This window comes from Streptomyces sp. NPDC048248 (genome assembly GCF_043201875.1).
In the GTDB taxonomy this organism is placed as follows: domain Bacteria; phylum Actinomycetota; class Actinomycetes; order Streptomycetales; family Streptomycetaceae; genus Streptomyces.
Genome location: NZ_JBICZL010000013.1, coordinates 1 through 54,614, shown reverse-complemented (window position 1 = coordinate 54,614; position 54,614 = coordinate 1). Strand labels below are relative to the sequence as shown.

At 71.1% G+C, this 54,614-nt stretch carries 58 protein-coding genes (1 of these 58 running past the window's edge); 34 read left to right on the top strand and 24 right to left on the bottom strand.

Annotated elements, in window-relative coordinates:
* Window positions 1-424 carry the final stretch of an alpha/beta hydrolase gene (locus ACGFZW_RS27400; protein ID WP_393895894.1) on the top strand. The gene continues 704 nt to the left of window position 1, outside the view, so the window shows 424 of its 1,128 coding nt (coding positions 705-1,128); its start codon lies off the left edge, out of view; its stop codon occupies window positions 422-424.
* Between the two features lie 194 nt (window positions 425-618).
* Window positions 619-2,100 carry a hypothetical protein gene (locus ACGFZW_RS27395; RefSeq protein WP_393895893.1) on the top strand — a complete coding sequence of 494 codons (1,482 nt, stop codon included), beginning with the start codon at window positions 619-621 and terminating at the stop codon, window positions 2,098-2,100.
* 34 nt (window positions 2,101-2,134) lie between these two features.
* On the opposite strand, the gene ACGFZW_RS27390 is transcribed toward ACGFZW_RS27395, so the two are convergent.
* Entirely contained in the window at window positions 2,135-2,548 is a 414-nt protein-coding gene (locus ACGFZW_RS27390) for a VOC family protein (protein ID WP_393895892.1), read from the bottom strand.
* Window positions 2,549-2,887: 339 nt separating this feature from the next.
* On the opposite strand from ACGFZW_RS27390, the gene ACGFZW_RS27385 reads away from it, so the two are divergent.
* From ACGFZW_RS27385 to ACGFZW_RS27375, 3 genes are all read left to right on the top strand, one after another.
* Window positions 2,888-4,486: an ABC-F family ATP-binding cassette domain-containing protein gene (locus tag ACGFZW_RS27385; protein WP_393895891.1), complete on the top strand. Its 1,599-nt coding sequence runs from the start codon at window positions 2,888-2,890 to the stop codon at window positions 4,484-4,486.
* A 322-nt stretch (window positions 4,487-4,808) separates the two neighbouring features.
* Window positions 4,809-5,030 (top strand): helix-turn-helix domain-containing protein, encoded by a 222-nt coding sequence (locus ACGFZW_RS27380; RefSeq protein ID WP_006606369.1) that lies wholly within the window; start codon window positions 4,809-4,811, stop codon window positions 5,028-5,030.
* Between the two features lie 114 nt (window positions 5,031-5,144).
* Entirely contained in the window at window positions 5,145-5,924 is a 780-nt protein-coding gene (locus ACGFZW_RS27375) for an enoyl-CoA hydratase/isomerase family protein (RefSeq protein ID WP_393895890.1), read from the top strand.
* A 44-nt stretch (window positions 5,925-5,968) separates the two neighbouring features.
* On the opposite strand, the gene ACGFZW_RS27370 is transcribed toward ACGFZW_RS27375, so the two are convergent.
* Window positions 5,969-6,718, bottom strand: a complete 750-nt coding sequence (locus ACGFZW_RS27370) for a hypothetical protein (RefSeq protein ID WP_393895889.1) — start codon at window positions 6,716-6,718, stop codon at window positions 5,969-5,971.
* Between the two features lie 224 nt (window positions 6,719-6,942).
* On the opposite strand from ACGFZW_RS27370, the gene ACGFZW_RS27365 reads away from it, so the two are divergent.
* The 5 genes from ACGFZW_RS27365 to amaP are packed head-to-tail and all read left to right on the top strand — an operon-like array spanning window position 6,943 to window position 9,342.
* Window positions 6,943-7,407, top strand: coding sequence for an Asp23/Gls24 family envelope stress response protein (locus ACGFZW_RS27365; RefSeq protein ID WP_393895888.1), 465 nt, complete (start codon window positions 6,943-6,945; stop codon window positions 7,405-7,407).
* A gap of 36 nt (window positions 7,408-7,443) precedes the next feature.
* Window positions 7,444-7,659 (top strand): hypothetical protein, encoded by a 216-nt coding sequence (locus ACGFZW_RS27360; protein ID WP_393895887.1) that lies wholly within the window; start codon window positions 7,444-7,446, stop codon window positions 7,657-7,659.
* A gap of 6 nt (window positions 7,660-7,665) precedes the next feature.
* Window positions 7,666-8,058, top strand: a complete 393-nt coding sequence (locus tag ACGFZW_RS27355; RefSeq protein ID WP_393895886.1) for a hypothetical protein — start codon at window positions 7,666-7,668, stop codon at window positions 8,056-8,058.
* Complete coding sequence (locus tag ACGFZW_RS27350; RefSeq protein ID WP_393895885.1) at window positions 8,055-8,729, top strand: DUF6286 domain-containing protein; 675 nt, start codon at window positions 8,055-8,057, stop codon at window positions 8,727-8,729. The genes ACGFZW_RS27355 and ACGFZW_RS27350 overlap by 4 nt, the downstream gene beginning before the upstream one ends.
* A gap of 7 nt (window positions 8,730-8,736) precedes the next feature.
* A complete protein-coding gene (amaP, locus tag ACGFZW_RS27345; protein ID WP_393895884.1) occupies window positions 8,737-9,342 on the top strand; it encodes an alkaline shock response membrane anchor protein AmaP in 606 nt (201 codons plus the stop codon).
* An 89-nt stretch (window positions 9,343-9,431) separates the two neighbouring features.
* Here the strand turns inward: amaP and ACGFZW_RS27340 are convergent, their stop codons facing one another.
* From ACGFZW_RS27340 to ACGFZW_RS27315, 6 genes are all read right to left on the bottom strand, one after another.
* Entirely contained in the window at window positions 9,432-10,187 is a 756-nt protein-coding gene (locus ACGFZW_RS27340) for an SDR family oxidoreductase (protein WP_393895883.1), read from the bottom strand.
* Between the two features lie 4 nt (window positions 10,188-10,191).
* Window positions 10,192-11,979, bottom strand: a complete 1,788-nt coding sequence (locus ACGFZW_RS27335; RefSeq protein WP_393895882.1) for a glycoside hydrolase family 15 protein — start codon at window positions 11,977-11,979, stop codon at window positions 10,192-10,194.
* 29 nt (window positions 11,980-12,008) lie between these two features.
* Entirely contained in the window at window positions 12,009-12,920 is a 912-nt protein-coding gene (locus ACGFZW_RS27330; protein ID WP_393895881.1) for an SURF1 family protein, read from the bottom strand.
* 85 nt (window positions 12,921-13,005) lie between these two features.
* Window positions 13,006-13,239, bottom strand: coding sequence for a hypothetical protein (locus ACGFZW_RS27325; protein ID WP_393895880.1), 234 nt, complete (start codon window positions 13,237-13,239; stop codon window positions 13,006-13,008).
* Between the two features lie 63 nt (window positions 13,240-13,302).
* Complete coding sequence (locus ACGFZW_RS27320) at window positions 13,303-14,337, bottom strand: DEDDh family exonuclease (RefSeq protein ID WP_393895879.1); 1,035 nt, start codon at window positions 14,335-14,337, stop codon at window positions 13,303-13,305.
* Window positions 14,338-14,615: 278 nt separating this feature from the next.
* Window positions 14,616-15,326 (bottom strand): Type 1 glutamine amidotransferase-like domain-containing protein, encoded by a 711-nt coding sequence (locus ACGFZW_RS27315; protein ID WP_393895878.1) that lies wholly within the window; start codon window positions 15,324-15,326, stop codon window positions 14,616-14,618.
* A 187-nt stretch (window positions 15,327-15,513) separates the two neighbouring features.
* Between ACGFZW_RS27315 and ACGFZW_RS27310 the strand changes: the two genes are divergently transcribed.
* Both ACGFZW_RS27310 and ACGFZW_RS27305 read left to right on the top strand, forming a co-directional pair.
* Window positions 15,514-16,479 (top strand): sterol desaturase family protein, encoded by a 966-nt coding sequence (locus ACGFZW_RS27310; RefSeq protein WP_393895877.1) that lies wholly within the window; start codon window positions 15,514-15,516, stop codon window positions 16,477-16,479.
* On the top strand, window positions 16,476-17,219 hold the full coding sequence (locus tag ACGFZW_RS27305) for a lysoplasmalogenase (RefSeq protein WP_393895876.1): 744 nt from the start codon (window positions 16,476-16,478) through the stop codon (window positions 17,217-17,219). The genes ACGFZW_RS27310 and ACGFZW_RS27305 overlap by 4 nt, the downstream gene beginning before the upstream one ends.
* 54 nt (window positions 17,220-17,273) lie before the next feature.
* On the opposite strand, the gene ACGFZW_RS27300 is transcribed toward ACGFZW_RS27305, so the two are convergent.
* Window positions 17,274-18,107, bottom strand: a complete 834-nt coding sequence (locus ACGFZW_RS27300; protein WP_393895875.1) for a helix-turn-helix transcriptional regulator — start codon at window positions 18,105-18,107, stop codon at window positions 17,274-17,276.
* A gap of 65 nt (window positions 18,108-18,172) precedes the next feature.
* Here ACGFZW_RS27300 and ACGFZW_RS27295 point away from each other — a divergent pair, with 65 nt between their 5' ends.
* Together ACGFZW_RS27295 and ACGFZW_RS27290 are read left to right on the top strand one after the other, a co-directional pair.
* Window positions 18,173-18,367, top strand: coding sequence for an Atu4866 domain-containing protein (locus ACGFZW_RS27295; protein WP_393896038.1), 195 nt, complete (start codon window positions 18,173-18,175; stop codon window positions 18,365-18,367).
* On the top strand, window positions 18,364-19,098 hold the full coding sequence (locus ACGFZW_RS27290) for an SDR family oxidoreductase (RefSeq protein ID WP_393895874.1): 735 nt from the start codon (window positions 18,364-18,366) through the stop codon (window positions 19,096-19,098). The genes ACGFZW_RS27295 and ACGFZW_RS27290 overlap by 4 nt, the downstream gene beginning before the upstream one ends.
* Before the next feature lie 57 nt (window positions 19,099-19,155).
* Here the strand turns inward: ACGFZW_RS27290 and ACGFZW_RS27285 are convergent, their stop codons facing one another.
* Window positions 19,156-20,667, bottom strand: coding sequence for a S8 family serine peptidase (locus ACGFZW_RS27285; RefSeq protein WP_393895873.1), 1,512 nt, complete (start codon window positions 20,665-20,667; stop codon window positions 19,156-19,158).
* Window positions 20,668-21,204: 537 nt separating this feature from the next.
* Between ACGFZW_RS27285 and ACGFZW_RS27280 the strand changes: the two genes are divergently transcribed.
* From ACGFZW_RS27280 to moaA, 3 genes are all read left to right on the top strand, one after another.
* A complete protein-coding gene (locus ACGFZW_RS27280) occupies window positions 21,205-21,549 on the top strand; it encodes a DUF485 domain-containing protein (protein ID WP_393895872.1) in 345 nt (114 codons plus the stop codon).
* On the top strand, window positions 21,546-23,183 hold the full coding sequence (locus ACGFZW_RS27275; RefSeq protein WP_393895871.1) for a cation acetate symporter: 1,638 nt from the start codon (window positions 21,546-21,548) through the stop codon (window positions 23,181-23,183). The genes ACGFZW_RS27280 and ACGFZW_RS27275 overlap by 4 nt, the downstream gene beginning before the upstream one ends.
* 145 nt (window positions 23,184-23,328) lie before the next feature.
* Window positions 23,329-24,318, top strand: coding sequence for a GTP 3',8-cyclase MoaA (moaA, locus tag ACGFZW_RS27270; protein WP_393895870.1), 990 nt, complete (start codon window positions 23,329-23,331; stop codon window positions 24,316-24,318).
* A 31-nt stretch (window positions 24,319-24,349) separates the two neighbouring features.
* Here the strand turns inward: moaA and ACGFZW_RS27265 are convergent, their stop codons facing one another.
* Together ACGFZW_RS27265 and ACGFZW_RS27260 are read right to left on the bottom strand one after the other, a co-directional pair.
* Entirely contained in the window at window positions 24,350-24,586 is a 237-nt protein-coding gene (locus ACGFZW_RS27265) for a hypothetical protein (RefSeq protein WP_393895869.1), read from the bottom strand.
* A gap of 201 nt (window positions 24,587-24,787) precedes the next feature.
* Window positions 24,788-25,171 (bottom strand): DUF3099 domain-containing protein, encoded by a 384-nt coding sequence (locus tag ACGFZW_RS27260; protein WP_393895868.1) that lies wholly within the window; start codon window positions 25,169-25,171, stop codon window positions 24,788-24,790.
* A 220-nt stretch (window positions 25,172-25,391) separates the two neighbouring features.
* Here ACGFZW_RS27260 and ACGFZW_RS27255 point away from each other — a divergent pair, with 220 nt between their 5' ends.
* A complete protein-coding gene (locus ACGFZW_RS27255) occupies window positions 25,392-25,670 on the top strand; it encodes a GlsB/YeaQ/YmgE family stress response membrane protein (protein WP_393895867.1) in 279 nt (92 codons plus the stop codon).
* A 103-nt stretch (window positions 25,671-25,773) separates the two neighbouring features.
* On the opposite strand, the gene tyrS is transcribed toward ACGFZW_RS27255, so the two are convergent.
* The 3 genes from tyrS to ACGFZW_RS27240 all read right to left on the bottom strand — a co-directional run bounded on the left by tyrS (window position 25,774) and on the right by ACGFZW_RS27240 (window position 30,267).
* Window positions 25,774-27,177 (bottom strand): tyrosine--tRNA ligase, encoded by a 1,404-nt coding sequence (gene tyrS, locus ACGFZW_RS27250; RefSeq protein ID WP_393895866.1) that lies wholly within the window; start codon window positions 27,175-27,177, stop codon window positions 25,774-25,776.
* 112 nt (window positions 27,178-27,289) lie between these two features.
* Window positions 27,290-28,738 (bottom strand): metallopeptidase TldD-related protein, encoded by a 1,449-nt coding sequence (locus ACGFZW_RS27245; protein ID WP_393895865.1) that lies wholly within the window; start codon window positions 28,736-28,738, stop codon window positions 27,290-27,292.
* Window positions 28,735-30,267 carry a TldD/PmbA family protein gene (locus ACGFZW_RS27240; protein ID WP_393895864.1) on the bottom strand — a complete coding sequence of 511 codons (1,533 nt, stop codon included), beginning with the start codon at window positions 30,265-30,267 and terminating at the stop codon, window positions 28,735-28,737. The genes ACGFZW_RS27245 and ACGFZW_RS27240 overlap by 4 nt, the downstream gene beginning before the upstream one ends.
* Window positions 30,268-30,517: 250 nt before the next feature.
* Here ACGFZW_RS27240 and fabG point away from each other — a divergent pair, with 250 nt between their 5' ends.
* From fabG to ACGFZW_RS27225, 3 genes are all read left to right on the top strand, one after another.
* Window positions 30,518-31,222 (top strand): 3-oxoacyl-[acyl-carrier-protein] reductase, encoded by a 705-nt coding sequence (fabG, locus tag ACGFZW_RS27235; RefSeq protein WP_393895863.1) that lies wholly within the window; start codon window positions 30,518-30,520, stop codon window positions 31,220-31,222.
* 5 nt (window positions 31,223-31,227) lie between these two features.
* Window positions 31,228-31,998 carry an enoyl-ACP reductase FabI gene (fabI, locus tag ACGFZW_RS27230; protein WP_393895862.1) on the top strand — a complete coding sequence of 257 codons (771 nt, stop codon included), beginning with the start codon at window positions 31,228-31,230 and terminating at the stop codon, window positions 31,996-31,998.
* Window positions 31,999-32,141: 143 nt separating this feature from the next.
* The gene (locus ACGFZW_RS27225; protein WP_393895861.1) at window positions 32,142-32,492 is read left to right on the top strand and encodes a hypothetical protein; all 351 of its coding nucleotides are present in this window, start codon (window positions 32,142-32,144) and stop codon (window positions 32,490-32,492) included.
* Here the strand turns inward: ACGFZW_RS27225 and ACGFZW_RS27220 are convergent.
* Complete coding sequence (locus ACGFZW_RS27220) at window positions 32,470-33,153, bottom strand: FadR/GntR family transcriptional regulator (protein WP_393895860.1); 684 nt, start codon at window positions 33,151-33,153, stop codon at window positions 32,470-32,472. The genes ACGFZW_RS27225 and ACGFZW_RS27220 overlap by 23 nt on opposite strands.
* A gap of 145 nt (window positions 33,154-33,298) precedes the next feature.
* On the opposite strand from ACGFZW_RS27220, the gene ACGFZW_RS27215 reads away from it, so the two are divergent.
* The 4 genes from ACGFZW_RS27215 to ACGFZW_RS27200 all read left to right on the top strand — a co-directional run bounded on the left by ACGFZW_RS27215 (window position 33,299) and on the right by ACGFZW_RS27200 (window position 35,848).
* A complete protein-coding gene (locus tag ACGFZW_RS27215; protein WP_393895859.1) occupies window positions 33,299-34,633 on the top strand; it encodes a CynX/NimT family MFS transporter in 1,335 nt (444 codons plus the stop codon).
* 16 nt (window positions 34,634-34,649) lie between these two features.
* Window positions 34,650-34,766 carry an SGM_5486 family transporter-associated protein gene (locus ACGFZW_RS27210; RefSeq protein ID WP_283113144.1) on the top strand — a complete coding sequence of 39 codons (117 nt, stop codon included), beginning with the start codon at window positions 34,650-34,652 and terminating at the stop codon, window positions 34,764-34,766.
* A gap of 265 nt (window positions 34,767-35,031) precedes the next feature.
* Entirely contained in the window at window positions 35,032-35,244 is a 213-nt protein-coding gene (locus ACGFZW_RS27205; protein WP_393895858.1) for a hypothetical protein, read from the top strand.
* Window positions 35,245-35,329: 85 nt separating this feature from the next.
* On the top strand, window positions 35,330-35,848 hold the full coding sequence (locus ACGFZW_RS27200; RefSeq protein ID WP_393895857.1) for a SixA phosphatase family protein: 519 nt from the start codon (window positions 35,330-35,332) through the stop codon (window positions 35,846-35,848).
* A gap of 182 nt (window positions 35,849-36,030) precedes the next feature.
* On the opposite strand, the gene serB is transcribed toward ACGFZW_RS27200, so the two are convergent.
* A complete protein-coding gene (serB, locus tag ACGFZW_RS27195; RefSeq protein WP_393895856.1) occupies window positions 36,031-37,278 on the bottom strand; it encodes a phosphoserine phosphatase SerB in 1,248 nt (415 codons plus the stop codon).
* A 791-nt stretch (window positions 37,279-38,069) separates the two neighbouring features.
* Here serB and ACGFZW_RS27190 point away from each other — a divergent pair.
* Window positions 38,070-40,622, top strand: a complete 2,553-nt coding sequence (locus ACGFZW_RS27190) for an FHA domain-containing protein (RefSeq protein ID WP_393895855.1) — start codon at window positions 38,070-38,072, stop codon at window positions 40,620-40,622.
* Window positions 40,623-40,703: 81 nt separating this feature from the next.
* On the opposite strand, the gene ACGFZW_RS27185 is transcribed toward ACGFZW_RS27190, so the two are convergent.
* From ACGFZW_RS27185 to ACGFZW_RS27175, 3 genes are all read right to left on the bottom strand, one after another.
* A complete protein-coding gene (locus ACGFZW_RS27185; protein ID WP_393895854.1) occupies window positions 40,704-41,450 on the bottom strand; it encodes a transglycosylase SLT domain-containing protein in 747 nt (248 codons plus the stop codon).
* A 650-nt stretch (window positions 41,451-42,100) separates the two neighbouring features.
* Window positions 42,101-43,228, bottom strand: a complete 1,128-nt coding sequence (locus ACGFZW_RS27180) for an S-adenosylmethionine:tRNA ribosyltransferase-isomerase (protein WP_393895853.1) — start codon at window positions 43,226-43,228, stop codon at window positions 42,101-42,103.
* Entirely contained in the window at window positions 43,225-44,064 is an 840-nt protein-coding gene (locus ACGFZW_RS27175) for an SDR family NAD(P)-dependent oxidoreductase (RefSeq protein ID WP_393895852.1), read from the bottom strand. Before ACGFZW_RS27175 ends, ACGFZW_RS27180 begins: the two co-directional genes overlap by 4 nt.
* Window positions 44,065-44,249: 185 nt before the next feature.
* On the opposite strand from ACGFZW_RS27175, the gene ACGFZW_RS27170 reads away from it, so the two are divergent.
* The 3 genes from ACGFZW_RS27170 (at window position 44,250) to ACGFZW_RS27160 (ending at window position 46,593) form a co-directional block, all read left to right on the top strand.
* Window positions 44,250-45,407: a GAF domain-containing protein gene (locus tag ACGFZW_RS27170; RefSeq protein WP_393895851.1), complete on the top strand. Its 1,158-nt coding sequence runs from the start codon at window positions 44,250-44,252 to the stop codon at window positions 45,405-45,407.
* A 19-nt stretch (window positions 45,408-45,426) separates the two neighbouring features.
* Entirely contained in the window at window positions 45,427-46,119 is a 693-nt protein-coding gene (locus ACGFZW_RS27165; protein WP_393896037.1) for a response regulator, read from the top strand.
* A gap of 228 nt (window positions 46,120-46,347) precedes the next feature.
* Window positions 46,348-46,593 carry a chaplin gene (locus ACGFZW_RS27160; protein ID WP_393895850.1) on the top strand — a complete coding sequence of 82 codons (246 nt, stop codon included), beginning with the start codon at window positions 46,348-46,350 and terminating at the stop codon, window positions 46,591-46,593.
* A gap of 431 nt (window positions 46,594-47,024) precedes the next feature.
* On the opposite strand, the gene ACGFZW_RS27155 is transcribed toward ACGFZW_RS27160, so the two are convergent.
* Window positions 47,025-47,834 (bottom strand): hypothetical protein, encoded by an 810-nt coding sequence (locus ACGFZW_RS27155; protein WP_393895849.1) that lies wholly within the window; start codon window positions 47,832-47,834, stop codon window positions 47,025-47,027.
* Window positions 47,835-47,924: 90 nt separating this feature from the next.
* On the opposite strand from ACGFZW_RS27155, the gene ACGFZW_RS27150 reads away from it, so the two are divergent.
* The 4 genes from ACGFZW_RS27150 (at window position 47,925) to ACGFZW_RS27135 (ending at window position 51,073) form a co-directional block, all read left to right on the top strand.
* Complete coding sequence (locus ACGFZW_RS27150) at window positions 47,925-48,734, top strand: ABC transporter ATP-binding protein (protein WP_393895848.1); 810 nt, start codon at window positions 47,925-47,927, stop codon at window positions 48,732-48,734.
* A gap of 59 nt (window positions 48,735-48,793) precedes the next feature.
* Entirely contained in the window at window positions 48,794-49,204 is a 411-nt protein-coding gene (locus ACGFZW_RS27145) for an NfeD family protein (RefSeq protein ID WP_393896036.1), read from the top strand.
* 103 nt (window positions 49,205-49,307) lie between these two features.
* The gene (locus ACGFZW_RS27140) at window positions 49,308-50,243 is read left to right on the top strand and encodes an SPFH domain-containing protein (protein WP_393895847.1); all 936 of its coding nucleotides are present in this window, start codon (window positions 49,308-49,310) and stop codon (window positions 50,241-50,243) included.
* A 62-nt stretch (window positions 50,244-50,305) separates the two neighbouring features.
* The gene (locus ACGFZW_RS27135; protein ID WP_393895846.1) at window positions 50,306-51,073 is read left to right on the top strand and encodes a sulfite exporter TauE/SafE family protein; all 768 of its coding nucleotides are present in this window, start codon (window positions 50,306-50,308) and stop codon (window positions 51,071-51,073) included.
* A gap of 41 nt (window positions 51,074-51,114) precedes the next feature.
* On the opposite strand, the gene ACGFZW_RS27130 is transcribed toward ACGFZW_RS27135, so the two are convergent.
* From ACGFZW_RS27130 to ACGFZW_RS27120, 3 genes are all read right to left on the bottom strand, one after another.
* Entirely contained in the window at window positions 51,115-51,618 is a 504-nt protein-coding gene (locus ACGFZW_RS27130; RefSeq protein WP_393895845.1) for an HNH endonuclease, read from the bottom strand.
* 422 nt (window positions 51,619-52,040) lie between these two features.
* Window positions 52,041-52,580, bottom strand: a complete 540-nt coding sequence (locus tag ACGFZW_RS27125) for a YbhB/YbcL family Raf kinase inhibitor-like protein (protein WP_393895844.1) — start codon at window positions 52,578-52,580, stop codon at window positions 52,041-52,043.
* A 42-nt stretch (window positions 52,581-52,622) separates the two neighbouring features.
* Window positions 52,623-53,405 (bottom strand): sporulation protein, encoded by a 783-nt coding sequence (locus tag ACGFZW_RS27120; protein ID WP_393895843.1) that lies wholly within the window; start codon window positions 53,403-53,405, stop codon window positions 52,623-52,625.
* A 172-nt stretch (window positions 53,406-53,577) separates the two neighbouring features.
* Between ACGFZW_RS27120 and ACGFZW_RS27115 the strand changes: the two genes are divergently transcribed.
* Window positions 53,578-54,231, top strand: coding sequence for a DNA-3-methyladenine glycosylase (locus ACGFZW_RS27115; RefSeq protein WP_393895842.1), 654 nt, complete (start codon window positions 53,578-53,580; stop codon window positions 54,229-54,231).
* The last annotated feature ends 383 nt before the right edge of the window (window positions 54,232-54,614 follow it).

Below are 54,614 nucleotides of genomic sequence, written 5' to 3'. Positions count from 1 at the left end.
CACCGGCGCCACCATGGCGCTGCGTGCCGCGGTCAACTCCGCGCTGCGCGACCGGATCAGCGGCCTGGTGCTGGACTCCCCGGTCCTCGACAGGCAGGCCGCGGTGCGCGCGCTGGCGGCCGGCCGACGGGTCCCGCGGGCCCTGCTGCCCCTGGTGGTACGCGCCGCGGAAGGCGCCACGGGGCTGCCTCTGGACCGCCCCGCCGACGCCGTGGATCCCGCCGCGCTGACCGTCCCGGCCCTCCTCTTCCACGGCCCGGACGACACCGTCGCGCCCTGGGCTGCCTCCCGTTCCTTCGCCGCCCGCCGCGAGGACCTGATCACCCTTCAACCCGTACCGCACGCCCCGCACGCCGCGATGTGGAACGCCGACCCGGACAGTTACGACGAGGCCCTGCGCCGCTTCCTGACCCCGCTGATGTAGTGGCATGAGGGGCCCGCCGCGGCCGGCCCTTCCGGTCCGGTCCGCCCCGGTGCCACCCGATATCGGGTGACGCCCGGTCGTACGGGGGGACAACTCCCCACATCCGGGATGGGTCGGCGAGGTGGCGCCGCGTGCGCGGAGCGCCTCCCGGGTTCCGATTGGGCTTTCGGGCCGTCAGCGGCAAGACTGCTCCTGTGACGTCCCGTACCCCGCGCGACTCCCGGCTCCGACTCGTCCCCCGCCAACCGATTGCGGCCGCCCGCAGGGCGGTGAGCACCCGGGCAGCCCGCCCGGCGCCGCGCCCTCCCGAGGGCACCCCGCCGCCGGCGGAGCTGGCCCGGCAGGCCCGCGCCGTACTGGCCGGTGCGGCCCGCCTCGCCCGCTGGGCCGACGGCGCCGGCGGCACCGGAGCGGGACTGCGGGCCGGGCCGGACGGAGCGCTGCCCGCGCCCGACGTCGAGCGCGCCGCCGAGGCCCTACGGCTCACCGCGCGGCAGGTCCGCGCCGACTGGGACCGCGCCCGGCTCGCCGGGCTCATCGAGCTGCACGGCGGCGTGGCCCGCCCCGGCTGGCGGCTGCGTGCCTGGGACCGCGACGACACGGCCGCCCTGCGCGGCTGGGTCGCGCTCTTCGACGCCTGGTCGCTGGCCCGTCCCGCACCGGCCGGCGCCGGCCCCGCGATCGTCGCCGAAGTCGTCGAAGCCGTACCGCAGTTGCTTTCGCTGCTGCACCTGTCGGCCGGCCCGGTGCGGCTGCCGGTCCTGCTGGACATGCTCGACCAGCGCGTCGCCGAGCTGCGCACGGAGCGCTGCGAGGTCCCCTACGGCCAGGACAAGGCTCCGGGCCGTGCGGTGCAGACCCCCGTGCCGGGCCCGCGTACGGGCGCGGCCGCGGAAGCCGGGGGAGCGGTGGTCGAGGCCGCCGGTGCCTCGCTCGCCGAGCTGCTGGACTGGGCGCTGGACTCCCTGACCACCGTCGGGGCGCTGTTCCCGCAGGACGACGCCACCGGCGCGCACGGCGACCGTGACGAGGCGCAGCTGACGCCGCTCGGCAACTGGTCGGTGTGGGTCAAGCTGGAGCAGATCTGCGTCGCCGCGCAGAGCCCGGCCGGCCACATCGAGCAGTCAGCGGAGGCGATGCTGCGCGGCTGCGCCCGGCTGACCCCCGGCCCCGCCAGGACCGAGTACCGGGCGTGGCTCGCCGCCCGCTCCGTCGGCGCCGCGGTCGAGGAGCTGCTGACCGTCGCCCGCGGTGAGGACGCGCTGCTGCGCGGGCTGGCCTTCGAGGCGTTGCGGGCCGTCGGCGCGCCCGCGGAGCCCGCCGTGCGCGCCGCGGCCGATGAGCCCGCGCTGCGGCCGTACGCCCTGCTGTGGCTGGTCGAGCACGAGGGCGGGGATCCGGAGACCGCGCCCGACGTGCTCACCCGGGAGGAGTCGACCTGGCTGTGGGTGGACACCGCCGCGGCCGTCGCCGACCACGGCGAGACCCAGCTGCTGGTCCGTCATCTCGACTCGGCGGTGCAGGGCTCGGTGCCACGCCTGCTGGACGAGGTGCGTGCGGTCGGGCATCCGCGCACCGTGCAGGTGCTGGTCGCGCTCGCCGCGGCGCACCCGGACCCGGCGCTCGCCAAGGCCGTACGCCGCGCGGCGTTCCAGGTCCACACGGGCGGTGTCTGAGCCCGCCCGGCGGCTCGCCTCGGCCTGTGCTCTCTCAGGCCGAGGCGCCGGGGACGTACGTCCCGAAGCTCCAGATGTTGCCCTCGCCGTCCCGGGCCATGTAGTCACGCGAGCCGTAGTCCTGGTCCTTGGGCGCCATGAGGATCTCCGCCCCGGCCGCCTCGGCCCGTGCGAAATGCGCGTCGGTGTCCTCGACGACGACGTAGACGCCGGTGGGGCCGGAATCGCCCATCGCCGTGTCGAAGACGCCACCGTGGCCCTTGGACCCCAGCATCACCTTGCCGTTGCCGTAGGACAGCTCGGCGTGCAGCACCGCACCGCCCTCGCCTTCGTACACGGCGTCCTGGGTGAAGCCGAAGGCGTCGGTCAGCAGCCGGATCGCCGCCCGGGCGTCGCGGTAGAGCACGGTCGGGTAGATCGTCGGGGGCCCGGAGGGGGCTGTGGTCATGGTCGTTCACCATCCCTGCGGTCGGGCCGCGGAACTTTTTCCGAGACCTGCGTCACAGTCTTCCAGCCGGGTCCGGCACCGCACCCCAGGACCGTGCCCGCCCTGCCGCGACCACCGCTGCGTGACCTGCGCCGGACGGCCCGCCGCCCGGCTCTGTCCGTACGGCCCCGGCCCGACCTCGCCCCGCGGGCCGTCTCCGGCCGCCCGCAGCCGGGAAAACGGCTTGCGCAGCACCGTTAGACTGCCCGTATGGCAGTTCTCCTTTGGGTTCATTAGACGGCGTAGACCGCTCTCGGACCGTCCGTCCAATCCGCCGTCTTCCTGCCCTGGAGTTTTTCCGTGATCACCGCTTCCGGCCTTGAGCTGCGCGCCGGCGCCCGAATCCTCATCGAGTCCGCCTCCTTCCGTATCGCCAAGGGCGACCGCATCGGCCTGGTGGGCCGCAACGGCGCCGGCAAGACCACCCTCACCAAGGTGCTCGCGGGCGAGGGCATCCCCGCCGCCGGCACGGTCACCCGCTCCGGCGACGTCGGCTACCTGCCGCAGGACCCGCGCACCGGCGATCTGGACGTGCTGGCCCGCGACCGCATCCTGTCCGCCCGTGACCTGGACTCCGTGCTCCGCAAGATGCGGGAGAACGAGGACCGGATGGCCAACGGCAAGGGCGCCACCCGCGAGAAGGCGATGCGGAAGTACGAGCGCCTGGAGACCGAGTTCCTGACCAAGGGCGGCTACGCGGCAGAGGCGGAGGCCGCGACGATCGCCGCCAGCCTCGGACTGCCCGACCGCATCCTGGGGCAGCCGCTGCACACCCTCTCCGGTGGTCAGCGCCGCCGTGTCGAGCTGGCCCGGATCCTGTTCTCGGACTCCGACACCCTGCTGCTCGACGAGCCGACCAACCACCTCGACGCCGACTCCATCGTCTGGCTGCGTGACTACCTCAAGACGTACCGCGGCGGCTTCATCGTCATCTCGCACGACGTCGACCTGGTCGAGACCGTCGTCAACAAGGTCTTCTACCTCGACGCCAACCGCTCGCAGATCGACGTCTACAACATGGGCTGGAAGCTCTACCAGCAGCAGCGCGAGGCGGACGAGAAGCGCCGCAAGCGTGAGCGGCAGAACGCCGAGAAGAAGGCGGCGGCCCTCAACAGCCAGGCCGACAAGATGCGGGCCAAGGCGACGAAGACGGTCGCCGCGCAGAACATGGCCAAGCGCGCCGACCGGCTGCTCGCGGGCCTTGAGGCGGTGCGGGCCTCCGACAAGGTCGCCAAGCTGCGCTTCCCGGACCCCGCGCCGTGCGGCAAGACGCCGCTCACCGCCGAGGGCCTGTCGAAGTCCTACGGCTCGCTGGAGATCTTCACCGATGTCGATCTGGCCATCGACAAGGGCTCGCGAGTGGTCATCCTCGGCCTCAACGGTGCCGGCAAGACCACCCTGCTGAGGCTGCTCGCCGGCGTCGAGACGCCCGACACCGGCGACGTCCGCCACGGACACGGCCTCAAGCTCGGCTACTACGCCCAGGAGCACGAGACGCTGGACCCGGACCGCACGGTCCTGGAGAACATGCGCTCGTCCGCCCCGGACATGGACCTGGTCGCCATCCGCAAGACGCTGGGCTCGTTCCTCTTCTCGGGCGACGATGTCGACAAGCCGGCCGGAGTGCTCTCCGGCGGCGAGAAGACCCGTCTGGCCCTGGCCACGCTGGTCGTCTCCTCCGCCAACGTCCTGCTGCTCGACGAGCCGACGAACAACCTCGACCCGGCCAGCCGCGAGGAGATCCTCGGCGCGCTGCGCACCTTCACGGGTGCCGTGGTCCTGGTGTCGCACGACGAGGGCGCGGTGGACGCGCTGGAGCCGGAGCGGATCATTCTGCTGCCGGACGGCGTCGAGGACCTGTGGGGCCAGGACTACGCGGATCTGGTCGCGCTGGCCTGATCAAGGCCGTCTGGATCATTCGGCCGACGGGTGATCCATCATCTGAGTGAGAACGGCTCGTACATCGGCGAGCCTGCGGCGGAAGGCCGGGCCCCTCGGGCTCGGCCTTCTCCCTTTCGCGCACATACCTCCTGACCTGCCGCTTCTCCCGGAAGGCGGTCTCCGGCCGGCCCGCGTGAGGGGCGGAATGAGGAATTCCGTCGGCGGTGTCCCGGCGCCGGACGCCAAAGGATGTCGTAGAGACCTTGCGGAATGGGTGGCCAGGAAGCCGGGGAGGGGTGATCATGAGAGTCCAGAGCGCACTTCCCACGAGGAGGCACGGGTGGCCGAGACTCTGAAGAAGGGCAGCCGGGTAACCGGCGCCGCGCGCGAGAAGCTCGCGGCAGACCTGAAGAAGAAGTACGACTCCGGTGCGAGCATCCGGGCGCTGGCCGAGGAAACCGGTCGCTCCTACGGATTCGTGCACCGGATGCTCAGTGAATCCGGTGTGGTCCTGCGCGGTCGTGGCGGAGCCACGAGGGGCAAGAAGGCCGCCTCGGCCTGACGACCGCGACTCCGGGTGCAGCGGTGTCCCCCCGGTCGGTCGAGCAGTCGACCGGGAGGTTACCGTTCAGTCACTTACGCACGCAGGTGCGGCTGGCTGACTCGGAGGCGCCTTATGACTCTGCTCGACAAGGACGGTGTGCGGCTCACCGTGGACGACGCGATCGCCACGGTGACCCTCGCCAACGCGGCCAAGCGCAACGCGCAGTCGCCGGCCATGTGGCGGGCGTTGGCCGAGGCGGGCTCGCTGCTGCCGGGAAGCGTACGGATCGTGGTGCTGCGCGCGGAGGGCCAGTCCTTCTCCGCAGGGCTCGACCGGCAGGCGTTCACGCCCGAGGGGTTCGACGGTGAGCCGTCGTTCCTCGACATGGCGCGCGGTCCGGACAGCGAGCTGGACGCCACCATCGCCGAGTACCAGGAGGCGTTCACCTGGTGGCGGCGCAATGACGTGGTCTCCATCGCCGCCGTGCAGGGACACGCGATCGGTGCGGGCTTCCAGCTCGCTCTGGCCTGCGACCTGCGAGTCTGCGCCCAGGACGTCCAGTTCGCCATGCGCGAGACCAGCCTGGGGCTGGTACCGGACTTGACCGGCACCCACCCCCTCCTCGGACTCGTGGGCTATGCCCGCGCGCTGGAGATCTGCGCCACCGGACGCTTCGTCCATGCCGAGGAGGCGGAACGGGTGGGCCTGGCCAACCTCGTGGTGCCCGCCGATGAACTGGACGCCGCGGTGGCCGATCTGGCGGCGGCCCTCACCGCCGCCCCGCGCGACGCCGTCATCGAGACCAAGGCACTGCTCGCCGGCGCAGCGAACCGCACCTACGAGGAGCAGCGCACCGCGGAGCGGGCCGCCCAGGCGCGCCGGCTGCGCGACCTCGCGGGCATCGGGGAGTAGCACCCGCGACAGCGCGTACGGGAGTGCCCGGTCGGCCGAGGGTCTCAGCCCACCGGCCGGGCCCTTCCGGAGAAGTTCCCCTCCACGCCCGTGACCAGCACGGCGACCGTCCGGGCCGAGGGCGCCGCGGCCGTCACCGCCGCACGCACGGCGCGGGCCACCTCCAGCGCCCGGTGGCCGGCCACGGTCGTCAGCTGCACGAACGCGTGGCCCTCGGCGAGCCGCACCGGCCTGGCGCCGAGCGCCGGGGCGAGCCGGGCAACGCCGGGGATGCCACGGACGACGGCGCCGATCCCCTCCGGGCCGTCCTGCGTCGCGCCCGAGCGGGCTTTCTGCGGTGTCACCGGCCCGCCGGCCGTGCTCGCGGGCGCGGCCCGGTCGGTCCGCTCCGCTGCGTCCGCCTCCAGGAGGTCGTCGGCCCGCAGATCCACTGCGTTCACCACCAGGCCCAACTCCTGCTCCGCCGCGTCCACAAGAGCCGCGCGCAGCAGCTCGGCGACGGCGGGCAGCGGCCGGTCGGCGTACGCGGCGAAGTCCGCCTCGATCCGCAGCGGGCCCGGCGGCAAGGCGCTCGGCGGCGCCGGCACCTCGGGGCGCGGTGCGCTCTCGGGATCCGCGAGGGACAGCCGCGGCGTGCCCCATCGCACCCCGGCCGGTGAGCCGACGGCGGCCCGCAGTGCGTCCGCAGCCGCTCGCTCGGTGATCCAGGCACCGTCCGAGGGCCCGCCCAGCGGAAGCACCCGGCCCATGCGGAGCTGCTCGCTCACCGCTTGCGCCAACTGGTACGCGGGCACCGCGTCACCTCTTCTCCGTCTGCCCCCGGTTGCCCCGGATTCCCCGGTTTTCCGAACTGTGCCCCCAGCCTGCCGCAGAGCTGCCCGTACGGCAGGGCGGTACGCCGAATGGAGCCATATGGAGCACGTCGCCCGGTATCCCCGAAGCGAGGTGCGCAAACCGCACTTACTGTGTAAATCGGAGCGGGTAGACCGCTCCTCCCCTCCGAAAGGGACGAACGGCGATGAGCGAGAGCCAGCAGTATTCGGACAGTGGAAAGACGCTGGGCGGCAGGCGGGGCGGCGGCGACCCCGCGTCCCGTGGACGTACCACCATCGCCGACGGCGTCGTGGAGAAGATCGCCGGCCTCGCGGCTCGCGAGGTGGTCGGCGTCCACGCCATGGGCAGCGGCTTCGCCCGCACCTTCGGCGCGGTCCGGGACCGGGTACCCGGCGGCGGCAAGTCGGCCACCGCGTCCCGCGGTGTGAAGGCGGAGGTCGGCGAGCTGCAGACCGCGCTGGACCTGGAGATCGTGGTGGACTACGGCGTGGCGATCGCCGATGTCGCGCGGGCCGTCCGGGAGAACGTCATCTCCGCCGTCGAGCGGATGACGGGTCTGGAGGTCGTCGAGGTCAACATCGCGGTCAGCGACGTCAAGCTGCCCGACGAGGAAGACGAAGAAGAGGAATCCGAGTCCCGGCTTCAGTAGTCGAGTCCGCCCGGAGTGGTAGCGAAGGAGCGCATGATGAGTATGGCCGTGGTCGGCCTTTTGGCCGGTATGGCGCTGGGCTTCGCCGGATACTTCGGCGGCTTCGGAGCCTTCGTCCTGGTAGCGGCATTGGGCGTGATCGGATTCGTGGCAGGCAGGTTCCTCGACGGCGACCTGGAGCCCGGCTACTTCTTCCGTTCGCGCAACGGTGAGCGCTACGACCGTTACGACCGCTTTGAACGGCGGAGGTGACGCCGGGTGACGACCGTCTCCCCGACCTCCGCCGTCACCGCTGTTCCGGCGGGGGAGCGGGGCGCGACAAAGATCGCTGACCGGGTGGTGGCCAAGCTCGCCGCGCAGGCGGCACGCGAAGCGCTGCGCACGGCCGCTGCCGGCTCGACCACCGACGCCCATGCGTCGGTGACCATCCACCGCCGGGACGGCCTGCCGCACTTCGGCGAGGCCCGGGTGAGCGTGACCGTGGAAGTCGGCTACCCCTCGGACATCGGCGCGCAGTGCGGCGCGGTGCGCCGCCGGGTCACCGAGCGGGTCAGGACACTGGCCAACATGGAGGTGCCCGACGTCGCGGTGGAGGTCGAGCGCCTGCACTCCCCGCTGCTGGACACCCCCGGCCGGGGAAGGGTGCGATGAGCGACGACGAGGAAGTGTCGAACACCAGGCGGCTGCCCACGCTCGACAAGGAGCCGGGTGCCTCCGACCCGTCGGACCCGTCCGGGCCTTCTCCCGAGGCCAAGGACCCCAGCGCGACCACGGACGGTGAGAAGGCGGGCCGCTTCTGGTCCGAGCGCCAGGTGCCGGTCGCCATCGTCGCCCTGGTGCTGCTCGGCGCGACGGGGCTGATGCTCTACGACGTCGTCGCGGTGCGCGCCGACCACCAGGCGATGTCCTGGCGCCGTCAGCTCGCCGACCAAATGGCCACCCGCCCCCTGGACAACCCCTGGGTGCTGGGAATCGCGGCGGCCGCCGCGCTGATCGGGCTGTGGTTCCTCGTGCTGGCCCTCACCCCGGGTCTGCGCGAGGTGCTGCCGATGCGGCGCACCGCCTCCGGCATCCGGGCCGGACTCGACCGTTCGGCCGCCGCGTTGATCCTCCGCGACCGGGCGATGGAGGTGCCCGGCGTGCAGTCCGTGCGGATGTCCGTCACCCGCCGCAAGGCCAAGGCGCGCGCGTTTTCCCACTTCCGTGAGCTGGAAGAGGTCCGCAGCGACCTGGACGCTGCGCTCGGTGACGGCCTGCAACAGCTGGGGCTCTCGCACCGGTTGCGGCTCTCCCTCAAAGTCCGGCGCCCGAAGAAGAGGTGAGCGCGAGATGCGCAAGGTGCGAAGAACCGTCAACCGGGTGCTGCTGGGCCTGGCGGGCGCGGTGCTCTTCGGGGCCGGGGCGTCGGTGCTGGTGGCCGGTCTCGACCTGCCTGCCAAATGGCACTTCACGCTGCCCGGCCACTGGCCCTGGACCGGGCCGGACGGCGTGCTGCTCTCCGACAAGAACCGCACCCGGTGGACGGACAGCGGCTGGTGGTGGCCCACGGTCATCGCGGCCCTGGCCGTACTGCTCCTGCTCGTCCTGTGGTGGCTGCTGGTGCAGTTCCGGCGGCACCGGCTGACCCATCTCCTGGTCGACAGCGGCGACGGTGAGGGGGCCTCGTTGCGCGGCCGGGCGCTGGAGGACGCGTTGACGGCCGATACGGAGGCGCTGGACGGTGTGGACCATGCCGGTATGCGGCTGACCGGCCGGCGGACCGAGCCCACGGTGCGGGCCCAGCTGGCGCTGGCTCCGCACGCCGACCCGGGCACGGTGGTACGGCGTCTGGCGGACAACGCGCTGGGCAACGCGCGCCGCTCGGCGGGTCTGGACGAGCTGCCGGCGGACGTCCGGCTGCGGGCCGTCCGGCACCGCGCGGAGCGGGTCAGCTGACGCCCCCTGCGAAGGCACGTAGCGGCGAAGCGCCCCGGGTGGCCGGTCCACAGCGGCCACCCGGGGCGCTTCGCCGTGCAGGCGGTACGTCAGAAGCCGTGCCGTGCCCCGCCGTCGACCGGCACCATGACGCCGGTGATGTAGGAGGCGGCCGGCGAGAGCAGGAACGCCGCGGCCCGGCCGAACTCCTCGGGGTTGCCGTAGCGGCCCAGCGGAATCGACGCGGAGTTGCGCGCACGGGAGCCCTCCGGGTCCCCGGAGAGTGCGTCGAGCTGGGTCATCCGGTCGGTGGCGATCCGGCCGGGCAGCACGCCGACGACGCGGATGCCGCGCGGGCCCACCTCGTTGGACAGCGACTTGGCGAACCCGGCGAGCCCCGGGCGGAGCCCGTTGGAGATGGTCAGGCCGCCGATCGGCTCGTAGACGGAGCCGGACAGCACAAAACCGATGACGCCGCCCTCGTCCAGCTCGGCGGCGGCGGTCCTGGCCAGCCGTACCGCGCCCAGGAAGACCGCCTCGAAGGCCGACTGCCACTGCTCGTCGCTGTTGTCGGCGGCCGAGCCGGGCGGCGGTCCGCCGACGCTGATCATGATGCCGTCGAAGCGGCCGAAGCGTTCACGGGCCGCCGCGACCAGGCGCGCAGCGGCGTCCGGATCGGCGTTGTCGGCCGCGACCCCGAGGGCGCGGTCGCCCAGGGGCGCGGCCGCCTCGGCCGCGCTCTCCTCGGTGCGCCCGGTGAGCACGACGTTGGCGCCGTCGGCGATCAGTTCACGGGCGGTGGCGAAACCCAGCCCACGGGTCGCTCCGGTGACGATGTACGTCCGGTCGGTGAGTCCAAGATCCATGGCCCTAGTCTGCCCCCGGGCCGTCCAGCAGCGCGAAGGCGGTCCCCACCAGCCCGATGTGACTGAACGCCTGCGGGTAGTTGCCCAGCTGCCGCCCGGCGACCGGGTCGTACTCCTCGGCCAGCAGCCCGACGTCGTTGCGCAGGTCGAGCAGCCGCTCGAACAGTGCGCGGGCCTCGTCCCGGCGGCCGATCGCGTGCAGGGCATCGGCGAGCCAGAACGAGCAGACCAGGAAGGCTCCCTCGCCTCCTGGCAGGCCGTCGACGGAGACGCCGTCGGTGGTGCTGTAGCGGCGTACCAGTCCGTCGTGCGTCAGCTCCCGCTGCACCGCCTCGACGGTGCCGACGACCCGCGGGTCGGTCGCCGGGAGGAAGCCGACGCGGGGGATCAGCAGGGTCGCGGCATCCAGCTCCGGCGAGCCGTAGTACTGGGTGAAGGTGCCGCGTTCCGTGTCGTAGCCCTGCTCGCAGACCTCGCGGTGGACCTCGTCACGCATCGCCTTCCAGCGGGTGAGATCGCCGCTCGCCTTCGGATACGCCTCCAGCGCGCGCACCGCGCGGTCCGCGGCGACCCAGGCCATCACCTTGGAGTGCACGAAGTGGCGACGCGGCCCGCGGATCTCCCACAGCCCCTCGTCGGGGTCGCGCCAGTTGGACTCCAGGTAGTCCACCAGGGTGCGCTGGATCCGCCAGGCATGGTGCTCCGACGGCAGCCCCGCGGTACGCGCGATGTGGAAGGAGTCCAGCACCTCGCCGTAGACGTCGAGCTGGCGTTGTTCGACGGCGGCGTTGCCGATCCGCACCGGCGGGGAGTCGGCGTATCCGGACAGCCACGGGAGTTCGGCCTCCGGGAGCCGCCGCTCACCGGACAGCCCGTACATGATCTGCAGGTCCTGGGGCGCACCGGCCACCGCACGCAGCAGCCAGTCCCGCCACGCCCGCGCCTCGTCCAGATACCCGGCGGCGATCAGGGAGTTCAGGGTGAGACTGGCGTCCCGCACCCAGCAGTAGCGGTAGTCCCAGTTGCGGATGCCGCCGAGCTCCTCGGGCAGCGAGGTGGTGGGGGCCGCCACGATGCCGCCGGTGGGGGCGTAGGTCAGCGCCTTGAGGGTGATCAGGGAGCGGATCACCGCGGCGCGGTAGGGGCCTTCGTAGCGGCAGCGGGCGGACCAGTCCTGCCAGTCCTCCAAGGTGGCGTCGAGTGCCTCGAAGGGCTCGATCTGGTTCGGCCGGGGCTCGTGGGAGGGATGCCAGGTCAGTACGAAAGCGGTGCGTTCACCCTCGGAGACGGTGAAGTCCGAGCGGGTGCTGAAGCCTTTGCCGTACGTGGTGCCCAGGGAGGGGGTGCGCAGCCACACCGAGTCCGGTCCCGCGACCGCGACCCGGCAGCCCTCGGAGTGCCGTACCCAGGGCACCACCCGCCCGTAGTCGAAGCGCAGCCGCAGCACACCGCGCATCTCGACGGTGCCGCGGATGCCTTCGACGATCCGTACGACATCGGGCGCGCGGTCGCGCTGCGGCATGAAGTCGGTGACCCTGACAGCGCCGGTGGGGGTCTCCCACACGGTGTCCAGCACGAGGGAGTCACCGCGGTAGGAGCGCTCGGCGCGGGCGTCGGCGTCCCGGGGTGCCAGTCGCCAGTGTCCGTTGTCCCTGCTGCCGAGGACGGCGGCGAAACAGGCGGCCGAATCGAAGCGCGGCAGGCACAGCCAGTCGATGGATCCGTCGCGGCCGACGAGTGCGGCGGTCTGCAGATCGCCGATGAGCGCGTAGTCCTCGATGAGTGGGTGCACTCAGCGCACCTTCCCGCGAGGGGGGCGGGCTACTCGGTCGGAGCGGCTGTCCGGGCTACGGCTTCCGCCCGGTCAGATGCCGGGTCCGGTGCGGGGGCCTTGCCGTCCTCGGTGGCGTCTGCCTCCGGTGCAGGAGGCTCGGTCCCCTGAGGGGCCGGGGGACCGGCCGCGCCCCGGTCCTCCTCGGCCGCGGCCTCGGCCCGGTCGCGGCGCTCGCGGCGTACCAGGACGACCCAGCCGACCGGTACCGCGGCAGCGAACAGCCACCACTGGATGGCGTACGCCATGTGCGGCCCGATGCTGTCGTGATCCGGCTCGGGCACCTGCTCGGGCTTGCCGCCGGCCGGCTTCGGCCCGGTCTGCTCGATGTAGCCGCCGAGGACCGGCCGGTCGAGCCGCTCGGCCTGCTGCGCGCTGTTGATCAGCATCACCTGGCGGGCCGGCAGCCCCTTGGTGTTCTTGATGCCGCTCTCGGCGGTGGTCTCGTCGGCCATCATCCGGCCGGTCACGGTCACCTGGCCGCGAGGGGCGGCCGGCACGCCGGGGAACTTCGTGAGGTCGTTGCCCGCCGAGATCCAGCCGCGGTTCACCAGGACGGCGTCGCCGCCGGGCAGAAGCAGGGGAGTCAGGACGTAGTAGCCGATGCTCTGCTCGTCGGCGGCGGTGCGCTGGCGTACGACGACCTCGTGACGGGTGTCGTACCTGCCGGTGGCGGTGACCGTGCGCCACATGTCGTCCCGTGGCAGTGGCCGGCCAGGCGCGGTCAGCTCGGTGACCGGGACCGGCTCGGCGGCGAGGCTGTCCGCGATGAGCTGGTTCTGCGCCACCTTGTGCTCGTGGCGGTGGAACTGCCAGAAGCCCAGCTTGATCATCGATGGGATCAGGACCAGGCCCACGAGGGTGAGGATCACCCACTGCCGGGACAACAGGAAGCGGTACACGCATTGACGGTACCCGGAGTGCGGCGGCCCCCGAGCAGGGGGTCCTGCCGGGGGCCGGGAGCCGCTCCGAGGGCCGGCGGCCGGGTCAGACTCTGTCGACGATGCCCACCTTCCCCTCCGCGCGGGCGCAGTGGGCGCCGCAGAACCACTGGCCGCCGACCTCGACGCCCTGGCCGATGATCTGGCATCGGCAGTGCTCACAGATCGGTGCCATGCGGTGGATGGCGCAGGAGAAACAGTCGAAGACGTGCACCGCGCCCTGCGCGTGCACCTCGAACGTCATGCCGTAGTCGTTTCCGCAGACCTCACAACGTGCCATGCGCCACAGGGTGCGGGCGGGGCCTTCGCGGGGCGAGGTGCTGACGGGTGTGTTGGGCGGGCTTCACCCGGAAGCAGGCGCGGAGGGTGCCGGCGCGACGTCCTGCAGCAGCTGCATGAAGGCCGCCTCGTCGATCACGACCGTGCCGAACGAGGCCGCCTTGGCGGTCTTGGAGGTCTGCGCACCGGGATCGTTGGTCACCAGCAGACTGGTCAGCCGGGACACGCTCGTCGCGACGTGCAGGCCGGCCTCGATCGCGCGGTCCTCCAGCAGCTCGCGGTCGACGGAGGTGTCGCCCGAGAACGCGACCCGCATGCCCTGGACGAGCCGGCCGCCGGCTTCGTAGCGCCCCGGGTTGGGATACGGGCAGGCCGGGCGCTTGCGAGCGGGCCGCCAGGAAGTGGGGCGGTAGGAGGACGCGGAGTGCTGCCGGGGCGCGGGGGCGTCCGACCATTCCGTCAGCGGCTGGCAGCTCAGCAGGGGGAGCCGCAGCTTCTCCTGCGCGGCCCGGCGCAGACCGGGGCGGAACGCCTCGGCGAGCACCCGGGCGTCGTCCAGGGCGTGGTGGGCGCGCTCCTGCACGACGCCGTAATGGGCGGCGAGCGACTCCAGCTTGTGGTTGGGCAGCGGCAGCGCCAGCTCCTTGGCGAGCGCGATCGTGCACAGGCGCTGGCGGACCGGCGCGGTCGCCGCGGCGCGGGCGTACTCCCGGGCGATCATGGACCAGTCGAACATGGCGTTGTGCGCGACCAGCACCCGGTCCGCCAGGCGCTTGGACAGCTCGGGGACGATGTCCGGGAAGAGCGGGGCATCGGCCAGCATCGCGCTCGTCAGGCCGTGGATCCAGACCGGGCCCGGATCCCGCTGCGGGTTGACGAGGGTGTACCAGTGGTCCTGGACCTCGCCCTGTGCGTCGAGTTGATACACGGCGGCAGAGATGATGCGGTCGTCCCGGGCCAGGCCGGTGGTCTCCACGTCGACCACCGCGTATCCCTGCGGATATTCGATCGGCCAAGGAGCCGGCGGCGTCTGCGGGCCCGGCTGCTGCCCGATCTTCGGTGCGATCGAGGGGGCTGCTGCCATGCGGTCTTCGAGCATGGTCAATGAGGATACGGGCCGCCACTGACAGCCACCGCACCGCCATCGCGCGCGTCGGCCCGCGCGGCGCCCCTGCCGCCGCCGGTGCGGAGGCCGTCGGCGGTGCTCGCGAGGCCGGACGAAAGCACCGTCAGCAGGCCCTGGGCGGCGCGGAAGGAGCGTGCCGCCGGGGCGCCGTGGACGGCGACGCGCTTCCCGGGACGGGCCCGCGGATTGTGCGGGCCGCGTGGCACGTCCGTGGTCGCCCCGTGCTGCCGGTTGTCGCCCGCGCGAGGGCATCAGGTCCGCGGGGTGAGCGGCCGCGCCGCCCATGGCGTCTCGGTCACCGTGCCGCCGACGCCGACGCTCACCCGTCGCACGGTGGCGTCGGGCCTGCGCGTCACGACATCCACCGGCCGGCCGTCCGTGAACACCCCGACGGCACCGTCGTCGATGGCCCAACCCTCGGGAAGCGCACCGCTGTTGATCGCGGCCCGGTACCCGGGACGGCGTGCCGGCTCGCTGTCGTAGTGCGGGCAGAGGCTGCCCGGCAGCAGTCCAAGTCCGTCGGAGAGCGGCGCCACGGGGCCGAAGGAGTCCGAGAGCGCGCTCTCGAACCAGCAGCAGGCCCCCGCGCTGATGCCGCAGAGCAGCACCCCGGCCTCGTACGCCTCGCGCAGGATGGTGTCCAGACCGTGCAGGCGCCAGACGGCGAGCATGTTGGCAGTGTTGCCGCCGCCGACGTAGACGATGTCCTGGGCGAGCACAAACCCGCGCAAGTCGGGCTCGGTGCGCCGGAACAGCGCCAGATGGCTCGGCTCGCAGTCGCGCGCGGCGAAGGCGGTGTGGAACGCCTCGATGTACCCCTGGGCGTCACCGCTCGCGGTGGGCAGGAAGCAGATCTTCGGCCGTGGCCGTCCGGCGGCGGCGAGCACGTAGTCATCGATCAGGGTGTCGTCGTCGCCGGAGAAGCCGCCGCCCAGCAGGGCGAGGGTGCGTGCGGGAGCCATCGGTCCTCGAATCTTCTGAGGGGGCATGGGGAGGCGGACGCTGCCCGTGGTCGGCAACGTAGGAGCCCGGGCGACCGATGGCGACCGATTTCTCCCCGAGCGACAGTCCCAGCTGACAGCACGTCTTACATACTTCTCGGTAACAACCTCTAGCGGGGGCGCCATCGACGCCCTTATGGTGCGGGACATGCCGCACCTTCCCGATGTCGTGTTGTGGTCCGTACCGGCCTTCGTCCTGCTCACCGTCGTGGAGATGGTGAGCTATCGCCTGCATCCCGACGAGGACGCGGAGGGCTATCAGGCCAAGGACGCGGCCACCAGCGTCGGTATGGGGCTGGGCAGCCTCGTCTTCGACGCACTGTGGAAGATTCCGATCGTGGCGATCTACGCCGCGGTCTACGAACTCACCCCACTGCGTGTCCCCGTCCTGTGGTGGACGCTGCTGCTGATGCTGCTGGCGCAGGACTTCTTCTACTACTGGTCGCACCGCGGGCACCACGTCATCCGCGTCCTGTGGGCGTGCCATGTGGTGCACCACTCCAGCAAGAACTTCAACCTGACCACCGCGCTGCGGCAGCCCTGGACGACGTGGACCGTCTGGCCGTTCTACGTCCCGATGATCGCCCTCGGGGTGCATCCGGCGGCCGTCGCGTTCTGCTCGGGGGCCAACCTCGTCTACCAGTTCTGGGTCCACACCGAGCGGATCGGCAAGCTGCCGCGCCCGGTGGAGTTCGTCCTGAACACGCCCTCCCACCACCGCGTCCACCACGCCTCGCAAGGCGGCTACCTCGACCGGAACTTCGGCGGGATCCTGATCCTCTGGGACCGGATGTTCGGCTCGTTCGTCGCCGAGACCGAGCGGCCCGTCTACGGCCTCACCAAGAACATCGAGACCTACAACCCGCTGCGGGTCGCCACCCACGAGTACGCCGCCATCGCGCGTGACGTACGGGCGGCCGAAAACTGGCGCGAACGCGCCGGACGGGTCTTCGGCGGGCCGGGATGGCAGCCGGCGGGCGCGGCCGTATCCGTCCCGGCCTCGGGGGAGGGCGTCAAGTCCACGGTGCACGTGGGTGGTTCACCGGTGCAGGCCGGCAGGAAGAAGACCCGGCGCGACAAGAAGAACGCCACCGTCAAGGAGCCCGCCGCGTGACGTTCCCAGGGCCCGGCCCCCGTACCGCACGGATCCTGGCCGGCGCCCTCGGTGTGCTGGCCGTCGTCCATCTCGCCGCCCTGCTGACCCGGGCGGCCACCGGCAGCGCCGACGGGCTCGGCACCGCGGCGGACCTCGCCGTCCACGTCACCAAACCGGCTCTGATGCCGGTGCTCGCGGCGTGCGTCCTGGCTCGTGGCGGTCCGCCGCTGCTCGCCGGCGCGCTGCTGTTCGGCTGCGGGGGCGACACCTTCCTCCAGATCGGCGGCGACACCCTCTTTCTGCTGGGGATGGGCTCGTTCGCCGCCGGGCACGTCTGCTACCTGCTGCTCTTCGCCCGCCACGGCGCAGCCGACACACGACGGGGGCGTACCGCAGCGGCTGCCGCCGCGTACGCGGCCCTGCTGACCGGCACCGTGGCACTGCTGTGGCCGGACCTGCCGCCCGAGCTGCGGATCCCGGTGGCGGGCTACAGCCTGCTGCTCACCGCGATGGCGTTCGGCGCGCTGCGGGCAGGGCCCTGGGCCGCACTCGGGGGGCTGCTCTTCCTGCTCTCGGACACCCTGATCGCGACCGGCATCGCCGAGTGGCCGCAGCTGCCGGGTCCGCAGTTCTGGATCATGCTCACCTATATAGCGGCCCAGTGCGCGCTGGCCTTCGGCGTGCTCCGGACGGTCGCCGCCCCGCGCGGACCACGTGCCGCCGCGCAGCCCACCCGTACGGCCGACTCGGCCGTCTGAGCCGCCGGGCGCCGAGGCGACTGCTCGGCAGATCCCGGCCGCCCTCTCTTCCGGCTACAGGGCGGCCTGATCCGAGGTGGCGTGGAGGGAGCCGAGCAGGCCCATGGCCTGGGCGCTGGGGCTGCCGGGTTCGGCCTGGTAGATGACAAGTTGCTGGCCCGGAGCTTCGCGTACGTCGAAGGCCTGGTAGGTGAGCGCCAGGGGTCCGACGTCCGGGTGGAGCAAGTGCTTGGCGTCCTGGGTCTTGCCACGTACGGCGTGGGTGTTCCACAAGCGGGTGAAGTCCGCACTGTGCTCGCTGAGGGCACGGACGAGTTCCCGCAGCCGTGGGTTGTCCGGGTCGAGGCCGGCCGCCTGCCGCAGATGGCTCACGGTGGCCTGCGCCGTGCGACTCCACCTGGTGTAGAACTGTCGGCCTGCCGGATCGAGGAAGGTCATGCGGGCCAAATTGTCGGCCTGCTCGAAGGGTGAGTACAGGGCATCGGCCAGGGCGTTGCTCGCCAGGACGTCCAAGGTCGGGTTGATGACGAACGCCGCTGCGCCCGGGTAGCCGTCCATCAGCTGGCGAAGGGCGGGACCGACGCGGTCCGTGGTGTGGGTGAACCGGCTGATGGACGCTGTCCCGGCCAGCTGGTGCAGGTGTGCGTGGGCATCGGGGTCCAGTCGCAGGGCGCGGCCGAGCGCGTCGAGTACCTGGGCCGAGGGGTGGCGTTCGCGCCCCTGTTCCAGGCGGGTGTAGTAATCCGCGTTCACCCCGGCCAGGACCGCAACCTCTTCACGGCGCAGTCCGGTGACCCTGCGCACGCCGTAGCTCGCCATGCCGATGTCCTGCGGCCGTAGGCCCGCCCTGCGTGCGCGGAGGAACTCTCCCAGGTGGTTGTCGGTCATGTCCTCAGGCTAGGACGCGGGAGCGGTGTGCTGCCTGGGTGCACCGCACCCAGGCAGCACCCGTCCTGGTCGGTGCTCCTCGGCCTGTCCAGACTCGGTCGGGCAGGACAGCGCCGCACACAGACACGGGCCGCGACACGGTGTCCGGCAGGCACGTCGATTGCGTCGACGACTCCGCGTTCCACGCGACGGGCGACGTCCGCGATGGCGTGCTCCAGCACGAGCACCTCGTGCTCCACCGAGAGGAACAGCAGACATGACAGACACAGCCAAGGTCGTGGCGGTCACCGGAGCGAGCAGCGGGATCGGCGAGGCGACCGCCCGCCGACTCGCCACCGACGGCCACCGTTTGTTCCTCGGAGCACGGCGCACCGATCGCCTCGACGCGCTGACCCGGGAGATCACCGCCGCGGGCGGCACTGCGGCGTTCCAACGGCTGGACGTCACGGATGCCGACGATGTCCGCGCCTTCGTGTCCGCGGCCCGCGAGCGCTACGGCCGCGTGGACGTGGTGGTCAACAACGCCGGAGTGATGCCGCTCTCGCCGCTGGAAGCGCTGAAGACCGACGAGTGGGACCGCATGGTCGACGTCAATGTGCGGGGAGTCCTGCACGGTATCGCCGCTGCTCTGCCCGCGATGCGCGCTCAGGGCGGCGGGCACTTCGTGAACATCGCCTCCGTCGGCGCCTACGAGGTCTCGCCCACCGCCGCCGTCTACTGCGCCACCAAGTTCGCCGTCCGCGCGATCTCCGAAGGGCTGCGCCAGGAGTCCACCGGGAACATCCGGGTCACCCTCGTCTCCCCGGGCGTGACCGCATCCGAACTCGCCGACAGCATCTCCGACCCTGCAGCCAGGGAGGCCATGAAGACTTACCGCGCCGCGGCATTGCCCGCCTCCGCCATCGCGGAGGCCATTGCCTACGCCCTTTCCCAGCCTTCGCAGGTCGACGTCAACGAAATCGTCGTCCGTCCCACCGCGAGCGCCCAATAGCCCGCGGTAGGGCCCTGCAACGGGCCGGGTGGCGAACCACCCGGCCCATCGGGGGAGTTACTTCTTCACTGCGTCCAGCGCGTCGACGATGCCGTAGCCGAAGTGGCTGTTGACATGCTTCGTGCCGGTGCAGGTGGCGTCACCCGTGGGGCAGCCGGGGTTGTCGGCCTGCTCCTTGAGCAGCCACTGGATCTCCTGCGGGCTCGCCTTCGGGTGGGCGCTCTTGACCAGCGCCGCGACACCCGCGACATGCGGCGACGCCATGGACGTGCCGGCCAGGTAGGCCCAGTCGCCGCCCGGCATCGTGGAGAGGATGTTGCCGTGCTTGGCGGGCAGCTCGGGCACCTGCCGCGAGTCGCCGCCCGGGGCCGCCACATCGATCTGGCCGAGGCCGTAGTTCGAGTAGTACGACTTGAGCTTGTGCACGCCGGTCGCCGCGACCGTCACCGTGCCCGGGATCTGGGTCGGGACGTCCCAGCAGGTCTTCGGGTCGATGGTGCGCTCGACCGGTGTCGAGTCGTTCGGGCTGCTGTTGTCGGCGATCTTGGCAGCCGCGAGGTCGAAGCTGGAGTTGCCCGCGGCGGCGACGTTGATCGCGCCCTTGCGCTGGGCGTACTTCGCGGCCCGGCCGACCGCGTCAACGATGGCCGCCTGGTCGGCGTCATCCTTGCAGTTGAACATCCACGGGTCGACGTAGTAGCTGTTGTTCGTGACCTCGACGCCGTGGTCGGCCGCGAAGACGAACGCGCACACCACGCTCTCGGCGAAGAAGAGGGAGGTCTCCGGCTCGCTGACCTTGATGGCCGAGATCTTCACGCCCGGGGCGACACCCGCCACGCCCACGCCGTTGCGGGCCGCGGCGATCGAGCCGGCGACATGCGTGCCGTGGTAGTCGTTGTCCGGGTCGTACGGACGCCAGGAGCCCGCGGAGGTATCGGCCACGCCGCCCACACAGTTGGCGGACTGCTTCGCCGAGAAGTTCGCCTTCAGGTCCGGGTGGGTGTCGTCCACACCGGTGTCGATGACGGCGACGGTGACCTTCTTGCTGCCGGGGTTCACCTTCGCGGCCTTGTCGGCCTTGATCGCCGGGATGTCCCACTGCAGGGGCTCCAGCGGCTCCTCGCCGCTCGCCTTGGCTGCCGCGGCGGCCTTGAGCTGGGACTTCGGCAGCGCGACCTTCTGCGGCTTGCCGATGTCGGTGGTGCCCGACGCCTTGAGCGGCGAGGTGCGGGTGGCGCCCGCGGACTGCACACCCTGCACGGTGCGGATCGACTCCGCGAACCGGGGGTTGGCCGAATGGACGACGATCACACCGATCTGCTGATGAGCGGTGACCACCTTCCCCCCGGCCTTGGCTATCTCCTTCGACACCCTGCCGACCGTGGCCCGGTCCGGGGTGGTGTTCACGACATACGAAAGCAGCGGGCCGTCGGTCGAGACGGCAGCGGCCGGAGCGGTGTCCTGCGACGCGGCGGTGGCCGCGTTCGGGAGGAAACCGAGGGATGCCGTCAGAGCCAGTCCGAGCGGGACGGCCAACGCCCGCACCCGTCTGGATCGGGGATGCGCCATGGGTACTCCACATCATCCGTGAGACCGCCCGTGCACGGTGTGCGCACGGGCGGATGCAATGACTCGTGAAGTTATCCGCGATCACCGAGGAACAGCAATGGACTCGGCCGAAAACCTGGCACATATGGCATATTGACGCCGCGTCACATGAATCGGGCCGAGTCGTTCACGGGGCGCGCCGCAGGGCTCCGATGCTCAGCGGCGGCAGGGCGATCCGTGGGCCGTACCACCGGCGCCGCTCCCTGCCGGCCGGCCGCGGCACCATGGGCGGGACGGCGAGCGGGGCCGGCAGCCGGACGCTGCCGTAGGGGCGCCGACGAGGGTCGGACGGCTGCGGGGCCTGCGGGGGAGGCGGTTTCACAACCGTCTCAACGAAGCGTCCCCCGAGCGGTGGCGGTCCGTCCGGCCAATCCTCTGGAATTCAACCAACAGCCCCCTGTCGCATCGTTTGCCACGCCTCTACCATGCGTGATCCGGATCACTTAACTGATTCTTACCAACGGCCTTCCCGCCGGCAACTACGCGTCAGGAGATTCCGTGAGCACCGCACCGCCTTCCGCCCCGGGGCCGCACGAGCCGCCCGACTACGCCCAGGTGCAGTCGAGCGCGGAATTCGCCGCACTGCGTCACTCATACCGCTCGTTCGCCTTCCCGCTCACCATCGCCTTCATCCTCTGGTACCTCACGTACGTGCTGCTCTCCAGCTACGCGGGCGACTTCATGGGCCTGAAGGTCTTCGGCAACGTCAACGTCGCCTTCGTTCTCGGCATCGCCCAGTTCGTCACCACCTTCCTCATCGCCTGGTGGTACGCCCGGCACGCCGCAGCCAAGCTCGACCCCAAGGCCGAGGCCATCAAGTCCCGCCTGGAGGGCGACGCATGAACCTCATCCAGCAGGCGCACACCCTCCCGCTCGCGGCCGGCGGCGCGGGTGAGCACCGCCCCCTGATCATCTCGCTCTTCGCGGCCTTCGTCCTGGCCACCCTCGCCATCACCGTCTGGGCGGGCCGGCAGACCAAGGGGGCGGAGGACTTCTACGCCGGGGGCCGGCAGTTCACCGGCTTCCAGAACGGCCTGGCGATCTCCGGCGACTACATGTCCGCCGCGTCGTTCCTCGGCATCGCCGGCGCCATCGCCCTCTTCGGCTACGACGGCTTCCTCTACTCCATCGGCTTCCTCGTCGCCTGGCTGGTGGCCCTGCTCCTGGTCGCCGAACCCCTGCGCAACTCGGGCCGCTTCACGATGGGCGATGTCCTCGCCTACCGCATGCGCCAGCGCCCGGTCCGGACGGCCGCGGGCACCTCCACCATCATCGTCTCGATCTTCTACCTGCTCGCCCAGATGGCCGGCGCCGGCGCCCTGGTCACCCTGCTCCTGGGCATCACCAGCGAGGCGGGCAAAATCCTCGTCGTCGTCATCGTCGGCATCGTGATGATCCTCTACGTCACCATCGGCGGCATGAAGGGAACCACCTGGGTGCAGATGGTCAAGGCCGTCCTGCTGATCGCCGGCACGCTGCTGATCACCTTCCTGGTGATGCTCAAGTTCAACTTCAACATCTCCACCCTGCTCGGTGCCGCCGCCGAGAACAGCGGCAAGGGCTCGTCCTTCCTGGAGCCCGGCCTGAAGTACGGCGCCAGCGCCACCTCGAAGATCGACTTCATCTCCCTCGGCATCGCGCTCGTCCTGGGCACCGCCGGCCTGCCGCACATCCTCATCCGCTTCTACACGGTGCCCACGGCCAAGGCCGCCCGTAAGTCGGTGAACTGGGCGATCGGCATCATCGGCGTCTTCTACCTGATGACCATCGCGCTCGGCTTCGGTGCCGCCGCCCTGATCAAGCCCGAGACGATCATCGCGTCCAACAAGGCGGGCAACACCGCGGCACCGCTGCTCGCCCAGGAAATCGGCGGCGGTGCGGACTCCACGGGCGGCGCGATCCTGCTCGCGGTCATCTCGGCGGTGGCCTTCGCGACCATCCTCGCCGTCGTCGCGGGACTCACCCTGGCCTCCTCGTCGTCCTTCGCGCACGACCTCTACGTCAACGTCATCCGCAAGGGCAAGGCCAGTGAGAAGGAAGAGGTCCGCGCGGCCCGCTGGGCGACGGTGGGCATCGGCGCCGTCGCCATCGCCCTCGGCGTCCTCGCCCGCGGGCTGAACGTGGCGGGCCTGGTGGCCCTGGCCTTCGCCGTAGCGGCGTCCGCCAACCTCCCGACGATCCTCTACAGCCTGTTCTGGAAGCGCTTCACCACCAACGGCGCCCTGTGGTCGATCTACGGCGGCCTGGCCTCCTCGGTCCTGCTGGTCCTCTTCTCGCCCGTCGTCTCCAGCAAGGAGACGTCGATGTTCCCGGGTGTGGACTTCGCCTACTTCCCGCTGGAGAACCCCGGCCTGATCTCCATCCCGCTGGGCTTCCTGCTCGGCTGGCTGGGATCCCTCCTGTCCAAGGAGGAGCCGGACGTGAAGAAGTACGCCGAGCTGGAGGTCCGCTCCCTGACCGGAACCGGAGCGCACTGAGGCACCAGCACAGCCCGTGGGCGGGGTGCCCTCGTAGAGATCTACGAGGGCACCCCGCCCACCTCGTGCTTCTCAGGTCTGCTCCTCGGCGAACGCATCGCGTAGGCTCGAAGCGTACTGATCGGACTCTCGGGGAGGGGACCTCGTGCTCATCGACACCTACGGTCGCGTGGCCACCGACCTGCGCGTTTCGCTGACCGACCGCTGCAATCTCCGGTGCACCTACTGCATGCCGGAGGAGGGCCTGCAGTGGCTCGCGAAGCCGGATCTGCTCACCGACGACGAGATCGTCCGGCTGATCCGCATCGCCGTGACCGACCTCGGCATCGAAGAGGTCCGCTTCACGGGCGGTGAGCCCCTGCTGCGCCCCGGCCTCGTCGGCATCGTCGAGCGCGTCGCCGCCCTCACCCCCCGCCCCAAGATGTCGCTCACCACCAACGGCATCGGCCTGCAGCGCACCGCGACCGCGCTGCGCGACGCCGGCCTGGACCGCGTGAACGTCTCCCTGGACACCCTGCGGCCGGACGTCTTCCAGACCATGACCCGCCGCAAGCGGCACGAGGACGTGCTGCGCGGTCTGGAGGCGGCCCGCGACGCCGGACTGACCCCGGTCAAGGTCAACACCGTGCTGATGCCGGGCCTCAACGACGACGAGGCCCCCGACCTCCTCGCCTGGGCGGTGGCGAACGACTACGAGCTCCGCTTCATCGAGCAGATGCCGCTCGACGCCCAGCACGGCTGGAAGCGCGACGGCATGATCACCGCAGGTGACATCCTCACCTCGCTGCGTACCCGGTTCGAGCTGACCGCCGAGGGCCGGGACGAGCGCGGCTCCGCACCGGCCGAGCGCTGGATCGTCGACGGCGGCCCGCACCGCGTCGGCGTCATCGCCTCCGTCACCCGCCCGTTCTGCCGGGCCTGCGACCGCACCCGCCTGACCGCCGACGGCCAGGTCCGTACGTGCCTGTTCGCCACCGAGGAGACGGACCTGCGTGCCGCCCTCCGCTCGGACGCCCCCGACGCCGAGATCGCCCGCATCTGGAAACTCGCGATGTGGGGCAAGAAGGCAGGCTCCGGCCTGGACGACCCCACCTTCCTCCAGCCCGACCGCCCGATGTCCGCAATCGGGGGCTGAGCCCTCCGGCGGGCGGGGGATGGGCGAACGCTCAGCTGTCGGACGCCTGCGCCTCCCACTCCTCCAGGGTCACGACGTCCTTCAGGAAGCCGCGGACGCCGAGGAACTGGGAGAGGTGCTCGCGGTGTTCGTCGCAGGCGAGCCAGGTCTTGCGGCGCTCCGGGGTGTGCAGCTTCGGGTTGTTCCAGGCCAGTACCCACACGGCGGGTGCGCGACAGCCCTTGGCGGAGCAGATGACGGCGTTCTCGGGGGAGTTCGGGGAGTTCACGGCCTCAACCCTACGTCCCGTACCCGGGCGCGGACATGGCGACGCCGGGCAGCCACGGGGGGAGCCGCCCGGCGTCGGTCCGTCGCTCCGACGGGGGATGCGGAGCGCGTACGCAGTATGTCACGGGCACTGGTGCCGGGTGCACCGGAACCACATGATTGATCTGAGCTTTTCTTGAGCTTTGCGGACGGCCCCGAGGGGTCAGGTTCCCGCGGTCCGCGACTCCGACGCGTCCGGCCCAGGAGGACCGGACGGTTTTGCCGCGGGCTCCGCGGGCGTGACCGGACTTCCCGCCGTCAGCATCGGCCTGGTCGGCGCGGCGACGAACGTCGAGGGCAGTGAAGGGGCGTTCTCCCGGCCCGCGTTGGCGATGACGACCGCGATATAGGGGAGCGCGATGCCCAGTACCAGCGTCGCGATGGCGATCGGCCGCTGGACGTTCCAGAGCACGGCGGTCAGGATCACGGCCACGGTCCGCACCGACATGGAGATCACATAGCGGCGCTGCCGTCCGCGCACGTCCTCGGACAGCCCCTGGCGCGCCCCGGTGATCCGGAAGGCCTCGGTGCTGCTGTGCTTCCGCATCACATTCCACCACCTGGTCAGTTGTGCCGGATGATCCCGCTTTCCGGGCGGATTCCACGGTACGCCGCGGCTGCGTCGGGTTCGAGACCGGGTCCTGCCGCGGTGCGTCCCTGTGCCCTACGACGTTGTGCCCACCCCCTGCTCCGGCGTGCGCCGTAGCTCGCACGGAGCGACACTGGCGTGGCACGGGTACGTGCTCCGCGCCCCACGAGGAGGCGACATGAGTTGGTTGTGGGCCATCATCCTCGGTCTGGTCCTGGGTCTGATCGCGAAGGCCATCATCCCGGGCAAACAGGCGATCCCCCTCTGGCTGACCGTGATCTTCGGCATGCTGGGCAGCGTCCTGGGCAACTGGGTGGCCACCGGTATCGGAGTGAACGAGACCGAGGGCATCGACTGGATGCGCCACTTGCTGCAACTGGTCGGCGCGGTCCTCATCGTCGGCGTGGGCGACCGCCTCTGGGCCGGCCTGCGCGCGCACAGGAGACGGACCACCTAGATCCGGCACACCGCTCCCGCCCCGCGTCCCCGCGAGGCCCTGCCACACGACCGGCGGCCGGTGCGCTGACGCACCGGCCGCCGGTCATGTCATGCCCTGCGCGTCAGCGCCCTTCGAGCTGCGCGAGCTTGCGCCCCGCCTTGAGGTACGCCGTACCGGCCGTGCCGGCCAGCTTCGCGGCCAGCACCTCGGCCAGCGGGAGCACCGAATCGGCCTCGGCGAGCACCACGGTCTGCTGCCCGCCCTCGCCCTCCACGACCAGTCGCAGCGCGTTCTGCTTGGCCAGCCGGCGCGCGGCCGAGGCGCTCGGCGTGAACTCCAGCAGCTTGGTCAGCACCGCGGCCACCGTCTCCGTGCCGTGCGCGGCGACGTCGACGACCGGCAGCGAGTCCACGTCGGCGAACGACTTCTTGGAGAACTGCGCGATGAACCCGGCCCGCGCCGCCATCGCCGCGTCCAGGCCGTACAGCGCCGTGACGACCTCACCGGCGAGGATCTTCTTGAGGTCCATCGGGTGCAGCGAGCGGTCCGCGACGCGGCCGAGGACGAGGGTGATCTCCTCGTCCGTCCACTCCGTCCAGGCCTTGAGGTAGGGCTCCATCAGCCGGTCGGGCACCGACATGATCTTGCCGAAGACATCGTCGGCGGGGGAGCTCAGCCCGACGTAGTTGCCCTTGGACTTGGACATCTTCGCGCCGGTGCCGTCCGTGCCCTCGATCAGCGGCATGGTCACCACCAGCTGCGGCTGCTGACCGCGCAGCTCCATGAGCTTGCGGCCCATCTGGAGGTTGAGCAGCTGGTCCGAGCCGCCCAGCTCGACGTCGCACTCCAGCGCCACCGAGTCCAGGCCCTGGACGATGGGGTAGAGCAGCTCGGTCATCGTCAGACCGGACCCTGCGGCCAGGCGGTTGCGGAAGTCCTCGCGCTGCAGCAGCTGCGAGGCCGGCACCTGCGCGAGCAGCGAGAGCAGCTCGGGGAAGGTGTAGGGCGCCAGCCACTCGCTGTTCTGCCGGAAGCTGACCTTCTCGAAGTCGAAGAAGGGGCGCACCTGTTCGCGGTAGGTCGCGAGGTTCTGCGCGATGTCGTCGTCGGTCAGCGGGGGACGCTCGGCGGTACGGCCCGACGGGTCGCCGATCTTGGCGGTGAAGTCACCGATGATCAGCGTGACGTCGTGCCCGAGCCGCTGGAACCGGCTGAGGATGATCAGCGGCACGGCGTGACCGAGGTGCACGTCGGTCGCCGTCGGGTCGATGCCCAGCTTGATGTGCAGGCCCCGCCCTGCCGCCCGGCGCTCCTCGATCCGCTCGGCCAGCTTGTCCACGCCCGGCAGGACCTCGACGGTCCGGCTCGCGATCAGCTCGGCCTGCTCCTTGGCGGGCAGGTCCGTCAGGTCGAGATAGCGCCGCGCGCCCGTCTCCTGGAGCAGCTCCTGGACGGTCGCGTCCGCGGAGAGGTCGGTGGAGAGCAGGGTCGTGGCGCGGGCGACGGATTCGCCGAGGCGTGTCATGGCGTTCCTGATCGATCGGTGTTCCCACAAGGGGAGGACAAGCGGACAGTCTATTCGCCCGCGAGCCGGTGATCGCCCGGCCGGGCCAGGGGCACCGGCCGGGCCGCCGGGCTCATACGCCGCGGCTGACCGAACTCATGTTGAAGTCCGGGATGCGCAGCGCCGGCATCGCCGCCCGCGTGAAGTAGTCGCTCCACTCGCGTGGCAGCGTCCGCTCCGTACGGCCGGCCTCCACGGCGCGGGAGAGCAGGCCCACCGGCGACTCGTTGAAGCGGAAGTTGTTGACCTCTCCGACGACCTCGCCGTTCTCGACCAGATAGACCCCGTCACGGGTCAGACCGGTCAGCAGCAGCGTCGCCGGGTCGACCTCGCGGATGTACCACAGGCAGGTCAGCAGCAGGGCAGGACCGTCGTGCCCGCTCGCCGCCACCATCTCCTCCAGGGAGCGTGAACCACCCGCGTCCATCAGGAGGTTGTCGATGCCGGGCGCCACCGGCAGACCGGTCAGTGCGGCACTGTGCCGGGTGGTCACCAGGCGGTTCAGCACCCCGTCGCGCAGCCATTCGGTCGGCGCGAGCGGCAGCCCGTTGTCGAAGACCGACGCGTCGTCGCCGGAAGTGTGCGCCACCACGAACGGCGCGCACTCCAGGCCGGGCGCCCGCGGATCGCTGCGCAGCGTCAGCGGCAGCTCGGAGAGCCGCTCGCCCAGCCGGGTGCCCGCCCCGGGCCGGGACGCGTCGTCGTCGCCCTTGCCCGGCTTGGAGAAGACCGTGCGGCCCTCGACGGCGTCCCGGGCGGCCGACGACCACATCTGGTAGATCAGCAGGTCCGCGACGGCGGTGGGTGGCAGGAGAGTCTCGTACCGCCCGGCCGGCAGCTCCACCCGCCGCTCGGCCCAGCGCAGCCGACGGGCCAGCTCCGCGTCCAGTTCGCGCGGGTCGACGTCGGTGAAGTCGCGGGTCGCGCGGCCGGTCCAGGCGGAGCGGGCGGCGGCCGCTGTGGTGCCCGCCGACTTGGCGTTCAGCTCCAGCGTCCCGGTGGGCTGGTCGTGCCGCAGCCGCAGCCCGGTCGAGGTGCCCAGGTAGGTCGAGACGACCTCGTGGTGGGCGAAGCCGTACAGCTCGCGACCGCCGTCCCCGGCCTGCCGGAAGGACTCCCCGAGCGCCGGCGCGAACTCCGCGAAGACGTCGGAGGAGGTCTCGGCGGGCGCGTCGGTGAAGTCGGCGGACGCGGCCGCGGTGCCGCCGACCAGCGGCTGGGCGTCCTCGGCCGGCCCCGCCTCGCGTGCGGCCGCCTCCGCTGCCCGTACCAGCGGCTCCAGATCGGCCGCCGTCACCGCCGAACGGGAGATCACTCCGCACGCGGTGCCCTGCCTGCCGTCCACGGTCGACACGACGGTCAGCGTCCGGCCCCGGGTGACACCGTTGGTGGTGAGCGCGTTGCCCGCCCAGCGCAGATTGGTGCTGGAGTGCTCGTCGGCGAGGACCGCGCAGCCGTCGGCCCGCGAGAGCTCAAGGGTCCGCTCGACGATCTCGTGCGGGGTACTGGTGCGAGGGCTCATCGGCCGGCCTCCTGCGTGGTGTTCAGGATGTTGACGCCCTCGAACAGGGCCGAGGGGCAGCCGTGCGAGACCGCTGCGATCTGCCCCGGCTGGGCCTTGCCGCAGTTGAAGGCACCGCCCAGGACGTAGGTCTGCGGGCCGCCGACCGCGCTCATCGAGCCCCAGAAGTCGGTGGTGGTCGCCTGGTAGGCGACATCCCGCAGCTGCCCCGCCAGCCGGCCGTTCTCGATGCGGAAGAACCGCTGGCCGGTGAACTGGAAGTTGTAGCGCTGCATGTCGATCGACCAGGAGCGGTCACCGACGACGTAGATGCCGCGTTCCACCCCCGAGATCAGCTCCTCCGTGGAGGGCCCGTCCGGCGCTGGCTGGAGCGAGACGTTCGCCATCCGCTGGACCGGCACATGTCCGGGCGAGTCCGCGTAGGCACAGCCGTTGGAGCGCCCGAGGCCCGTCAACCGCGCGATCCTGCGGTCGAGTTGATAGCCGACGAGAGTGCCGCCGCGGACCAGGTCCCAGGACTGCGCGGCCACCCCCTCGTCGTCGTAGCCGACCGTGGCGAGGCCGTGCTCCGCGGTCCGGTCGCCGGTGACGTTCATGATCTCGGAGCCGTACGCGAGCTTCCCGAGCTGGTCGAAGGTGGCGAACGAGGTGCCCGCGTACGCCGCTTCGTAGCCCAGCGCGCGGTCCAGTTCGGTCGCGTGCCCGATCGACTCGTGGATCGTCAGCCACAGGTTGGAGGGATCCACCACCAGGTCGTAGGCGCCCGCCTCGACGCTCGGCGCGTGCAGTTTCTCCGCGAGGTACCCGGGGATCCGCTCCAGCTCGCCGTCCCAGTCGTAGTGGCCGCCGGTCAGGTACTCCCAGCCGCGGCCCACCGGCGGCGCGATGGTGCGCATCGAGTCGAACTCACCGGTGACCGGGTCCACCGCGACGGCGGTCAGCTGGGATTGCAGCCGCACCCGCTGCTGCGTGGTGCTGGTGCCCGCGGTGTCCGCGTAGAACTTGTTCTCCTGGACGGTCAGCAGCGACGCGTCCGCGTGCGCCACCCCCGGCGCCGCCAGCAGCCGGCCGCTCCACTCCGCCAGCAGCCCGGTCTTGTCGGCGTCCGGCACGTCGAACGGATTGATCTCGTACGAGGACACCCACGTACGGTCCGGATGCGCGGGCTCAGGCGCCAGCTCGACCCGCTCGTCGGAGCCGGCCGCGTCGATGACCTTCGCCGACAGCTTGGCCATCGCGACCGCCCGGGACGCCACCCGCGCCGCCGCGTCCATCGTCAGATCCACACCGGACGCGAACCCCCAGGCCCCGCCGTGCACCACCCGCACCGCGTACCCGAGGTCGGTGGTGTCCGAGGTTCCGGCCGTGCGGGCGTCCCGGAGCCGCCAGGCCGCGCTGCGCACCCGCTCCAGGCGGAAGTCGGCGTGCTCGGCGCCCAGCGCGCGGGCCCGTGCCAGCGCGGCGTCGGCCAGCGCGTGCCGGGGCAGCGCCAGAAAGGTCTCGTCAGGGGCATGGGGTGAAGCAGGCACGGCATCCTCCCGTAGTCGGCGCCTGCATCATGCCCTGCGCGGCGCGCCCGGCCCAGACCGCGCCGGGCGCGCGCCGTGGTGCTTCGGCCCGCCGGGGAGGCGCCTGGGTAAGGGGCGTGCACCGCGGTTCTGTGGGGACCCGACAGTGCGCGGCGCGCGCCCCTGTCCGGGCTCGATTCCCCGTACGGGCCCCGCTACCGATAGTTTCGTACCGAACTCAGGACGGACAGGAACAGGAAAGGGTGATCTCTTGAGCCGCTCGGTTCTGGTCACCGGAGGCAACCGCGGCATTGGCCTTGCCATTGCCCGAGCCTTCGCCGAGGCAGGCGACAAGGTCGCCATCACCTACCGCTCGGGCGAGCCCCCCGAGGGCTTTTTGGCCGTGAAGTGCGACATCACGGACAACGAGCAGGTCGAGCAGGCATACAAGGAGATCGAGGAGAAGCAGGGCGCGGTCGAGGTGCTGGTGGCGAACGCCGGTGTCACCCGCGACCAGTTGCTGATGCGGATGTCCGAGGAGGACTTCACCTCGGTCCTGGAGACCAACCTCACCGGAACGTTCCGGGTGGTCAAGCGGGCCAACCGCGCGATGCTGCGGGCCCGTAAGGGACGGGTGGTGCTCATCTCGTCCGTGGTCGGGCTGATGGGTGGCCCCGGGCAGTCGAACTACGCCGCCTCCAAGGCCGGTCTGGTGGGTTTCGCCCGCTCGCTGGCACGGGAGCTCGGCAGCCGCAACATCACCGTCAACGTCGTCGCCCCCGGCTTCGTCGACACCGACATGACCCGTGTGCTCAGCGACGAGCAGCGGGAGAACATCGTGAAGCAGGTTCCGCTCGCGCGCTATGCGCAGCCCGAGGAGATCGCCGCCTCGGTCCGCTTCCTGGCCTCGGACGAGGCCGCGTACATCACCGGAGCCGTCATTCCTGTCGACGGCGGATTGGGCATGGGTCACTGATCAGCATGAGTGGAATCCTTGCAGGCAAGCGCATCCTGGTCACGGGTGTTCTGACCGAGTCGTCGATCGCGTTCCAGGCGGCCAAGGTCGCCCAGAACGAAGGCGCCGAGGTCATCCTCACCGGCTTCGGCCGGCTCTCCCTCGTCGAGCGGATCGCCAAGCGGCTGCCCAAGCCCGCGCCGGTCATCGAGCTGGACGTGACCAACCAGGAGCACCTCGACACCCTCGCCGACAAGATCCGCGAGCACCAGGGCGAGGGCGCCCGGATCGACGGGATCGTCCACTCCATCGCCTTCGGCCCGCAGGGCGCCTTCAACTTCCTGGAGGCGGAGTGGTCGGACGTGGGCACCGCGGTGCAGGTCTCGGCGTACTCCTACAAGTCGCTGACCATGGCCTGCCTGCCGCTCATGGAGCACGGCGGCGCGGTCGTCGGCCTCACCTTCGACGCGCAGATCGCCTGGCCGAAGTACGACTGGATGGGCGTGGCCAAGGCGGCCCTGGAGAGCACCAACCGCTACCTCGCGCGTGACCTGGGCCCCAAGGGCATCCGCTGCAACCTGGTCTCGGCCGGTCCGATCAAGTCGATGGCCGCCAAGTCCATCCCCGGCTTCGAGGAGCTGGCGGACGTGTGGAACCACCGCGCCCCCATCGGCTGGGACCTCGCCGACCCGGAGCCGGCCGGCCGCGGCGTCGTCGGCATGCTGTCCGACTTCTTCCCCCGGACGACCGGTGAGATCGTCCACGTCGACGGCGGCGTGCACATGATGGGCGCCTGACGCCCGAAGCGCATCCGTACTGCCCGTCCCGGTCCGCCGGGGCGGGCAGAACGCGTTTTCGAGTCGAGAAGCGGCGACGCTCCCCACACACTGGGTGAGGTGTCCGGGACCCGCCCGGCGCATCGTGGGGAGGAGGTACCGGCGTGCCCGTATCACGACGCCGTACGGCAGCCCTGACGATCACCCTGGCCGCCCTCGCGGGGGTCACCGCACCGGCCGCACGGGCAGTGCCACCCGTGGGGTCCGACGATCCGCAGGAGGTGCCGCACGCACAGTGCCGCACCACCGTCGTCCGCAGCACCGCCACCGCCACCTGCTTCAACCCTCACGGCAACATCAGCCGCGTACGCCTGCACATCGAGTGCAAGCGCTGGTACGACCCTGACGTGGACTCCCTCGCCGAAGCGGTCGGCCCCGCTCAGCGCGTCACCCTCTCCGGCCGCTGCTGGCAGGAGATCGAGGACATCTGGGTCAGCCACGATCCAGCAGGGTGAGCCGGCAGCCGAAGGGGTGCGCGCTCGCCTCCGCGGCGGCCAGGTCGCCGTCGCCCGCGCGGATCGCCTCCACCAGACGCGCATGGTCCATGTGCGCCTCGGGCCGCAGCACCTTGCCGACATCGGCGCGCAGGAAGTCGCGCAGCACACCCCCGAGGTCGGCGTAGATCTCGGCCAGTACGTCGTTGTGCGAGGCCGCCACGATCGCCATGTGCAACGTCGCGTCCGCCTCCACGAAGGTCTCCGCGGCACCGGACTCCCAGGCTTCCTCGCGCCGCTCCAGCAGCGCGTCGATCTGCCGCAGGTCCTGGGCGGTACGCCGGCGGGCCGCGAGCCGGGCGGCCTCCGCCTCCAGGGCGCTGCGCAGCTCGGCGACATGCATCGGATCGGCGTCGGCGAACCTGCGGTTCATCACCCCGGCCAGCTCGCTGGTCGCGACGACGTACGTGCCCGAGCCCTGCCGGATGTCGACCAGCCCGTTGTGCGCGAGGGCCCGGACGGCCTCGCGGACGGTGTTGCGGGCCACCCCGAGCTGCTCGACGAGTTCCGGCTCGGTCGGGATGCGCGATCCCACGGGCCACTCCCCGGAGGTGATCTGACCGCGCAGCTGCGCGATCACCTGGTCGGCCAGCGCGGATCGGCGGGTCGAGGTCAGGGGCATGACTGAGCTCCGGAGGGGTGCGGTGGGCGGTGGGCGGCGCGTGTCCCGGGCGGAGCTGCCGGTCGCCCGTGGCGCCGTCCGGGACAGCAGAGGCTATCGACAGCGAGTGGACACACATTCATCCCATGATTCTATGATGGTGCGCATGGCAGACGAAGACCTCGCGACCCTCGGCCCGGCGGCCGAGTCCAGGACCACCCCCGCACCCCGCTCGGCAGACGGCTCCGCGCAGCCGCAGCCGGCGACCCGTGAAGCCGTACCGGACGGCGGCCGCGCCGCCTCCAGGGCCGCCCGCTGGCTGCCGGGGATCCTGATCGCCGGCCTGGTCCTCGCCGCGCTCAACCTCCGGCCCGCCATCACCAGCCTCGGCGCGCTCCTGGAGGAGGTCCGGGTCGGTCTGGGCATGTCCGGCACGGTCGCCGGTCTGCTGACCTCCGTGCCGGCCCTGTGCTTCGCCGCCTTCGGCCTCGCCGCCCCTCGGCTGGCCAGGCGCTGGGGCCCAGGCGCCATCGTCTGCGTCGGTATGGTCGCGATCGCGGTGGGGGTCGCGGTGCGGCCGTTCGCCGGCGGCACCGTCGGCTTCCTCGTCGCCAGCGCGCTCGCCCTGGCCGGCATAGCCGTCAGCAACGTCCTCATGCCGGTCGTCATCAAGACCTGGTTCCCGGACCGGGTCGGCTCGATGACCGGCCTGTACTCCATGGCCCTGGCCCTGGGCACCTCGCTCGCCGCAGCGCTCACCGTCCCTATGACGGCCGCGCTGGGCGGAAGTTGGCGTACCGGCCTCGCGGTGTGGGCGGCGCTCGCCGCCGTCGCGGTGCTGCCCTGGCTCGCGGTGGTCCGGCAGCGCGGGACCTCGGCCGGGACGTCCACGGGAAGCGCGACGCCCTCCGCTGAACCCTCCGTACGGATCACTTCCTCGCCGACCGCCTGGGCGCTGGCCGTCTTCTTCGGCCTGCAGGCCACCGCTGCCTACATCACGATGGGCTGGATGCCGCAGATCTTCCGCGACGCCGGGGTCTCGGCGGGCACCGCGGGCGTGCTGCTCGCGGTCACCATGGCGATGGGCGTGCCGCTCTCGTTCGTGCTGCCGCGGCTGGCCTCCCGGATGCGGCACCAGGGGCCGCTCGCCGTGGTGCTCGGCGTCTGCGGCCTGGCCGGTTACGCCGGTCTGTGGCTGGCCCCCTCCGCCGGCGCCTGGGTCTGGGCGCTGCTGATGGGCATATCGAACTGTGCCTTCCCGCTGGCCCTGACGATGATCGGGATGCGGTCGAGCAGCTCCGCGGGCGTCGTGAAGCTCTCGGCCTTCGCGCAGTGCGTCGGCTACCTGATCTCCATCCCGGGGCCGCTGCTGGTCGGCACGCTCTACCAGCACAGCGGCGGCTGGGGCCTGCCGATCGCGTTGATGGCCGGGCTCATGGTGCCGCAGATCGCGGTCGGTGTGCTGGCCGGGCGGGACCGCCGCATCGAGGACGAGACCTGAGTGGGAGACTGGGCGCATGCCAGTGCTCGAACCGAATCCGCAGGGCGGCCAGAAGAAGCTGCTCCTCGTGCTGGGCGCCATGCTCGGCGTGACCGTCGTCGTCGCGATCATCGCGAGTATCGCGGCGCCCTGAGCCGGCCGCAGCCGCTGCGGCCGGCTCAGGGACGGAGCCGCCGGGAGCGGCGGCCGTGGACGGAGCCCCGTGACGGCCCTCCCGGGGCCCGTGGGTGGGGTTTTCCCCACCATCCCCTAGGGGGCCGGGCTCAGGGGAAACTGGGTGGCTTCCCGGGTAGGAACGCCCGCCCAAGATCCGTAGCTTCGAAGTACACCGCACCGCAGCGGTGGGCGCCCGCGGCCCCGCGGCCGCGCAGCCCTTCGATCGCCACGGAGGCGATTCCATGTCCGCCGCGTTCCGCCGGCCGTCCCCACCGAGGATCCGGGGCCTGCGGATACCGCTGCCGTGGTGGGCCCTGGCCTTGCCGGTCGCCTCGTTCGCCGTCCTGCTGGTGCTCATGGCGAGCTCCTCCCCGGCGACCGCGGCGAGCGCCCGGGACGGCCTGGCGCCGCTGCTGGAATTCCTTGCCAGGGTCGTCAGCCTCGGATCCCCCTGACCGCTGGTGCACGGTCGTCACCCTGCCGGGGGGAGCCCTTCAACACCCCGCGCCCCGCGCCGCCTTTCGTGCGAAGCTGGGACTCATGAGCGCCGATACACCCCGCCGGATTGTCCTCCTCCGACACGCCAAGGCCGAATGGTCGGACAGTTCCGACCACGAGCGTCCGCTCGCCGATCGCGGCCGTCAGGACGCCCCGGCCGCCGGTCGCCGGCTGGCCGGAGCCGGGATCACCCCCGACCTGACGTTGTGCTCGACGGCCACCCGCACCCGTGAGACCTGGAAGCTCTTCGTGACCGAGCTCGCGCACCGCCCCAAGACGGTGTATGAGGAGCGGCTCTACGAAGCCTCGCTCGGCGAGCTCATCGCCCTGCTGAACGAGACCTCCGACGACGTGCACGACCTGCTGGTCGTCGGCCACAACCCGGGGGTTCACGCCCTCGCGGACGCGCTCGCCGGCGAGGCCGACGACGACCTCCTGGCGCGCATGAACCGCGGTGGCTTCCCGACCGCGGCGATGGCCGTGATCACCTTCAACGGCTCGTGGAAGACCGTCGAGCACGGCGTCGGCCGCCTCGTCGCCTACCTGCCGCCTCACGAGTGAGGCCCCGAACCACCGTCGCCGCCGATGGGCCGGGTCACCGTCCGGTCCGCTGATGGCCGCAGCACATACGACAAGGGCTCCGGCGCGCGCCGGAGCCCTTGCCGTACGTGGCGCGGTCTTCCCGTTTCTGCCGCGGTCTCCCGTCGCGGCGACCTGTCGGCGCGCGGGGGAGCGGTGCGGCCTCAGCCGAGGTGGGTGTCCGCGGCCTCGACCTCTTCGCGGGTGATGCCCAGCAGGTAGAGCACGGTGTCCAGGAACGGCACGTTCACCGCGGTGTGCGCCGCCTCGCGCACCACCGGCTTGGCGTTGAAGGCGACGCCGAGGCCCGCCGTGTTGAGCATGTCGAGGTCATTGGCGCCGTCGCCGATCGCGACGGTCTGCGCGAGCGGCACCCCGGCCTGCTGGGCGAAGCTGCGCAGCAGACGCGCCTTGCCCGCCCGGTCGACGATGTCGCCGGTCACCCGGCCGGTGAGCTTGCCGTCGACGATCTCCAGGGTGTTGGCGGAGGCGAAGTCGAGACCGAGCTCCTCCTGGAGGGCGTCGGTGACCTGGGTGAAGCCACCCGATACCACTCCGACTTGGTAGCCGAGCCGCTTGAGGGTCCGTACGAGGGTGCGGGCACCCGGGGTGAGCCGCACCTCCTTGCGCACGGACTCCACGACGGAGGCGTCGAGCCCGCCGAGCAGCGCGACCCTGGCGTGCAGCGACTGCTCGAAGTCCAGCTCACCGCGCATCGCGGCGGCGGTGACCTCGGCGACCTCGGCCTCGCAGCCGGCGTGCGCCGCGAACAGCTCGATGACCTCGTCCTGGATGAGCGTCGAGTCGACGTCCATGACCACCAGCCGCTGGGCCCGGCGCTGGAGCCCGGCCGCGACGACGGCGATGTCCACCCCGAGCATCGCGGCCTCGGGTGCCAGCACCGAGCGCAGCGCGTCCGTGGCCGCACCCGACACCGCGAATTCCACGGCCGTCACCGGATACTTCGCAAGACGGAAAATACGGTCGATATTGCCGCCCGTGGACGTTATGGCGGCGGCGATGGCGGCCGTCGACTCGGCGGTCAGCGGGTGGCCCAGCACGGTGACATGCGAGCGGCCGGTGCCGCGCGGACGGTTGTCGCCCCGGCCGGAGATGATCTCGGCCTGGAGGTTCAGCGACTCGGCCCAGCTGTGCACGGTGGCCCGGAGGTCGCCCTCGGACGAGCCGGAGGCGCCCTCGGCCGGGGAGGGGGCCGTGACCAGCGCGCACAGCACGATGCGCCCTCGGGTCACGACCTGTTCGATGTCCACGACATCGACGGAGTAGGCGGCGAGGGTGTCGAAGAGACCTGCGGTGATGCCGGGCCGGTCCTTCCCGAAGATCTTGACGAGAAGGGTCGGTACGTCATCGCCCGGTACGGCGGTGGCAGGCGGAATCTGCGATGCGCTCATGGTGCCCTTACGGTATCCGGCCGGAGAGCCCGACCGTACAGGTGTCCGTGGTTCGGACCAGCGCGTTCCGCCGTCTGCCCGTGGTGCGCCCGCGGCTCCGGGGCGCGGACAGCCCTTGCTGATCGTTATCGAGTCGTGTCCGGGCCGCCGGCCGGGCCGGTCGATGTAGCGAGCGGTGAATCCAACTCCCTTGTGTTCCAAGGGAGTTCGATGCACCAGTGGCACGCGCGAAGGGGCCGATCCGGGCCCGATGGTGCCCCTCGCGGCCTCCGAGGCTCTCTCCGATCCGTATGCGTGACGGTGATGTCAAGGGTGTTTTGGGCCGTTTTGGCCGTTGTGGCGAGGGTGCTGCCTCACGGTCGTCCTGTGCGCGTCGAGACGCGGCCGGCACCGCCTCCTCCGCGCTCGCCGAGGGCCGCAAGCCGGCAGCCTCTGCCACGCAGTGGAGAGAAGCCGGCCGTCCCGTCTCCCCCGTCCCGGGAGAAAAGCCAGCTCAAAGCGGAGCCGATGGACGGGGCGGGCGCGATCGACGCGGCTCCGGGTGTCGCGGCGGAAAGGGCCGCCGACGCACTGTCAGGTCAGCGCCCTTCCGTAATGCACCTGTTCCACGGAAATCTCCGTATCCGCTCCTACTTCCCGCTCTCCGGGGGAGTTTGGCGCATCACGACAAGTGCACCCCGAGCCCCGCTCCTCTCCCGGTTACCGGTCCGAGGGCCGAGCCTGAAATAGTTCCCCACGATGTTCGCCATCCCTAGACTTCCCATACAGGGCGTCACTCGGGGGACTATGTAATGGGGCATGGAGTGCCTGAACTCGTACTCGAATTGAACGGAAGGACCTGGACGCTCGATCCGTCCCGGTCCTACAACGTGGGCCGCGATCCGCAGGGCGACATGGTGCTCGACGACGCCAGGGTTTCCTGGCGGCACGCCACCGTGCGGTGGGCCGGCCGCGGCTGGATCATCGAAGATCACGGCAGCACCAACGGCACATACGTCCAGGGACAGCGGATCCACCAGCTGGAGATCGGCCCCGGCTCGGTCGTGCACCTGGGCAACGCCACCGACGGTCCCCGGGTGAGCCTGTCGGCCGCTCCGGTCGCCGACGCCTACAACGCGCAGCCCGCGATGGCGCCGCAGCAGCAGGGCGCGCAGGGCTGGCAGGCGCCGCCCGCGCACCAGCCGCCGCACCACCAGCCGCCGCACCACCAGCCGCCGGTCCACCAGCCGCCGGTCCAGCAGAACTGGCAGGCCCCACCGCAGGCGCAGCCGCCGTACATCCCGCCGCAGCAGGCCCAGCAGCCTCCGCAGGCGGCCGCGCCCGCGCAGCGGCCGGCCGGTGACCGCAGCCCGACCACCTTCCACCGCCTCGACACCGGCCGTGTGATGCGCATCGGCCGTGCGCTGGAGAACGAGCTGGTCGTCTCCGACCTCCAGGTCTCCCGCAACCACGCGGAGTTCCGGGCCACGCCCGACGGCCGCTTCGAGATCCGCGACCTCGGCAGCCACAACGGCACGTACGTCAACGGTCAGCCGGTCGCCAAGTCCGGCACGGCACTGATCGGCCCGAACGACATCATCGGTGTCGGTCACTCCACCTTCCGGCTGGTCGGCGACCGGCTGGAGGAGTTCGTCGACACCGGCGAGGTCTCCTTCTCCGCCCGCCACCTGACCGTCACCGTCGACGGCGGCAAGCAGATCCTCAAGGACGTCTCCTTCGGCGTCCCGGAGAAGTCGCTGATCGCGGTCATCGGCCCGTCCGGTTCCGGCAAGTCGACACTGCTCAAGGCGCTGACCGGCTACCGCCCCGCCAACCAGGGCGATGTCCTCTACGACAACCGCAACCTCTACAAGCAGTTCGCCGAGCTGCGCCAGCGCATCGGTCTGGTTCCGCAGGACGACATCCTGCACAAGGAACTGACCGTCGCCAAGGCCCTCAAGTACGCCGCCAAGCTGCGGTTCCCCGGGGACACCGCGGAGTCCGAGCGTGAGGCGCGGATCGACGAGGTGCTGCGCGAGCTGAAGCTCGACATCCATAAGGACAAGAAGGTCACCTCGCTCTCCGGTGGCCAGCGCAAGCGCGTCTCGGTGGCCCTTGAGCTGCTGACCAAGCCCTCGCTGATCTTCCTCGACGAGCCCACCTCCGGCCTCGACCCGGGCATGGACCGCGATGTCATGCAGCTGCTGCGCGGCCTCGCAGACGACGGCCGCACGGTCCTGGTCGTCACCCACTCGGTGGCCGAACTCGCCATCTGCGACAAGCTGCTGGTGATGGCGCCGGGCGGTGGCGTGGCCTACTTCGGCCCGCCCGAGGAAGCGCTGAACTTCTTCCAGTACGACACCTGGGCGGATGTCTTCTCGGCCTTCGAGAACTACCGGGACTACGACTGGATGGGCCGCTGGCGCGGCTCGCCGCACTACCAGATGTACGCCGCGGACATCGACGCCGTCGCCCCGCAGTCGGTGACGATCCAGCCGCCGCCGGCCCGGATGCAGAAGTCCCAGAGCTGGGGCTCGCAGCTGTGGACGCTGATGCGTCGCTACGTCTCGGTGCTCGCCTCCGACCGTGGCTTCCTGGGTCTGATGGTGATCCTGCCGGCGGTGCTCGGCGTGGTCTCGATCCTGATCCCCAGCGACTACGGCCTCGGGTACGGGCCGCTCAACAAGAACAGGACCAACCGCGACGCGAGCACGATCATGCTGATCCTCGCGGTGGGCATGTGCTTCTCGGGCGCGGCCAACTCCGTCCGTGAGCTGATCAAGGAGCGGGTCATCTACGAGCGCGAACGGGCCACCGGCCTGTCGCGGTCGGCGTATCTGATGTCCAAGGTGATCGTGCTCGGTGTGGTCACGGCCTTCCAGGGCGTGATCATCGCGGCCATCGGGTTCTCGCCCCGCAAGCTGCCCACCGAGGGCCTGCTGCTGGAGGGCGCGCCGGCCGTCGAGATGGCGCTGGCGATCATCGCGCTCGGCTTCACCTCGATGATGTTCGGCCTGATCATCTCGGCGCTGGTCAAGACGGCCGAGAAGACCATGCCGCTGCTGGTCATGTTCGCCATCGTCCAGGTCGTCTTCACGGGCGTGCTCTTCCAGCTCTTCGACACCGTGGGCGTCGGGCAGTTCTCCTGGCTGATGCCCTCGCGCTGGGCCGTCGCGGCGATGGGCGCGACCGCCGACATGAACACGCTGCTGCCGTGGGAGGCGGGCAACCCCGACCCGCTGTGGAAGCACCAGACCGGCGTCTACGTCATGGACATGATCATCTTGATCGGTCTGGGCGTCGCGCTCGCCTTCGTCGTGGCGCGGCTGCTGCGCCGCCACGAGCCGGAGGTCATGCGCAAGTAGCGCGTCCCGCAGTCACGCCCGAGGGGCGGCACCCGGAACCGGGTGCCGCCCCTCGGCGGTGTGGTTGCGTGGAACGGCTGCTCAGTAGGCCGAGTTCACGTTGTCCATCGAACCGTACATGTCGGCCGCGTAGTTGCAGGCGGCGGTGATGTTGGCGACCGGGTCGTAGAGGTCCCACGAGGTGCCGTCGACGTGGTACGCCTCGAAGGTCGGCTGGATCACCTGCAGCAGACCCTTGGACGGGACGCCGTTCTGGGCGTTGATGTCCCAGTTGTTGATGGCCTTCGGGTCGCCGCCCGACTCCCGGATGATGTTCCGGTGGATGCCCTCGTATGTGCCGGGGATGCCCTTCTTCGCCATGATGTCCAGCGACTCCCGGATCCAGCCGTCCAGGTTGTCGGCGTAGGTCTTGGGGGCCGGCTTCGGGGCCGGAGCGGCGCGCTCGGCGGACCGGCTCGCGGCCTGCTGCTCCTTGCGCTCCTTCTCCGCCTTGGCCTTCGCGTCCGCCTTGGCCTTGGCCTCCGCCTTCGCCTTGGCCTCCGCCTCGGCCTTCTTCTTGGCGGCGGCCGCCTCGGCCCTGCCCTGCGCGGCGGAGTCGTCGGCCTGCTTGGTGATCGTGTCCTGCTGCTTCTTGGCGGCGGTGTCGACCGCGCTGAAGGCAACCGGCTTCACGTTCTGGGTGGCGGCCTTGGGCTCGCCCTGTTCGGCGTCGGCGCCCGGGACGACCGAGAAGGCCAGAGCGGCGGCACCGGCCGCTGCGATGCCTACGACGGAAAGCTTATGGGTCCGCTTGAGGCGGGAAAATCCAGAAACAGCGTGCTTCGGCATGGCGGAGTCGACCTCTTCCAATGGGGGACCGTCGCGAGGGCCGTGGTGGCGAAGAACGCCGATTTCGATACGGCGCCGAGCGACGGGAGCCATTCTTAGCGGCCGGAAATTGCCCGGGCAAAGGTGTGACATACGATCCGGGTTAGTGGAACCAGGGGCTCGCCAATTGCGTCGCAGCTGGTCGCATCCCAGCTCACGGCACCTTTACAAGGCCACTAAGCCGGGTCGTAAGTGACGTGCGTCCTATGCGCGGCGTCACAGTGAAGAGGGGTTTGTCTCGCTGGGTGTAATTGCGAACGCACAGCCGGTGTATGTCGTGCCGACATCGCGGCGAAGTCAAGAGGCTTTCGGACCAAATGGGACAGTTCGGATGCGACATCGGTCAATCACTCCAAAACACCGCGAAAGCGAACTCTTTGACGAGTCGCTCTCAACGGCTCCTGGAGCAAGTGCCCCGGTGTAGCGCGTATATCGCCGCCGTCAGGCCCGACGCGGGGCGCGCGGTCAGCAGCATGACCGACCGCGACGCCTGTCGACTCGTCCGCGTAGTACGCGTCCATGTAGTAGAGGCGTGGCGCGAATGGAGACCGTCAGTGCGAGCGTCCATGGCGGTCCCTGCGCGCCGGACGGCGCGCAGGGGGGCGCGAGCTTCAGGACGGCAGCAGCAGGTGGAGATCCCCGAATTCGTGCCACAGGTAGCGGCGCTCCACCGCCGCCGCGTACGCGCGCCGCAGCGCATCCCCGTCCGCCATCGCCGACGCCACCGCCTCCAGCATCAGCAGATGCGAGGCCGTGGGCTCGTGCAGCCCGGTGAGCAGCCCGTCCACCACCCGCACGCCGCGCTCCGGCGTCACCACGAGATCCGTCCAGCCGTCCGTCGCACGCACCCGCCCGTCCTGCCCCACGGCCGACTCCAGTGCCCGCACCGCCGTCGTCCCCACCGCCACGATCCGCCCGCCTGAACCGGGGCCGCGCCCTGCCCGCCCGGCGCGCACCGCGTTCACCAGCCAGGCGGTGGCGGGCGGCACCGCGAACCGCTCCGGATACGGCGGCTCGAAGGCTTCCGCCGACGCCACGCCCGTGTGCAGCGAGATCGGCGCGAACTGCACGCCCGCGCTCACCAGCCTCGCCACCAGCGACGCCGTGAAGGGTCGGGCCGCGCTCGGCATCTCGGCGCTGCCGCTGTCGCCGGAGTCCGTCGCGAACACCGTCCGGTAGGCGGACGGTGGCTGGTCCCGGTCGGTGTAGCCGTACCGGATCGGTCGGCCGTACCGGCGCATCAGCTCCGGGGCCGTTCCGCCCGCCACCCGCGCCCACCACAGCCGTACGCTCCCGGGGTCCACCGGCGCCTCAAGGGTCAGCCGCGCCCCGCCCGGCAGTCGCACCACTCTGCCGGCGGGGCCGCCCGCCCGCGGTCGGGTGCTCCCCCGCCCGTCCGGTCTGCGCAGTTCCACCGCCCAGCAGCCGGCCACGGCGCGGCCCGCCGGATGTCTGCGGTCCGCCCGCGTCGAGAAGTGCACCACCACCGGCTCGCCGCGCCCCCGGCCGTCCCCGATCCGGCCGTCGACCGCGGCCGACAGCGTCGGGGAGGTGTTCACCACCAGCACGTCCCCGGCCGCCAGCAGTTGCGGCAGCTCACCGAAGGGGTGATGCCCGACCTCCTCCGTGCCCCGGCTCACCATCAGCCGTACGGCGTCGCGGTCGAGGCCGGGACCCCGCTGCTCCGCCGGGACCCGGGCGGACAGCTCCTCCGGGACACGCAACACGTCCGCGATCATCGTGCGCGCTCCGGTGCGGCCTGCGACGCATCCGCGGGTGCCGCCGGCCCGGCGGGCAGGTCCGCCGCCAGGTCCGTCGCCCGGTACCGTCCGGACGCCGCCCGGCGGTCCAGCAGGTCCAGGAGGGCAGGAACGACGGTCTCCGGCAGCGGCCGCCCGGAGTCGTCGTCGGTGGGGACGGCAGCCGCGTACAGATCGGTGCGCATATCGCCCGGGTCCACCCACCACACCCGCAGCCCCGGCTCCTCCTCCGCCAGCACCGCCGACAGCTGGTCGAGTGCCGCCTTGGAGGCTCCGTAGCCACCCCACGTCGCGTACGCCTCGACGGCCGCATCCGAACTGATGTGAAGAAGAGCCCCACCTGTCCCTATATGCCCATCACTTTCTGTCCCTATATAGGGGGACGAATCATCATCGACCGCGCTCCCTGAGGGAGGAGAGCCGAACCGGGATTTCCGCAGCAGCGGCAGAGCCTCTTGCACCAGCCCCAGGGGCGCGACGACATTCACTTCCAAGGCGTCCCGCAGTCCTGTCAGCGGATGCTCCGCCAGGCGCACCAGCGGAGCCGCCCCTAGGGCGCTCGCGTTGTTCACCAGCAGATCGAGCCCGCCCAGCCCGTGGGCCGCGGCCACGAGCTCCCGCCGGTGCCCGCCGTCCGCCACATCGCCGGGCAGCGCGACCACCCGCGCCCCGCTCGCGCGCAGCTCCCGCGCCGCCGCCTCCAGCGGCCCGGACGACCTGGCGTCCACCACCAGATCCCAGCCCCGCCCGGCCAGCGTCGCCGCCAGCGCCCGGCCCAACCCCTTCGACGCCCCCGTGATGACCGCCACCGGCATGATCGCGTCCCCTTTCCGGGCCGGGCCCTCGCCCCGCCCTCGCCCTCACCGTAGGAACGCCGGGCCCCGGGAGGCGTCGGGCGACGGGCGGGCCGCCGCAGGGCATTGGGCCTAGGGCGGTGGGCGGAGACAGGGGGCGCCGGTGGTCCGATACGGGCCGGTCAGCGCGCCGGTACGGTGAAGCCATGACCAACGGACCGGGAGCCGGCATCCCCGCGGTGAGCACCGCGATCCTGGCGATGAGCAGGCACCTGGAGGTGCGCGACGTCCTCAAGACGATCGTCGCCTCGGCCCGCGAACTGCTGGACGCCGAGTACGCCGCCCTGGGCGTGCCCGACGATCACGGCGGCTTCGCGCAGTTCGTGGTGGACGGTGTCAGCAGCGAGCAGTGGAAGGCCATCGGCCCGCTGCCCCGCCAGCACGGCATCCTCGCCGCGATGCTGCACAACGCCACCCCCGAGCGCCTCGCCGACGTCCGGCAGGACCCGCGCTTCGGCGGCTGGCCCGCCGCCCACCCGGACATGTCCGACTTCCTCGGTCTGCCGGTCGCCGACGGCGACGAGATCCTCGGCGCCCTCTTCCTCGCCAACAAGCGCTGCCCCGAGCCCCGGCCCGCCCGCGGGACCCGTTGCGGCTTCACCGAGGACGACGAGCGGCTGCTCGGCATACTCGCCCAGCACGCCGCCATCGCGCTGACCAACGCCCGCCTCTACGAGCGCAGCCGCGAACTCACCATCGCGGGGGAGCGCGCCCGGCTCGCGCACGAGCTGCATGACGCGGTCGCCCAGAAGCTCTTCTCCCTTCGACTGACCGCACAGGCCGCCACTGCACTGGTGGACCGAGACCCGGCCCGCGCCAAGGACGAACTGCACCAGGTCGCCGCGCTCGCCGCGGAGGCCGCCGACGAACTGCGCGCCGCCGTCATCGAGCTGCGGCCCGCGGCCTTGGACGAGGACGGCCTGGTCGCCACCCTGCGCTCCCAGGCCCAGGTCCTGGACCGTGCCCACTCCGCGCGGGTCACCTTCACGGCCCACGGGGTCCGCGCCCTGCCGTCCGCCCAGGAGGAGGCACTGCTCCGGGTCGCGCAGGAGGCGCTGCACAACGCCCTGCGGCACTCCGGGGCGGAGCACGTCGACGTCAGCCTCGCCCGCCAGGGCCAGGGGGCGCTGCTGCGGATCGCCGACGACGGCTGCGGTTTCGACACCGGCCGGGTCCGCCGGGCCGGCCGTCACCTCGGCCTGGTCTCGATGCGTGACCGCGCCGGCGGAGTCGGTGGAAAGCTCACCGTGGAGTCGGTGCCCGGCAAGGGAACCGCTGTCGAGATGGAGGTACCCGGTGGCTGAAATCGAAGGGGGCGGCGCCATGGGAGTGCCCGCGGACGGGGCCCGGGGGAGCCGGGACCGGCAGCCGGGCGACGGCCGGGCCATCCGCGTCCTGCTCGTCGACGATCACCAAGTCGTACGCCGCGGACTGCGGACCTTCCTGGAGATCCAGGAGGACATCGAGGTGGTGGGGGAGGCGTCCGACGGCGAGGAGGGCGTCGCCGCCGCCGAACAGCTGCGCCCCGACGTCGTCCTGATGGACGTCAAGATGCCCGGCATGGACGGCATCGAGGCTCTGCGGAAGCTGCGCGAACTGACCAACCCCGCCCGGGTGTTGGTCGTGACGAGCTTCACCGAGCAGCGCACCGTCGTCCCGGCCCTGCGCGCGGGCGCCGCCGGGTACCTCTACAAGGACGTCGACCCCGACGCGCTGGCCGGCGCCATCCGCTCGGTGCACGCGGGGCATGTGCTGCTCCAGCCCGAGGTCGCCGGCGCCCTCCTCTCCCAGGAGGAGGGCAACACCGGCCAGGGGAGAGGTACTTCTTTGACCGAGCGGGAGCGCGAGGTGCTCGGTCTGATCGCCGACGGACGGTCCAACCGCGAGATCGCACGGGCACTGGTGCTCTCCGAGAAGACGGTCAAGACACATGTCTCCAACATCCTCATGAAGCTCGACCTCGCCGATCGCACCCAGGCCGCGCTGTGGGCGGTGCGGCACGGCATCGGAGCCTGAACACGCCGCCGCCGGACGGAGATCCGGCGGCCGAGCCACTCCTCGAAACGATTCTGCTCCGGTCCCGACCGGGGGACGGGGCGATCAATGCGGAGCGTCGTCTTCCGGTGCGAGATTCATACTGTCGTGTAGACGTCGCCCATTTGGCGTATCCGTCCTCGGGGCCCGGCCGTTTCCCAGTGCAGTCGTGACGGCTGGTCACGGCAACGGCAACGAGGAGCATGAGAAGTGAAGAACATCAAGCGCGTAGCGGCCCTCACCATGATGGCGGGCGGCCTCGCCGTCGCGGGTGCCGGTGTCGCCTCCGCCCACAGCGCGCCGCTGGCCCAGGGCACGGCCGTGAAGTCCCCCGGTGTGGGCTCCGGCAACCTCGTCCAGGTTCCCGTGAACGTCCCGGTGAACGCCTGTGGCAACACCGCCACCGTCATCGGTGCCCTCAACCCGGTCTTCGGCAACCCCTGCCTCAACCACTGAGACGGGCACTCCCTCCCAGGCAACGGCATCCCGGCCCCGCAGGCAACCACCTGCGGGGCCGGGCCTGTTGCTGCCCTCTGCCGTCGCATCGGGGCCGACGCTTCTGACGGCGCGACGCACCGGCCAGGTGCCACCCGGCCGAAGTCCTGACGGAACGAAACGCTGACGCCCTCTTTCCGGACGCCTCCTCCCTGACGGCTCGTTCCTTTACGGCCCATCCCCTGACGGACGAACGGATCCCCTCCGCCACCGCCGTCAGCAATCAGGGCCTCCGCCGCGGGAAGCGCCGCCCGCCGGGGGCGAGACCGGGCCCGCCGGGGCCGCTCAGGCGTCCTGCCCCCATCCCCGTGGCATCGTCCCCCGACCTGCCGGCGACACCGCCGGCCCCTGATCGCCGATCCGGGCCCCCGCGGCCCCTCAGCCGCCCTGCCTCACCCCCGACGCTCCCGCTCCTCCACCGCTGCGTTGTACGCCGCCACCTGCGCCCGTCGGGCCGTACGCTCCACCGGCCGCAGCGCCTCGGCGCGGGCCGCGATCTCCGAGGCGCTCACCGCCCCGCCGTGTTCCCCGTCACCGCCGGCCTGCCGCGCGATGTCGATGAGCGCGCCCACCCGCTGGGCCAGCTCCAGTACCCGTACCGCACGCGGCGGATACCCCGGCGCGAGCACCTGCCGGCCGGCCTCCGACCGCGCGCGGTACGCCTCAAGGGCCGCTTGCGCGACGGGGCCCGAACCGGCCACGTCCAGCGACGAGAGCGCCTCGGTCGCCTCCCGCAGCGCCTCCGCCAGCTCCCGCTCAGCCTCACCCAGCGACGGCACGTCCGCCGGCGGTCCCTCCCGCACCGGTAGGCAGTGCCAGACCACCTCCACGTGCACATCGGGGCCGCTGCCGCCCTCGGGACCGGCCTCGTATACGTCCGGCACCAGGCCAAGGCCGGCGCCCACCGCGAGCACCGCCTCCTCGGACTCCAGCGCCCGCGCGTTGAATGCCGGCGGCCCGCTGAGGCCCAGCGGATGCCCCGGCACCGGCAGCGCGACCCGCAGGCCGACCGCCCCCAGCGCGCGCAGCCGCCCCAGCGCGAGCGTCAGCCCGACCGGCGACGTCTCCCCGGGCAGGTCCTCCACGCGGTGCACCGCGTCATCGTCCGCGATACGGTGCGCGGCTTCATCAGGTGAGACAAGTCCGGCCAAGAGGGCATTTCCCCATGACGCCAGCCGTCCTGAACGAGGTTCATCGAGCATGCTCCCCAGCCTAGGCAACAGCGCTGACAACGAGTGGCGTAGGTTTGCTGGGGGGCTGCGCCTACAGGTGCACGCGACGACCGAGAAGCAATGGGAGACAACGCGCTCATGAGCGATGTGCTGGAGCTGGTGGACGTATCCGTGGTCCGCGAAGGACGGGCTCTGGTGGACCAGGTCTCCTGGTCGGTGAAGGAGGGTGAGCGCTGGGTGATCCTCGGCCCGAACGGCGCCGGCAAGACCACCCTCCTCAACGTCGCGTCCAGCTACCTCTACCCGACCACGGGCACGGCCTCGATCCTCGGGGAGAAGCTCGGCAAGGTCGACGTCTTCGACCTCCGCCCGCGCATCGGCATGGCCGGCATCGCCCTCGCCGACAAGCTGCCGCGCAGCCAGACGGTCCTGCAGACCGTGCTGACCGCCGCCTACGGCATGACCGCGAGCTGGCAGGAGAGCTACGAGGAGGTCGACGAGCAGCGCGCCCGCGCCTTCCTCGACCGCCTGGGCATGACCGCGTACCTCGACCGGAAGTTCGGCACCCTCTCCGAGGGCGAGCGCAAGCGCACCCTGATCGCCCGCGCGATGATGACCGACCCCGAGCTGCTCCTCCTCGACGAGCCCGCCGCTGGCCTCGACCTCGGCGGTCGCGAGGACCTGGTGCGCCGCCTGGGCCGCCTGGCCCGCGACCCCTACGCACCCTCGATGATCATGGTCACGCACCACGTCGAGGAGATCGCCCCCGGCTTCACCCATGTCCTGATGATCCGCCAGGGCAAGGTGCTGGCCGCCGGTCCGCTCGACCTGGAGCTGACCTCAAGCAACCTCTCCCACTGCTTCGGTCTGCCGCTGATCGTCGAGCAGCGCGGCGACCGCTGGACCGCACAGGGGCTGCCCCTTTCCTGACCGATCGTGCTCTGTCCCGGGCCGTCCCGCGGATCTACCATGAAGCCGTGGACGCATGGGTGTGGTGGCTGATCGCCGCCGTAGGGCTGGGTATTCCTCTCGTCGTGACCGCGATGCCCGAATTCGGGATGCTCGCGGTCGGTGCCGTCGCCGGTGCCGTCACCGCAAGCCTCGGTGGCGGCACCGTCCCGCAATTCCTCGTCTTCGCCGCCGTTTCGGTCGCGTTGATCGTGGTCGTACGCCCCATCGCCAACCGCCACCGCGGCCAGAGTCCGCGCCTGGCCTCGGGAGTTGACGCCCTCAAGGGCAAGAGCGCCACGGTTCTCGAACGCGTCGACTCCGGCGGCGGCCGCATCAAGCTCGCCGGTGAGGTCTGGTCCGCCCGCGCTCTCGACACCGACCAGGTCTACGAACCGGGCCAACAGGTCGACGTCGTCGAGATCGAAGGGGCCACGGCGCTCGTCATCTGACCTGAACCCGCTGCGCGGCGCGCCTCGACTCTGAAAGACTGATCAACCGCCAAGCCGGTCGAACGGCCGGCACGGACCAGCAACGAAGGGCACGGGAGCCGCAGTGGAACCGATCATCATCGTCCTGATCATCCTGGTGGTGCTCGTGTTCATCGCACTCATCAAGACGATCCAGGTCATCCCACAGGCAAGCGCCGCCATCGTCGAACGTTTCGGACGCTACACCCGTACGCTCAATGCCGGGTTGAACATCGTCGTCCCGTTCATCGACTCCATCCGCAACCGCATCGACCTCCGCGAACAGGTCGTGCCCTTCCCGCCGCAGCCGGTGATCACCCAGGACAACCTGGTCGTGAACATCGACACCGTCATCTACTACCAGGTGACGGACGCCCGCGCCGCGACCTACGAAGTCGCCAGCTACATCCAGGCGATCGAGCAGCTCACCGTCACCACCCTGCGCAACATCATCGGTGGCATGGACCTGGAGCGGACGTTGACCTCCCGCGAGGAGATCAACGCAGCGCTGCGCGGCGTCCTGGACGAGGCCACCGGCAAGTGGGGCATCCGCGTCAACCGCGTCGAGCTCAAGGCCATCGAGCCGCCGACCTCCATCCAGGACTCGATGGAGAAGCAGATGCGCGCCGACCGCGACAAGCGCGCCGCCATCCTCCAGGCCGAAGGTGTCCGGCAGTCCCAGATCCTCACCGCGGAAGGTGAGAAGCAGTCCTCGATCCTGCGCGCCGAAGGTGACGCCAAGGCCGCGGCCCTGCGCGCCGAGGGCGAGGCCCAGGCCATCAGGGTTGTCTTCGAGTCGATTCACGCCGGGGACCCGGACCAGAAGCTGCTGTCCTACCAGTACCTCCAGATGCTCCCGAAGATCGCCGAAGGCGACGCCAACAAGCTCTGGATCGTACCGAGCGAGATCGGCGACGCCCTCAAGGGCCTCGGCGGCGCCATCGGCAACTTCAACCCCGCGGGCGGCGGCAGTATCCCCAAGCCCAGCTCCCCGAACCGCGAGGCGCCCCCCATCGATTGATGGGACAACCTCCTGGGGCATGATCGGGGCGACACATTCCGATCATGCCCGGGGGAGTCCGCATGAGTTTCTGGGAAGCACTCGCGGTCTTCGTCGCGGGAATCGGCGCCGGCACGATCAACACCATCGTCGGCTCCGGCACCCTCATCACGTTCCCCGTGCTGCTGGCCGTCGGCCTGCCACCCATCACGGCCAACGTCTCCAACACGCTCGGTCTGGTGCCCGGTTCGCTCAGCGGCGCCATCGGCTACCGCCGCGAACTCAGCGGCCAGCGCCGCCGCATCCTGCGCTTCGGCGCAACCGCCTTCATCGGCGGCCTGACCGGCGCGGTCCTGCTGCTCGCGCTGCCGTCCGAGGCCTTCGACGCGATCGTGCCCGCGCTCATCGCCGTCGCCCTGGTCCTGGTCGTCGTCCAGCCCAAGCTCTCCGCCGCGCTGCGCGCCCGCCGCGCTCGTACGGGCACCACCGGCCACCGCGACGGAGGCATCGCCCTGCTCGCCGGCCTGCTGTGCGCCAGCGCCTACGGCGGCTACTTCGGCGCCGCCCAGGGGGTCCTCTACCTCTCCCTGATGGGCCTGCTGCTCAACGAGGACCTGCAACGCATCAACGCCCTCAAGAACGTCCTCGCGGTCGTCGTGAACGGCGTCGCGGCGCTCTTCTTCCTCTTCGTCGCCGACTTCGACTGGCCCGCCGTCGTCCTCATCGCCGTGGGCTCGGCCCTCGGCGGCCAGATCGGCGCGAAGGTCGGCCGACGGCTGCCCCCCACCGTCCTGCGTGGCGTCATCGTCGCCGTCGGCCTGGCCGCCATCGCCCAACTCCTCCTGAAATAGGACGGTCGGGCGACGGCCCAGAACACCGCGCGGGAGCACCCCTAGGCCGGTAGCGCCAGCCAGTCCGGCAGCTCCTCCCGCACGGAGACCCCGAGCGCCGACAGCATCGCGTCCGCCGGCGTCGGCTCGAACGGCCGCCGCAGCAGCTGCATCCCCGCCTGCTCGGGAGTACGGTCCGCCTTGCGGTGATTGTCCTCCGCGCACGAGGCGACGGTATTCAGCCAGGTGTCCCCACCACCGTGCGACCGCGGCACGACGTGGTCCACGGTCGTCGCCCGCCGGCCGCAGTACGCACACCGGTGCTGGTCACGGACCAGCACACCCCGCCGCGACCACGGCGCCTGTCTTCGGAACGGCACCCGTACGTATCTGCTGAGCCTGATCACCCGCGGCACCGGCACATCCACCGAAGCCGCCCGAATACGAAGCCCCGGGTGGGCGTGCTCGACGACGGCCTTGTCCTGCATGACCAGCACCACCGCACGCCGCAGCGACACCGTCGACAGCGGCTCGAAGCTCGCGTTGAGCACCAGCGTCTCGCGCATCCCGCCCACCTCCCGGACCCCGTTCGCCCCCACGGCGAAGTGGCTCCACTGTGCAGTGGAAGGGATTCCCAGGACAACGCAATTTCCGTATGCCAGAAGGTAAATGACGGGCAATCAGAAGAAGAACAGGGAGTGGCCCGCGCGCGCGGTTCCCGCGCTCCTGAAGCGGGAGCACCCGACCCCGGCGCCGGAAAAGCGTGCGCCCCGGGTCCCACCCCCGTGAAACACGCGGGACCCGGAGCGAACGGCAGCCGGCGAGGACGCCCGACACGAGTGACGAGCTCCGGCAAGCGGCGGGGGACACACCTGCGCCCCGCCGCTCCCGCCATTGCGGTACCGACTGCCCGACGGCCCGATGGAGGCCGTCAGCCACGTACCACTCTGTGCGCGGGAAGCGCCGGGGCGCAACGGAATTAGCGGGCTCAGCCCTCCGCGGGCACCTCGAACTCGGCGATCAGCTGCGCCCGCCCGATGGTGTGGAACCGCAGGTTGAAGCCCACCGCCGCCGGCGAGGCATCGGCGTCGGGGCCGAGCTTCTCCTGGTCCACCGCGTACACGGTGAACACATAACGGTGCGGCCCGTCCCCGGGCGGCGGAGCGGCGCCGGTGAACTCCCGCGTCCCGGCGTCGTTCCGGGCATGGACGGTGCCCTCGGGCAGCCCCTTCATGTCACCGGACCCGGCACCGGCAGGCAGCTCCGTCACCGACACCGGAATGTCGAACAGCGTCCAGTGCCAAAAGCCACTGCCGGTCGGCGCGTCCGGGTCGTAGCAGGTGACGGCATAGCTCTTCGTCCCCGCGGGAGCACCCTCCCACCGCAGATGCGGCGAACGGTTCCCCTGGGCCTGGACCTGTTCCGGTCGCAGCGTTCCGCCCGGCTCCACCTCGTCGCTGGTCACCGTGAACTGCGGCACCGGCGGATGGAAATCGTGCGGGAGCGGCCGCCGCTTCAGCTCGGACACCTCGACACCTCCTGGTCGCTTGCTGACACCTGTCCGCCCAGGTTAGAGCCAGTTCCGCTTACCGCCGACCTCCGCCAGCCACTGGTTGAGGTAAGCGGCCCAGTCGGTTCCCTCGAAGTCGTTGAGCCCGACCGTGAACGAACGGAAGGAGTCCGTCCCCTCGGTGAACAGCCCCGGCTTCTTGTCCATCTCCAGCACGACGTCCATCTCGCGGTCGTCGGCGACGAAGGACAGCTCCACCTGGTTCAGCCCGCGGTACTGCTGCGGGGCGAAGAACTCCACCTCCTGGTAGAACGGCAGCTTCTGGCGCGTACCCCGGATGTGCCCCTGCTCGAGGTCGGCGGCCTTGAAACGGAACCCGAGCCGGCCGAACGCGTCGAGGATCGCCTGCTGCGCCGGCAGCGGGTGCACATTCACCGGGTCGAGGTCACCGGAGTCCACCGCACGGGCGATCTCCAGCTCCGTCGTCACACCGACGGCCATCCCGTGCAGGTGCTGGCCGAGAAACGTCGTGATCGGCGTCTCCCACGGAATCTCCAGACCGAACGGCACGGTGTGCGCCGCCCCGGCCTGCACCTCGAACGCGCCACCCAGCCGCTGCTTGGTGAACTCGATGTTCCGCTTGTACTCCTCCTCGCCGCTCTCGACCTCGACGCGCGCCTGCAGACCGACGGACAGCCCCTCGACCTGCTGGGCCACCGACCCGCCCTGGATCCGCACCTCGCCCTGGACGACCCCACCGGGGACGACGTTCTCCTCGAAGAGCACCGTCTCCACCGACGCGCCCCCGGCTCCCAAACTCGCCAGCAGCTTCTTGAACCCCATGCTCGTCCTCCCCAGGCGGAACGCCTGTGCTCTGTGTAGCTCGCCGAGATCTCGGCTTGATTCCTACCCACGCGAAAGGGCGCGGGCCGGTTCCACGGGCCATACCTTCCCAACCGCGGTGCCCCGCTGACCAGCCGCCCACCCATATACGTCTGCACTACCCTCGGAGCGCATGACCGACGTACCGGAACGTATGCCGCTCACCCGCGACTTCTTCGACCGCCCCGTGGTGGACGTGGCTCCCGACCTGCTGGGGCGCACCCTCGTACGCCACACCCCCGACGGCCCGATCGAACTCCGCCTGACGGAGGTCGAGGCGTACGACGGTGAGACCGACCCGGGCTCCCATGCCTACCGGGGCCGCACGGCGCGCAACGCCTCCATGTTCGGCCCGCCCGGTCACGCCTACGTCTATTTCATCTACGGCATGTGGTTCAGCCTCAACCTGGTCTGCGGCCCCGAAGGCAAGGCGAGCGGTGTCCTCCTGCGCGCCGGCGAGATCCTGACGGGCGAGCCCCTGGCCGCAGCCCGACGTCCCAAGGCCCGCAGCGCCAACGAACTCGCCAAGGGCCCGGCCCGCCTGGCAACAGCTCTCGATGTCGACCGCAGCCTGAACGGCATCGACCTCTGCGACGGAGACCCCGACCATCTCTCCGTGCTGCACGGCAGCCCCGCCGCGCCCTCCGATGTACGGAGCGGTCCGCGCACGGGCGTGGGGGGCGAGGGGGCCGACCACCCGTGGCGCTACTGGATCGCCGGCGACCCCACCGTCAGTCCGTACCGCCCGCACGTCCCGCGTCGTCGCCGTGCCACCAGCGGTACTTGACTCCGGCGGGCCAAACGCCTAACGTGGCCCGAGCCGCTGGAGACGGGCAGCGCTATCTGCGTGGACCGCCAGGCGGCACAACCAACTACTACGAACGCTCCCTCTGACCGGGGTCTTCTTTGGCGTTGCCAAAATTCGACCCCATCGACTCGATTATGAGTCGCCGGGAAAAGCAGCTAACGTAGTGACCACGCCGAAAGGCAAACCCCTCCGACACGTAATCGGAACCGCATTTCGAACCCACCGAGACAATCGGGGGAACGGAAAAGGATCTGATAGAGTCGGAATCGCGAAGAAGCCGAAAGGCCGAATCGCACCGGCGAAAATCAGGACCGCGAGGATCTGATAGAGTCGGAAACGCAAGACCGAAGGGAAGCGCCCGG

Excerpts from the sequence above, each read along its gene's own strand:
- ACGFZW_RS27390 (WP_393895892.1), bottom strand. The coding sequence starts at position 2,548 with ATGACCACAGCCCCCTCCGGGCCCCCGACGATCTACCCGACCGTGCTC.
- ACGFZW_RS27375 (WP_393895890.1), top strand. The coding sequence starts at position 5,145 with ATGACTCTGCTCGACAAGGACGGTGTGCGGCTCACCGTGGACGACGCG.
- ACGFZW_RS27365 (WP_393895888.1), top strand. The coding sequence starts at position 6,943 with ATGAGCGAGAGCCAGCAGTATTCGGACAGTGGAAAGACGCTGGGCGGC.
- ACGFZW_RS27360 (WP_393895887.1), top strand. The coding sequence starts at position 7,444 with ATGAGTATGGCCGTGGTCGGCCTTTTGGCCGGTATGGCGCTGGGCTTC.
- ACGFZW_RS27350 (WP_393895885.1), top strand. The coding sequence starts at position 8,055 with ATGAGCGACGACGAGGAAGTGTCGAACACCAGGCGGCTGCCCACGCTC.
- amaP (WP_393895884.1), top strand. The coding sequence starts at position 8,737 with ATGCGCAAGGTGCGAAGAACCGTCAACCGGGTGCTGCTGGGCCTGGCG.
- ACGFZW_RS27340 (WP_393895883.1), bottom strand. The coding sequence starts at position 10,187 with ATGGATCTTGGACTCACCGACCGGACGTACATCGTCACCGGAGCGACC.
- ACGFZW_RS27325 (WP_393895880.1), bottom strand. The coding sequence starts at position 13,239 with ATGGCACGTTGTGAGGTCTGCGGAAACGACTACGGCATGACGTTCGAG.
- ACGFZW_RS27320 (WP_393895879.1), bottom strand. The coding sequence starts at position 14,337 with ATGCTCGAAGACCGCATGGCAGCAGCCCCCTCGATCGCACCGAAGATC.
- ACGFZW_RS27315 (WP_393895878.1), bottom strand. The coding sequence starts at position 15,326 with ATGGCTCCCGCACGCACCCTCGCCCTGCTGGGCGGCGGCTTCTCCGGC.
- ACGFZW_RS27310 (WP_393895877.1), top strand. The coding sequence starts at position 15,514 with ATGCCGCACCTTCCCGATGTCGTGTTGTGGTCCGTACCGGCCTTCGTC.
- ACGFZW_RS27300 (WP_393895875.1), bottom strand. The coding sequence starts at position 18,107 with ATGACCGACAACCACCTGGGAGAGTTCCTCCGCGCACGCAGGGCGGGC.
- ACGFZW_RS27290 (WP_393895874.1), top strand. The coding sequence starts at position 18,364 with ATGACAGACACAGCCAAGGTCGTGGCGGTCACCGGAGCGAGCAGCGGG.
- ACGFZW_RS27285 (WP_393895873.1), bottom strand. The coding sequence starts at position 20,667 with ATGGCGCATCCCCGATCCAGACGGGTGCGGGCGTTGGCCGTCCCGCTC.
- ACGFZW_RS27275 (WP_393895871.1), top strand. The coding sequence starts at position 21,546 with ATGAACCTCATCCAGCAGGCGCACACCCTCCCGCTCGCGGCCGGCGGC.
- ACGFZW_RS27260 (WP_393895868.1), bottom strand. The coding sequence starts at position 25,171 with ATGCGGAAGCACAGCAGCACCGAGGCCTTCCGGATCACCGGGGCGCGC.
- ACGFZW_RS27255 (WP_393895867.1), top strand. The coding sequence starts at position 25,392 with ATGAGTTGGTTGTGGGCCATCATCCTCGGTCTGGTCCTGGGTCTGATC.
- tyrS (WP_393895866.1), bottom strand. The coding sequence starts at position 27,177 with ATGACACGCCTCGGCGAATCCGTCGCCCGCGCCACGACCCTGCTCTCC.
- ACGFZW_RS27245 (WP_393895865.1), bottom strand. The coding sequence starts at position 28,738 with ATGAGCCCTCGCACCAGTACCCCGCACGAGATCGTCGAGCGGACCCTT.
- fabI (WP_393895862.1), top strand. The coding sequence starts at position 31,228 with ATGAGTGGAATCCTTGCAGGCAAGCGCATCCTGGTCACGGGTGTTCTG.
- ACGFZW_RS27220 (WP_393895860.1), bottom strand. The coding sequence starts at position 33,153 with ATGCCCCTGACCTCGACCCGCCGATCCGCGCTGGCCGACCAGGTGATC.
- ACGFZW_RS27215 (WP_393895859.1), top strand. The coding sequence starts at position 33,299 with ATGGCAGACGAAGACCTCGCGACCCTCGGCCCGGCGGCCGAGTCCAGG.
- ACGFZW_RS27210 (WP_283113144.1), top strand. The coding sequence starts at position 34,650 with ATGCCAGTGCTCGAACCGAATCCGCAGGGCGGCCAGAAGAAGCTGCTC.
- ACGFZW_RS27205 (WP_393895858.1), top strand. The coding sequence starts at position 35,032 with ATGTCCGCCGCGTTCCGCCGGCCGTCCCCACCGAGGATCCGGGGCCTG.
- ACGFZW_RS27200 (WP_393895857.1), top strand. The coding sequence starts at position 35,330 with ATGAGCGCCGATACACCCCGCCGGATTGTCCTCCTCCGACACGCCAAG.
- serB (WP_393895856.1), bottom strand. The coding sequence starts at position 37,278 with ATGAGCGCATCGCAGATTCCGCCTGCCACCGCCGTACCGGGCGATGAC.
- ACGFZW_RS27190 (WP_393895855.1), top strand. The coding sequence starts at position 38,070 with ATGGGGCATGGAGTGCCTGAACTCGTACTCGAATTGAACGGAAGGACC.
- ACGFZW_RS27185 (WP_393895854.1), bottom strand. The coding sequence starts at position 41,450 with ATGCCGAAGCACGCTGTTTCTGGATTTTCCCGCCTCAAGCGGACCCAT.
- ACGFZW_RS27180 (WP_393895853.1), bottom strand. The coding sequence starts at position 43,228 with ATGATCGCGGACGTGTTGCGTGTCCCGGAGGAGCTGTCCGCCCGGGTC.
- ACGFZW_RS27175 (WP_393895852.1), bottom strand. The coding sequence starts at position 44,064 with ATGCCGGTGGCGGTCATCACGGGGGCGTCGAAGGGGTTGGGCCGGGCG.
- ACGFZW_RS27170 (WP_393895851.1), top strand. The coding sequence starts at position 44,250 with ATGACCAACGGACCGGGAGCCGGCATCCCCGCGGTGAGCACCGCGATC.
- ACGFZW_RS27165 (WP_393896037.1), top strand. The coding sequence starts at position 45,427 with ATGGGAGTGCCCGCGGACGGGGCCCGGGGGAGCCGGGACCGGCAGCCG.
- ACGFZW_RS27155 (WP_393895849.1), bottom strand. The coding sequence starts at position 47,834 with ATGCTCGATGAACCTCGTTCAGGACGGCTGGCGTCATGGGGAAATGCC.
- ACGFZW_RS27150 (WP_393895848.1), top strand. The coding sequence starts at position 47,925 with ATGGGAGACAACGCGCTCATGAGCGATGTGCTGGAGCTGGTGGACGTA.
- ACGFZW_RS27135 (WP_393895846.1), top strand. The coding sequence starts at position 50,306 with ATGAGTTTCTGGGAAGCACTCGCGGTCTTCGTCGCGGGAATCGGCGCC.
- ACGFZW_RS27130 (WP_393895845.1), bottom strand. The coding sequence starts at position 51,618 with ATGCGCGAGACGCTGGTGCTCAACGCGAGCTTCGAGCCGCTGTCGACG.
- ACGFZW_RS27120 (WP_393895843.1), bottom strand. The coding sequence starts at position 53,405 with ATGGGGTTCAAGAAGCTGCTGGCGAGTTTGGGAGCCGGGGGCGCGTCG.
- ACGFZW_RS27115 (WP_393895842.1), top strand. The coding sequence starts at position 53,578 with ATGACCGACGTACCGGAACGTATGCCGCTCACCCGCGACTTCTTCGAC.